We start from the raw sequence: 57,671 nt of genomic DNA, 5'->3' as shown, positions 1-57,671 counted from the left end.
ATTTTCCCGACCGAAGCGCTGCAGCTCTATCAGTTCGACGGCCAGAAGTACGTGCCGCTCGGCGACGTCATGCATTTTGAGGGCAAGACGAAGGAGTGATGCTGCAATGAGGACGCCGGACCGCTGTCGCTGGCGTTCTCAATCCCGATCCAGCCTGCGGGAAGCAGTTTCCAAAAAAAGAATAATATAATTATAAAATGCAATTGTGCATTCCTTCAAACGTGGCTAGTCTCTCATCGGAGGATGAAGGGCTGACCGTCGGCGCCGAGACCATTGGGAGAGGTGGAGGCCTGCCGGCACCCTGAGGCCGAGGCTCGTTTGGTGTCCGTTTCTGTGTCGCGTCATCGGGCTCGGAGACGGTCACACAAGCGATTTATTGCACTAAGGAGGAGGAATTCATGCGTTCAGCAGGTCTCTATTTTTCGACCGCAGCTATCTGCGTGGCAATAGCGGCGGGAGCCATGGGCACAACAGCCAAAGCTGCCGAGAAGATTTCAATCATGGTGGGTGGGTATGAAAAGCAGATCTACCTGCCCGCCAAGCTCACCGAAGCCCTCGGCTATTTCAAGGACGAAGGGCTCGATGTCGAACTGCTGAATGAGTCGGCTGGAGTTGATGCGGAAAATCAGCTACTTGCGGGCGCCGTTCAGGGCGTTATCGGCTCTTACGACCATTGCGTGGATTTGCAATCCAAGGGCAAGTTCGTCGAGTCGGTCGTCCAATTGCAGCAGGTTCCCGGCGAAGTAGAGCTGGTTTCGACGAAACATCCGGAAATCAAATCGCCTGCCGACTTCAAAGGAAAGGCACTCGGGGTAACCGGCCTCGACTCATCCACCAATTTTCTGACGCTTTATATGGCATCGAAGGCTGGATTGAAGACAGGCGATGTGACGACTGTTCCGGTCGGTGCAGGCTCGACCTTCATCGCGGCCATGCAGCAGGACCAGATCCAGGCTGGAATGACCACCGAGCCGACCGTGTCACGACTGCTCAAGACAAACGAAGCCAAGGTGCTGGTGGATCTTCGCACCGTCGAATCGACACGAGCGGCGCTCGGCGGAGTTTATCCGTTTGCTTCGCTGTACATGGAAAGTTCCTGGGTCGACTCGCACAAGGAGGAAGTCCAGAAATTGGTCAACGCCTTTGTAAAAACAATGCGATACATCGACACGCACTCTGCCGCGGAGATCGCTGATAAGATGCCGAAGGATTTCTATGTCGGCGACAAGGACGGCTATGTCAAAGCGCTTGAGGTAAGCAAGGGTATGTTCACACCTGACGGAATGATGCCCAAGGGAGGACCCGAAATCGTCCTGACGGTTCTCTCGGAATTCTCCAAGAACGTCAAAGGCAAGCAGATCGATCTTTCCAGGACCTACACGACCGAATTCGTCAAGAACGCCAGGTAGGCAGGCTTGGTTCGGATATCGACAGGGCTGTCTTGATGTTTCATGCGGTGATAGAAAAACCGCAATGGAAGCAATGAATCGGAAGCCATGGCGAGAAGTAGCCTCACACCGCAAATCAGCGGCAATATCATCGAGTTCGTGAAAGCGAACGGAATGCGCGAGGGCCAGCATCTGCCTCTTCAGATGCTGGCCGATGCATTCCGCGTCTCGCGCGCGCCGATCATGAGTGCGCTGCGGAGCCTGGAGGGCCGTGGCATCGTCCGTGCCGAGCCGAACCGAGGCTACTTTCTGGCGGTTGATGGCGAGAGTCTGGATGCTTCCAGGCCGGAGAGCCCCAAAGACAGCGATGGTGACGAAGCCATCTATTTCCGGATCGCCGAGGATCGCTTTTCCGGCAAGCTCGAGGAGCGTGTCAGCGAAAGCGAGATGATGCGCCATTACGATCTGCCGCGAAGCCGTTTGCTTAAGATCCTGCATCGGATTGCGGATGAGGGTTGGGTCGAGCGGCTGCCCGGCAACGGTTGGTCCTTCCGGCAAACCTTGACGTCGAGGCAGAGCTATCAAGATGGCTACACGTTCCGTGCCGTCATCGAGCAGCAGGCCATGCTGCTGCCAAGCTTCGAGCCAGATCCTGAAGGGTTCAGACGCGCGCGTCAGATCCAGACGGAACTTGGCCAGGGTGGGTATGAAACCTGGTCGCGCGCTGAGATTTTCAAGGCGAACAACGAGTTTCACGAGATGCTCGTCGCTTGCTCGCACAACGAATTCTTTCTCGATGCGATCAGGCGCATAAACCGCCTGCGCCGGCTGATCGAATATCATATCACGATCGACAGAAGCCGGCTTCCGAGACAGACGGCCGAGCATCTGCATATCCTCGACCTGATCGAAGACGGTCGCCGCAACGAGGCGGCGGCATTCCTTTATACCCACATCATGGGTGCGAGCCGCATCAAGACGCCTCAGGTCTGATCCAGATCCTTGAGAACGATGCAGACCGGGCTGCCGACGGTAAGGACGCTCGACAGCGTCGACAGTGCGCCGGATCTTTTATCGACGCCGAAGGCGACCACCGTATCGGTGTCCTCGTTGGCAGCAAGCAGCACATCGCCTTCGCAAAGAAGCGTGAAGAAGCGCGGCGTCTTTCCGGCTGTCGTCCATGAGCCGACGGATGTCATGCGCCCATCCTCTCCAATCGCAAAACCCGCAATCGTGTCGCTGCCGCGATTGGACGCGTAGACGAAACGGCCATCGGCAGAAACCGCAATCTCGGCGCCGCGACTGTTGCCGGTGAAGCTGTCAGCAAGCGACGAAAGGATCTGGAATGGCTCAATGCCACCGGTCGCTGGATCGAAGCGATACGCGGCCATGCTGCAGTCGAGCTCGTTGATGACGTAGGCGAGGCGGCCTCCGGGATGAAAGGCAATATGGCGTGGGCCAGCGCCTTCTCGAGTCTGGCAGGATGCCACCTTGATCAGCGTGCCGGAGGCGCGGTCCAGACGATAGACGAATATCGCATCCAGGCCCTTATCCGGCACCACGATCCATTTTCCCGACGGGTCGAACTGGACCTGATGGGGCTTGGCGAAGGGTTGCTCGACGCGGTGAGGCCCAAGCTTTCCTTCGATCACGGTCAGGCTCTCGACCGGGCCAAGCCGTCCATCATCCAGGCGCCGGAGCACGGCGAGCGAGGAGGTCACATGGTTCGCGACGATCAGGAACCGGTTCGAGGGATCGAATGAAAGGTGGACGGGATTGCGGCCCTCGGTCGATTGCTCGTTCAGGAAGGACAGGTGGCCAGAAGATGGGTCGATGGAGAAAGCGCTCACGCGGTCGGAATCGCCGTGAACGGTGTAGAGGAAACGGCCTGTCCGATCGAAGGCGAAGAAGGAGGGGTTTTCCATCTCCACCAATTGCCGATGCTCCCAGCTCAGATCCTGCCCGAGCCGGTAGACGTTCAGACCGTTGCCACGCGCGTTGCGGGCCTTCGTCGTGCGTGCACCGATATAGGCGATCCTCACCTTTTCCCCGTCCATACCAGAAATCCTCGCGCGAATTGATGTGCTTACCATCAATATCGCTATTTACACTTCACGGCAATTGCATTTTATAATCATATTGTGTAAATAGGCTCGATGTGCTCGGACATGCCCGGGTATCACCATCACTGCTTCTGGGAGGTAGCAATGACCGATGCTGCGACAAGCGGACTAGAAAAGGCCACGATGCGGAAGGTCTTCTGGAGGATCGTCCCCTATACGTTTCTGCTCTACATCATCTCGTATCTGGATCGCGCGAACCTCGGTTACGCGGCGCTGCAGATGAACAAGGATCTGGCGCTGTCTGCCGAAGCCTTCGGCTTTGCCGGCGGTATCTTCTTCATCGGCTATTTCCTTTTCGAAGTGCCGAGCAACATCGCTTTGCAGAGATACGGATCGCGTATCTGGATTTCACGCATCCTGCTGACCTGGGGTGCCGTCGCCGTGCTGACCGGCTTTGCTCAAAGCGCCATGCAGCTTTATATCCTGCGCTTTCTTCTGGGCGTTGCCGAAGCAGGCTTCTTCCCAGGCATTATCATCTATCTGACCTACTGGTTCCGCTCGAAAGAGCAGGCGACGACTGTGGCATTCTTCACCGCCGCCATTCCCGTTTCCTATCTTATGGGCGCGCCGCTCAGCACCTGGATCATGGACAATGTCAGCGGCTTCGGTCTTTCTGGTTGGCGATGGATGCTGATCCTTGAAGGCGTCCCCGCAGTTGCCGCCGGCATCTTCAACTATTTCTACATGACGGACCGCCCCGAAAAGGCGAAATGGCTGACCGAGGAGGAGCGGGACTGGCTGACGAAAGCGCTTGCCGCCGATCATGCCAATCGCAAGAACGTCAAACATCTTGGTCTCTGGCAGGCGATCTCGAACCCGAAAGTGCTGTTCCTGTCCGCCATCTATTTCATCTATCAGGTCGGCAATCTCGGTATTGGCCTGTGGATGCCGCAGATCATCCAGAGCTTCGGCGGCGATCTCAGCCATTTCCAGATCGGCCTCGTCGCCATGGTCCCCTATGCCGTCGCCACCATTGCTATGGTGCTGTGGTCGCGCAGCTCGGATCGCACCGGCGAGCGCCAGAAGCATACGGCAGCCCCGCTGCTGATTGCAGGCATCGCGTTGGCAGCGACGGGGCTAACCCATGATCCCTATATTGCCATCGCGCTGATCTCCGTGGCGCTCGCCGGGATCTATGCCTTCAAGTCGCCGTTCTGGTCGCTGCCCGGCCTATTCCTGACCCGATCGACCGCCGCAGTCTCGATTGCCGCCATCAATTCCATCGGCAATCTCGGCGGCTTCGTCGGCCCATACGCAATGGGTGCAGCCAAGACATGGACAGGCAGCGCCCTCGGCGGGCTTATGTTCCTCGCGGCACTTCTGTTGCTGTCCTTCCTGCTGACTTGGTTCATGCGTGTCTCCAATGAGGAGACCGCAGAGGGCGTGGGGCCGTCTGGGCAATTCAATATCGCGCGGGCCAGATCGCCCAAATCGTGAAGCAGGGTTTCAGAGCATGAGCATGACGACGGTCGGCAAATTCGCCGTAGATGGCGTCCAGTACGATATCATTGATCTGCCGAAGGAGGCCGGTCCGAAGCTCGAGCGGATGCCCTATATCCATCGCATCCTGCTGGAAAACGTGCTCCGGACAGGGGGAGATGACGCCGCGCGGGCCAAATCGGCGATCATTGCCTGGCTCGATGAGGGCAGGAGCGAGGTGGAAATCCCGTTCTTGCCGAACCGTGTCCTCATGCATGACACGACCTGCGGACCGGCACTGGTGGATATTGCGGGCATGCGGTCCGCATTGGCGGAGGCCGGCGGTAATCCGGCCCTGCTCAATCCCGTGATGCCAGTCGATGTCTCGACCGATCATTCGGTTGCCGTCGATGCGTTCGGAAGCTCGGCTTCGCTCGAGCGCAACATGCAGCGCGAATATGAGCGCAATGCCGAGCGCTATAGCTTCATGAAATGGGCGACCAACACGCTGACCGGCTTCCGGGTCCATCCGCCCGGCACCGGTATCATGCACACCCTCAATCTGGAACGGCTCGCAACGGTCGTGACCCACCAGCAGAAAGACGGCAGGCGCTGGGCCGTTCCCGATACTTTGATCGGAACGGACAGTCATACCCCGATGATCAACGGGATCGGCGTGCTCGCCTGGGGTGTCGGCGGCCTGGAGGCGGAAAGTGTCTTCTTCGGCATGCCGGTGACGCTGCGTGTGCCGGATGTCGTCGGCGTGCGCCTGATCGGCGGCCTGCGGGAGGGGGTTCTTGCCACCGATCTCGCGCTGGTCGTCACCCATCTGCTGCGTCAGATCGACCTTCAGGACAAGTTCGTCGAGTTCTATGGGCCGGGCGTGTCGACGTTGACAGCGGGCGACCGCGCAGTCGTTGCAAACATGACGCCGGAATTCGGCGGCAATAGCGGTTATTTTCCCATCGATGGTCATACGACCCAATATCTGAGGGCGACCGGGCGCAGTGAGGATCACACCGAATTCGTCGAGCACTATGCCAAGCGCGTGGGGCTCTGGTTCGATCCATCCTCGGAGCCTCGATATACATCCACCCTTGAAATCGATCTCTCCAGCGTCGAACCGAGCCTTGCGGGTCCCCGGCGTCCGCAGGATCGCATTCCCGTCAGCGAAACGGCGCCGGCCATTGCCGGCATGAAAAAGCCGTCGGCCGATGTCGAAGGGCAGCCGAACAGCGGCGCCGTCGCGATTGCCGCGATCACGAGCTGTACCAACACCTCCGATCCGCGCCTACTTGCCGCCGCCGGGCTCCTTGCGCGCAAGGCGCGCTACTATGGGCTGCGTCCGCCGCATTGGGTGAAGACATCGCTGGCGCCCGGATCTCCGACCGCCGAGCGCTATCTTCAGCGAGCCGGCCTGCTTGAAGATCTCGAAGCCGTGGGTTTCGGGATCGTCGGCTATGGCTGCACGACATGTATCGGCAATTCCGGGCCCCTGACGGAGCCCATCGCAAAGGCGATGGCAGAGCGCGATATTCTGCCCGTAGCGGTGCTTTCCGGAAACAGGAATTTCCCCGGCCGCGTGCATCCTCAGCTCGAAGCAGGCTTCCTCGCTTCTCCGCCGATGGTCGTCGCCTTTGCGCTCGCCGGCACCGTGGAGCTCAATATACTGACGGATCCGATCGGCTACTCCCGTGAAGGGACACCGGTCACGCTTTCGATGGTGTGGCCAAAGGCGTCCGAGATCGATGACGCCGTGGCGCAGGCCTCTGACATCGGCGACTTCGCCCCCGCCTACGAGAAGGCCGAGGCCAGCAAGGCATGGCGAGACCTCGATGCGCCGACCACGATTATCTTTCCCTGGGATGAGAAATCGACCTACATCCGCCGGCCGCCTTTTGCGAGCTTCGGCAAGGGCACGTTGCTGGGTAACTATCAGGCCCATCCTATTCTGGTCGTCGGCGACGACATAACGACCGACCATATCTCCCCCGCCGGCGCTGTTGAGGCGAAGAGCGACGCGGGGCGCTATCTCATCGAGAGGGGAGAGAACCCGGCGGACCTCAACGTGTTCGCGTCGCGTCGCGGCAATTGGCAAGCCATGATCCGCGGCCTGTTCACGAACAAGACGGTCAGCAACTTGATCGGAGCGGATATTCCGCCCGGATCGACCATTCATGCCCCTTCGGGTGAGATCATGTCTCTCTGGGCCGCCGCGCAGCTCTATGCAGCGGAAGATCGATCGGTCGTGGTCGTTGCGGGCGAGCGATACGGTATGGGATCGTCGCGCGATTGGGCTGCGAAGGGTGTTTCACTGCTGGGGGTGAGGGCGGTTCTCGCCTTGAGCTTCGAGCGGATCCATAGATGGAACCTGATTGGAATGGGCATTCTGCCGCTTCGACTGCCAGAGGCTTTTGGCCCTGCCGACCTGGCGTTTGCGGCGGAAGATCTGGTGGAGGTCTCTGCCGATCCAGCGCGCATTGAGCCACGTTGCAAGGTTGGCGTTGTTGTGAAGCGAGCGACTGGACAGAAAATAAGCCTCACGGCAACCGCCGCGATCGAAACCAACGCTGAGGTCGACATTCTCCGGGCGGGGGGCATTCTCCCTCTTATTCTGCGCAATGCGATGCAGACCGGAGCAATGTCGCGATTGCTCTAATAAGCGTTCATTCGGGAAACAGGCCGAAACCGGGCTGAGAAGTTATCTCAGTTTGCGGCTAATGCGGCAGTTTGAGCTTGGGCTACCATGCAGTTCGCGTGGATGAGAGCCAACGTCAGTGGGACAACGAAAAGCAGGTGGCTGGGAGCTTTCCAAGCCTCCGTAGTCTTTTAGCATTATCCATTTCCTGTCCCTCTTATCCCATTTGCGCAGCTAACCTCTAAGTTGCATCAAATGCAAAACTTTTTGTTAATTGTTACAGAATGTTAGTTGGACAGGGCCGACGAAATTTCATCTTCGAAAGAAAGGAAGTTCTCGAAAAGCCGGACGCCTATACCGCGGTCGAATGAAGTCGATCACGCTTTCTAAAATTCAGCAGGGGATATGACGTTTTCCTGTTTCTACTATGGAGGAACTGGAACAATGACGACGAGTATCTTTTCGCGAATTAGCACCAAACTGACTATGCTTTCCGGCGTCGGCATTTTCTTGGTCGCGGTCATGCTGGTCACGGCTTGGCAAAGTGGCCAACTCGTCAAAGAACGCGCCGCCTATCAAAGGGATCAGTTGATCATTTCGCGGGATCTGGTTGACGCGAAGGCATCGTTGCGTGGAATGCAAGTCGATGTGCGCGATTTGCGCCTTGCGACCTCGACGGATGAAGCTGCCAGCGCCGTCGAACATATCGGCACCCACAAGGCGTCCCTCGTGAAATATTTGGATGACGCGCTTGGCGGGTTGCGGCTGCAGGTCAACAGAGATCGGATTGCGGCAATCAAGGCAGCGGTCGATACCTTGTTTTCAACGACCAATGAAATGGCAAAGGTCATCGCGGCCGAACTACAGGTCAAAACGACCGACCCTGCGCTTGAGGCTAAGGAAAGGGAAGTTCAGGCTAAGCTGCTGTCAATAGCGACCGAGGGGTCTAACCTTCTCGACGAAGGGGTGGACTCGGCGAAGACGATGGCGACACGGGCCGAGGAGGATGCAACCGAAACGGCAGCCTTAGCTCTACGCCTCAATCTCGGCATCGGGGCGCTGGCTGTTGTTGTGCTGATCGGCGCTGCCATGTTCGGTGCTCGGGTGATCGCAAGGCCGATTGGCCAGATTACCGAAAGCATGAGCGTTCTTGCCGAGGGCAATCTTGATACGAATGTCCCCTTCGCCGCCCGGCACGACGAAATTGGCGAGATGGCCCGTGCCGTCGAGGTGTTCAAGCAGAATGGCATCAAGGTGCGGGAGATGAACGCCCAGGAGGCGGCGCTCCAGGCGAAAAGCGCCGACCTGCAATCGAGCATCGGCGAAGTCGTATCGGCGGCGGTGGCCGGTGACTTCACGCAGCGCATCACCAAAGACTACGACAACGCCGACCTCAACCGCTTCGCGGCGCAGGTCAACGAACTGGTCGCCTCCGTTGATCGTGGCGTCGCTGAGACCCGCCGCGTCATCGCGGCGCTCGCCGACGGGGATATCAGGGAGAACATGCGCGGTGAGTTCCAGGGAGCTTTTGGAGAGCTTCAGTCCAACGTCAACGCGACCATGGACAACCTCCGCTCCGTACTCGGCGAGGTTCGTGCCGCCATCGATACGATCAATGGCGGTGCTGGCGAAATGCGCCTGGCGTCGGGGGATCTTTCCAAGCGCACCGAGCAGCAGGCCGCCGCGCTGGAGGAAACCTCCTCGGCTCTGGAAGAAATCACCGTCGCCGTGAAAAGCTCGACCGAACGCGCAGTTGAGGCCAGTCATATGGTGGACGAGGCGCGCAGGAGCACCGAGCAGTCAAGCGCCGTCGTCAAGCAAGCCGTCTCTGCGATGGGACGGATTGAACAGGCCTCGGGCGAGATCAGCCAGATCATCAACGTCATCGACGAGATCGCTTTCCAGACGAATCTCCTGGCACTCAACGCCGGTGTTGAAGCCGCGCGTGCCGGCGAGGCCGGCAAGGGTTTTGCCGTCGTCGCCCAGGAAGTGCGGGAACTGGCACAACGCTCGGCCAATGCGGCAAAGGACATTAAGGGGCTGATCAACCGCTCCGGCGATGAGGTCACCTCGGGTGTCAAATTGGTGACAGCTACGGGGGATGCCCTTGGCCTGATCCAGGGGCATGTCGCCAAGATCAACGAGCATGTGCACTCGATCGCCACGGCCGCGAAGGAACAATCGACGGGCCTTCATGAGGTCAGCACCGCCGTCAACGCGATGGATCAGGTGACACAGCAGAACGCCGCCATGGTAGAGGAATCGACCGCCGCCACCGGCCGCCTCGCCGAGGAGGCCGCCAGCCTTGCCCGGCTGATTGCTCGCTTCAAGCTCGACGTGGGTCAAGCGGCGCCACGTGCCGTTACCGCCGAAAGCCGACCGGTGCCTTCGCCGGCGCGTGCGCTCAAGCAGAAGCTGACAGGTGCCTTTCGTGGACAAGCCACGGCGGCAGCAGCCGTTGCTGGGTGGGAGGAGTTTTGACGGAAGCGTCAGCGGCTGCCCGCAAGTAGCGGTCAGCCCTCCAAACTCGTTGGGGAACGAGTGGGCCGCGAGGCCCACTTTTCCATATCAGGACAGGGAAAGCCTGCGACGGACGATCGCGGTGTGGAAGTTCGTTCCATGGATCAGACCGTCGTCGCAGAAGTCGTAGCGAGGATTGTGCAGCGGTGCAGAATCCCCGTTGCCGAGGAACACGAACACGCCGGGCGCATGCTTCAAAAAGTGCGCGAAGTCCTCGCTTCCTGTCATCGGCTCCCGTGCCACGCGAACGTTTTTCTCCGGGAGAAAGCTGCGAGCGGCGGCGAAAGTCTCCTCGACCAGATCGGGATCGTTGAGGAGCGGAACGAATTCCCGGGTATAGGTCACTTCGGCCGAGACGTTATAGGCGAGAGCGGTTCCCTGCGCGATTATACGCATCTGCTTCTCGATCTCGGCGCTGACCTCCGAACGGAAGCTTCGTGCGTCACCCCGGATCATGGCCTCTCCCGGCAGCGCGTTTCGGGTTCCGTCGGTGATGAGTTCGGTGACGGAAACCACGGAGGTATCCGTAGGGCTGAGGCGGCGCGAGACGATCGTCTGCAGATTCGTGACGATGGCACAGGCGGCGACGAGAACCTCGTTACCCCAGTGGGGACGCGCGGCATGGCCGCCGATCCCGGTTAGCTTGATCTCGAAATTGTCCTCGGCCGACATGATCGCGCCAGGCCGGGTTTCGAACGTGCCGACGGGGAGGCCCGGCATATTATGAATGCCGTAGATTTCTTCGAAGGGGAAGCGGTCCATTAATCCGTCTCCGAGCATGGCGAGTGCGCCGCGGCCCCATTCCTCGGCGGGCTGAAAGATGAAGCGGACGGTTCCGTCGAAGCCGCCGTCCTCTGTGAGCAGTTTGGCGGCTCCGAGAAGCATGGTGGTGTGGCCGTCGTGGCCGCAAGCATGCATGATTCCCGGGTTCGACGACCTGTACGGAAGATCTCCCTGCTCGGGAATATGCAGCGCGTCCATGTCAGCGCGCAGTGCGATCGAACGGTTGCCGGATCCGCGCTTCAGCGTGCCGACGACACCCGTTCCTCCGACGCCTTCCGCCACATCATCGAGGCCGAACTCGCGCAGCTTGGCTGCAACGAAGGCCGAAGTGCGCCTCTCCTCGAATCCGAACTCGGGGTGGGCGTGCAGGTCGCGTCGCCACGCCGTCATTTCTTTCTTTAAAGCATCGATGTCGATAGCCATTTCAGAGCCCTCCGCCCGCAATCTGCTTTACAACGTCGAGAAGCATGTTGGCTCCAGCGACAAGATCCTCGTCCGGTGTCTTTTCCTTGGGATTATGGCTGATGCCGCCAAGGCTCGGCACGAAGATCATCGCCGAGGGGGCGATCCGCGCGATCATTTGCGCGTCATGGCCTGCGCCCGAGGTCATGCGGCGGACCGTGTGTCCGCGCTTCGTCGCTGCTTTCTCGATCAGCTCGACGATCTTGCCGTCGAACGTCACCGGCTGAAAGCGGGCGAGGCGCTCGACCTCGACAGACACGCCTTCCTCCTTCGCCACCTGCGCAAGGTAGGCTTCAAGGGCTGCTTCCTCTTGCTTGAGCCGATCCTCGTCCGGATCGCGAAGATCCACCGTGAATGTCGCGCGGGACGGGATGACGTTGATCGCATTCGGCTCGAAGCTCATGCAGCCGACCGTCGCCACCGTCGGAGTGTTCGAATTCTTGGCGCGCTCGCGCAGGAACGTGATGACCAGCGCGGCGGCATGTCCGGCATCGCGGCGCATGGAGATAGGCGTCGTTCCCGCGTGGTTCGCGTCGCCGCTGATCGTCACCCGCTGCCAGGAAATACCCTGCAGGTTCTCGACGGCTCCGATCTGGATGCCTTCGCGCTCGAGAACCGGACCTTGTTCGATATGCAGCTCGATATAGGCATGCGGCCGGATGAAGCCTGGTTCATGCTCTCCGTCGTAGCCGATGCGCCGCAGCTCCTCGCCCAGCTTCGTGCCATCCGTTCCGACCGTCGCAAGAGCCGTGTCGACATCGAGGCCGCCCGCGTAGACGAGCGACCCCATCATGTCGGGCGCGTAGCGCACGCCTTCCTCGTTGGTGAAAGCGGCGACTACGATCGGGCGCGACGGCTGGAAGCCCGCCGCGATAAGCGTTTCGATCACCTCGAGACCCGACAGAACGCCATAACATCCGTCATAGATGCCCGCGTTGATGACGGTATCGATGTGCGATCCGAGCATGAGCGGTGGCTCGTCGGAAACGGCAGTGGGCTTCCAGATACCGAATATGTTGCCGATGCGGTCGATGGCGACGTCCAATCCAGCCTGCTCGATCCACGAGACGAACTTGTCGCGTCCAAGCTTTTCTGTATCCGAAGCTGCGAGACGGACTAGCCGGCCGTCACCGCCACGACCGATGTCGCCGAGTTCCATGATTCGGCCGAGCAGCCGTTCGGAGTTGACGGAAATCTCGCACATCAGGCCACCTTTTCCTTTCTTGCGCTTTGGCCGGCGTTCTTCGCTGCAATGTCTGCCGGCGTTGCGCCGACAAACTTCTCGTAGAGAACGGGATCGGTCGCGCCCTCGGTGTTGATGAGGAAGACGCGGGACTGCGCATCAAGGCCGATCTTCGCCCGCAGTTCCGTGTCGGCAGCAAGCTTCAAAAGGCCGGCGAGGCCAACGCCGCCGCTCTCGCCGGCAACGACCGCCGGGTCTGATCCCCTGGGGTTTGCAAAAAGCTTCATCGCATCGATCGCGTCGGGGTCGTCAACCGTCATAAATGCATCCGCAGCATGCGACAGGATCCGCCATGCCACCAGCGACGGCTCGTAGCACTCCAGCATCGCCATCACGGTGGCTTCGCCATGATCGACCTTGACCAAATGTCCGGCGCGGGCCGTCTCGAAGATGCAGGCTGCGCGGGAGGGATCGACGACCACGAAGAAGGGGCGATTGTCGCCAAAAAGGACGGAGAAGTGGCCAGCAACCGTAGCGGCGATGCCGCCCACGCCTGCCTGCACAAAAACATGGGTCGGCGGTTCCGGTATGTAGCGGAGCGCCTCGGTCAGCAGCGCGGTGTAGCCCTGCATGACGAAGCCTGGAATGCGCTCGTAGCCGGGCCATGACGTGTCGGAGACTGTGATCCAGTTGTTTTCCTCTGCCACGCGGGCGGCTTCCCGGACGGAGTCATCATAGTTGCCGTCGACGCGGACCATGTCTGCGCCGAAACGGGCGATTGCGTCGATGCGCTCCTTGCTGACGCCCGAATGAACGAAGATCGAGCATTTGGCACCAACGAGCTGCGCGCCCATGGCGACGGAACGCCCATGGTTGCCGTCCGTCGCGCAGGCGACCGTCATTTGCGATGCAATGGATCTCACATCGTCGCTCTGAAGCTCCGCCACGCCGACTTCGCGGCCGAGGCGCTTCGAAGCCTCCTCCAGTACGAGCCTGATCACAGCATAGGAACCGCCGAGTGCCTTGAAGCTGCCGAGGCCGAGGCGATGGCCTTCATCCTTTACCATGATCGAACCGATCCCGATCTCACGTGCGAGATCCGGCAGCGACACCAGAGGAGTTGCCTCGTAGTCTTCGCGATGATGCAGGAAGTGCTCGACCGTCTTGGCGGCTTCGACCCCCAGAATCTCGGCGTCGACGGTTTCGAGCGGCTTGCGATAGTCGGCGTGTTTGTTCAGGAGCAGCATCGGGACATCCTTTCGAAATTAATCCTGTCCTGATAATTACTTCATTGCCTGCGAGAAATGCGCTGTATTTTTATGCCTATAATGAAACATTCGCTCGATTGGCCAGCCGATTTGGCCTAATTTTGAGCCGATTGGAAAATGTACTCCTCGCAAAGGAAATACGGATGACTGACAAGCATTCTGCAGAAGCCGTGGAGCTCGACCGTTTCGACCTCGCCATCCTGCAGATTCTTCAGAAGGACAACAAAACGCCGCAGCGCTCGATCGCAGAGGCAATCGGCCTGTCGGCTCCCGCCGTGCAGCGCCGCATCAAGCGTATGGAGGAGGTGGGCACGATCGTTGCCAATGTCGCTGTCGTCGAGCCGTCGCATGTGCGCCACGAGATTACGGTGTTCGTCGAGGTGGAGATGCACAACGAGTTCGCCGCCACGCATGACGCAACGAGGAAATCCTTCGCGGAAGCCCCGGAAGTTCAGCAGTGCTACTATGTGACAGGCGAGGTGGATTTCATTCTTCTCGTGGTTGTCAGGACGATGGCCGATTACGACGCCCTGACGAGGCGGTTGTTCTTCGCCAACAAAAACGTGAAGCGGTTCCGCAGCTTTGTCACCATGGACAGGGTGAAGGTCGGATTGAGCATTGCTCTGGATCCCAAACGCGATCGGAGCTAGCGGATGATACGCCTTTCAGCACATCGCACGCCAAGGCAAGCCGCGCGTTGATGTGCAGTAACGGCCGCTATCAAGTGCGTCGAGGTAGCCTACCGTAATTTACCAACAATCCTGCGTATCTTACTACGAGGCTTGGTTCGCCTGTCCTATGATCCTTCGAACAGCGGAGGGTCACGTCATGACTGGTGAGGAAAAATCTGAATCCCATCCTTCGATGATCAGTGCGGAAGAATTACGCAAGCGCGCGCTTGAGCTGCAACTCGTGGAGATGCAGCGCGATGAGAAGATCAGAGCGCGTGAGGCCGAAAAACATGCCGAGTTCGTCGAGAACTTCTTTCAGAAACATGTCAGCGAGAAGGAGCGGGAGGTCATTCGCCGCGTGGTGATGAAGGCCGTCGCCGACGGGAAGGTCGAAGCATTGATCTACAGCTTCCCTTCCGACTTCTGCACCGATAGCGGTCGCGCCATCAACAGCAACCGCTCCGATTGGCCTTCGACTCTCCAGGGAAAAGCCAAGGAACTCTACGACCTCTTCAATGAAGTTGCTCGTCCTCAGGGCTACGGCCTCACCGCCGCAGTCATCAATTTTCCGGGCGGCGTGCCTGGCGACATCGGCTTTTTCCTGAATTGGGAGGCGCCGGTCGTCTGATCCCCTATAGAATTGGCGACCGACATGTCCGGCTCCAGCAGTGGTTGGAGCGCAGCAGCGACGGCTGAATTTACCGACGAAGTTCCAGGCGCAACGCCGAGAATATCGGCAATGGGGGCGGCGCATGAGGACAAGAGAGATCGAGCGAAGGTTTCTTGTCCGAAACGATGATTGGCGACGCAAAGCTGTGGCTGCAAGTGAATTGCGCCAGGGCTATCTTCTGTGCGATGCCCACAAGTCGCTTCGTATACGCCTGGTGGATGGCCGGGCGGCTTTCCTGACCGTGAAGTTCAAACGGCAGGGTATCGTCCGCGATGAGTTCGAATATGCCATTCCGCTCCTGGAAGCGGAAGAATTGCTTGAACGCGCAATCGGCGCCGTGATTGAGAAATCTCGCTATAGGGTTCCCGCCGGCAAATTCACCTGGGAAATCGACGTCTTCCACGGCGCGCATTCCGGCCTGACGATTGCCGAGATCGAGTTGTTCAGCGAGACGGATCGGCCGGTGCTGCCGCGCTGGCTGGGACCCGAGATCACAGGGGACGCCCGATATTCCAACCGGACCCTGGCGACAATGATTTTGGATCGGTCGGCACAGCTTCGCCTCTTCGGCGCCAAGAGTGCCATGATCACAGACGAGGTTTCAGACTCTATTCGCCGGCTATCGTCCAATTATGGTCCGGATTGAACTCTTTGATGGACGCGGCAATCTCTGCCGTATTCTCGCCGAGGTCGCGTTCGTAGATCACGCTCTGGTCGCTAATCATGAATGTCTGCACGCCCGTTTCACGATACTTTACTGGCCAGGCGATGAGCGCAAAGCCGTCGGTCATGTTGCCGTTGACGATGTAGCTATGCCGGCCACCGAAGACGTTCGGGCCTTGGCCGGTCAGGATACGATAGCGGTAGCCGAAATAGCCTTCGCCCTTCAGCGCCTTTCCGAATGCCGCATTTTCGATCAAAGCGCTGGCCGGGCTTGCGTCCTCGTCCGTCTCGGCCACCCAGTAAAGGCCGTTCTTCCGTCCCTGGTCGCTGATCAGCACCTGGGCGTATTCGTAGACGCCGTCACCATCCCTGTCTTCGCTGGCGTAAATGCGCTGGGCCATGACATAATCATGCATCGTCTGGATGGTCTGCAACTCGTTTTCGCCGATGCGCCGATTGAGGATTTCTTCCAGACCCGCTTTCGTGTCGAATGCCCATTTGCCATCCTCGCGTTTCACCAGAGGAAACGGCAGCGGCCAGAGCTTGTCTCCGATCGCGATGATCTTGCGGTCCCAGATGTCCTGCACGGCCACTTGCCTGGCCGCGCCTTCCTTGATGAGGCCGAGGGCGGCCATGGCTTCTTCGCTCGCCTTCAGCTTGGCGGCATCGAGCCCCAGCAACTTTGCCAGACCGTCGACATCGTTGGACGTCAGCACCGTCTTGAGGCGATCGATAGCCTCCGACGACTGATCGAATTCAGCCGACTTCTCATGTGAGGCAAAACCCGCGAGCCTTTGCCGGTCCTGCGCCTCGCCGACTTGCCAGCTTGATAAGGAAACGACCGAGGCCACAAACATCAATATGGGCAACTGCATTCTGCGCGTCGTTCTCATCGCCTGCCTCCCCAAAAAATATCGCGTCTATCTCCGGCCTCTACCGCCGCCGCCTCTGCCGCCACCGCCTCTGCCGCCACCATGCGGCATTGGACGTCCACCGCCGCGATGCATTGATCTGGGGGGCGGTCGGTGCGCTGCTCCCATGCTTTGACGGCCACGCTGGGACGCCATCATCTCCCGACGGCCGGACGAGACGTTGCCAAGGGCCGAAGGCTGGCGTCCTCTGTTGTCGGGTCTTGAAGCCAGCTTCTGCTGGCCCGAGCGAGCTGCGGCTGCCTTCGTACCTCGATTTGCGCCCGTCGCCGCCTTTGGAGACCGGGGCTCGGCCCGTGCGACGTTCGCCGGCCGGTTGGCACCTTGGCCAGTTCGGGCGGCACCCTGGCCAGCCCGGGCGGTCGGTTTCTGTTTCAATCCTTGCGCGGTGTCCCTGCGGACATCGGCCGCGCGATTGACGCGATCAGCCGCAGAACCACTGCGTTCCCGATTGAGGCTCTCCGCCCGGCTGCGCAAATCGTTGCCACCTTCGGACCGGAGATTGTTTCCGATGGCGGACCGATCCATCTTTGCGAGCTGGTCCTTGCCGATGCTCAATTTGCTGCGATCGACATTCTTCCAATCGACATCATTCCATTTGACCTTGCCGTTGAAATTGCGGTTGTTGAAGCAATTGTTGCAGTCGATATCGACGTCACCGCGCCAATTGCCGCCCCATACGCCCCAATCGTTCCAGTTGACGGCGGCAGCCCACGCTACGCCCGTAATCGCGGCTGCGAAAAAGGTTGCTCCCGGGTAGTAATAGCTGGGATAGGAATCCGAATAATAGCCAATCGGTTCGGAAGCGTAGCCGGGCTCATAGAGCATTTCCGGCGCATACTGGGGAACGTAAATCTTCTCCGGATTGGTTGGCTGGATAATGACATTGTCGTTTTCGGTAACGACGGTAATCTTGTCATCACTCTTGATGATTTTTTTTGCCACTGCCTCGTCGCGCAATTGCTGGATGGCGACCAGAACGTCCTTTTGCTGGTTCGTCAGGGCATCTCCGAACGCCTGGGTCCACTCCAGGTCATCGCTCATCATCTTGACGACTTCCGGATAGTTCAGCAGCGAAATGACGCTGCCGTCCCAGTCGCTCTTGGGCTTTAGATCCGCATTCTTTTTCTTCGCCTCCAGGAAGCGTTGGGCTTCGACGATCTGAAGCGGGAAAAGCGATGCTGCCGAGATGGCCGCGACAAGCTCGTCCGGATAGAGAGCGATGCGTGCGACGAGCACTTCCAGCTCGTCATCGGAAAGTAGCGCGGGCGCATTTTCTGCTGCTTGCGCCGGTGGGGCGCTGCTCGCGGATGTTTGTGAGTAGGCGGGAAATTGTGCCTGAATCGCTAGAAGCGACACCGCTGACAATCCAAAGACGAGCTCTCGAAGTTTCATCCCCATAGCGATCTCTCCCCATAGCGATCTGCGGGACATGCCGCTTTTCTGATACTGCTTTTCGCTCTGAAGCTCCGTCCCGATCAGCGCTGCAGGCCGTATCGAGAGGAGCGGGCTTTCCCCCAAAATAAGGCCCCTTGCAGAGCCCAACTGCCTGCAACTGCTTGCATCGCGCTCGGCGCCGCTTCCATTGGTCCGACTTTCGGCCGCAACCATAATATTGCAGTCGATTACATTAGGTATGTATAATACAAGAAGTTACGCAGCACTGGTCAGCCGGGCATCGAGGGTTGCACGTCGCGCAGTGCGGACAGCACCGCATTGGACGAGATTGAGCGGTCAGAAGAGCGACATTCCTTTTAGAGAACAATGGCGAAGGCGCCGGCCGGATTGGTTGTTGAGTCACATTGCGCCAATAACGGTAGGTATGAACTTACTTTCGCTACGGCAATGGCTGTTGCGCAGGCCCTCGCTCACGTGCGAGCGTGCTGCCGTAGCTATATCTCATCGAGCAAAGTGCGGCCCGTTATTTCTGAACGGCACCTCTTTCGAACCGGCGGCGCGAATTTGCTTTTCCAGTAGCGGCATCAATTCTTCGATCGCCTCGGACGGATGGCGTTCGTATCGGCTTCGATGCGGCACGCGGATGTTACGCGATGCTACACGCGCTGTGACAGCAGCCGCGTTAAAATCCTGTCTGTTTATCAAGAAGAGGACGAACCGTTGGCCGAGCTATGCCTTCGCCAAGCATCGATCAAGCGTTTGGACGCATATGAGGCGGGCTCAGCTTTTTCGATTGGCGTCCTTTGTGGGCGGGAGTTGTAAGATGGCCGTCAGTTTTCATCTGCCCATATTGCGAGGCTTGGGCGGCTTTCAATCCGATTGGCTGCGCAGCGACATTCCCGCCGGCCTGTCGATCGCCGCGGTCGGCTTGCCCAGCGCCATTGCCTATCCCGCCATTGCCGGGCTCCCGCCTGAAACTGGAATTTATGCCAGCATTGTAGCCCCGATTGCCTACGCGCTCTTCGGGCCGTCGCGATTATTGGTGGTTGGGCCTGATGCTGCCACGATGACGGTGCTTGCCGCTGCCATGGGCGTGGTGGTCTCTTCCATGCCCGAAGGCGCTCCGGTGGATCGAGTGGCGATTGCCGCTGCCCTCGCTTTGGGCGTTGGGTGCTTCTGCTTTGCTGCGCGGTTATTGCGCCTTGGTGTTTTGGCGAGCTTTCTCTCTCGGCCGATCCTCGTTGGTTTCTTCGCCGGCGTGTCGCTGTCCATCCTTGTCGGCCAGATCAATCGATTCACGGGCGTGCGCATCGAATCGGACGGTCTGCTGGCGCCGATTGCCGAGATACTTCGCAAAAGCGCATCCATCCATTGGCCCTCGCTGCTGTTTGGGCTCGCGATGTTCTGCCTGCTATGGATAGTCAAAGCGACGCAATCCCGTATTCCAGGGCCTGTGCTCGTCGTTGTGGTATCCTGCCTCCTATCCGCTATCTTCGATTTTCAGGGGAGAGGGATTGCCGTGATCGGCGACATTCCTCGCGGGCTTCCGTCGATCAGCTTTCCGTCAATTTTGCAGATGCCGCTCGATAAGATCGCCTTGGGATCGGCTGCGGTCTTCCTCGTCAGTTTCGGCGCAGGCATTGTGGCTGCCCGGAGTTTCGGAGCGCGCACGGGCGAAGAGGTCGATGCCAATCAGGAATTGATCGGCCTGGGCGCTGCAAACATCGCTCCTGGCTTGTTTGGGTCTTTCCCGATCAGCGTTTCGGACTCGAGAACGGCAATCAATCTTTCGGTGGGCGGCCGCTCGCAGGCTGCCGGTCTGGTGTCCGCGGCGACGCTGATTGCGGCTCTTGTCTTCCTGCACAGCGCATTGCGCATTCTGCCAATCCCTGCTCTTGCGGCCATCCTCGCGACCGCTGCGATCGGTCTTATCGACGTTCATGAGCTGAAGAGGATCTGGCAGATCAGCAGAATGGAGTTCGTCTTCGCGCTGATCGCCATGTGGGGCGCCATCAGTTTCGGTGTCTTGAATGGCGTCGTCGTCGCCATCGTTGCGACGCTGATCTATCTCCTGCGCAAGACGATGTTTCCCCATGACGCGCTTCTCGGGCGCATCCCCGGCCGGGATGGCTTTTACGATATGCGGCGGTTTCCCGATGCCACGGGGATCCAGGGCACGGCGATATGCCGGATCCAGGGCAGCGTCTTGTTCTACAATGCGGATTACGTTCGCACGCGATTGCGCGACATCGCCAGGAACCTCACGCCGGACACGCGGCATTTCGTGCTCGATGCCGGCGCAATAGTCCATCTCGACAGCACGGGCGCTGCAGCGCTCGACGCGGTTCAAGCGGCCTTGCAGGAGCAGGGCGTCGTCTTCTGCGTCGCGGAGTTGAACGCCGAGGCCAAGGCGCTGCTGCAACGAGCGGGTGTTGTCGACCGCATCGGTGTGACGAGTTTCTTTGATGACAAAGAGGATGCCATCCGGTCGTTCCGCCTTCAGGAAGTGTGACGCAGGCAGGAGCGAGACGGAGCATCACAGATATCGCAACTCAGGGAGGGAAGTCATGAACAAGATGTATGATCCCAATCGCGAAGGGGAAGCGGATAGCGGCGGAAAGAAGAAAAAGCGCACCAAGGATTATGAGAAGGAAATCGCGAAACTGCAGGTCGAACTGGCGCATCTGCAGGCTTGGGTCAAAAATTCTGGCGCTCGCATCGTGATCATCTTCGAGGGTCGCGATGCCGCCGGCAAGGGCGGCACGATCAAGCGCCTCACGGAGCGCGTCAGTCCGCGGGTGTTTCGCGTGGTTGCCCTGCCGGCACCCAATGACCGTGAAAAATCACAGATCTATATGCAGCGCTACATTGCTCATCTCCCGGCCGCGGGCGAAGTCGTCATCTTCGATCGTAGCTGGTATAACCGCCCTGGCGTCGATCGTGTCATGGGTTTCTCCACGGAAAAGAAGGCCCGTCGTTTCCTTGAACTCGCTCCGCGTTTCGAGGCTGCCATCGTCGAAAGCGGCGTAATTCTGCTGAAGTATTTCCTGACCGTTAGCGAACATGAGCAGGAGCGTCGCTTCAGGAGGCGGATCGACGATCCGGTGCGGCAATGGAAGCTAAGTCCGATGGACTTGGAATCCTACCGCCGCTGGTGGGACTACACACGGGCCTATGACGAAATGATCAGAATGACGGATACGCAGCATGCGCCCTGGTGGATCGTGCCTTCGGACGACAAGAAGAAGGCGCGCATCAATTGCATCTCGCATATTCTGAAATCGATCCCCTATGAACGGGTAAAGTTCGAGAAACCTGAACTGGGCAAACGACAGAAGCGGCCTTCGGACTATGTCGAGGACGACGGCGTCCGCCATATCGTGCCGGACCTTGTCTGGTAAGCTGTAGAATCCGCCGGGGCTTTGTGCCATGCAATCGATCTCAGCACCGCCCGTACAGGAAGTTGCGGCAGACACCGGCAGCGTCCGGTCGAGCTCGAATTCCGCTGACGCGCGCATAAGCGAGTTTATCCGACTGGGTGTCGTCGGTCTTTTCGCCTATTGGTCCTTTACGATCGTCGCTCCCTTCATCTTGATCTTCGCCTGGGCGGCGATCCTGGCGGTGGCCCTTTTTCCTCTCTTTGAACTGTTAAGGAGATTGCTTGGCCGCCGCGGCATTGCCGCGGCAGTCCTGATAGTCGTCGCGTGCCTCGCGATCGTGATCGCGCCGCTTGCGGCTATCTTGTTCAGCTTCGCCGACGGTACGCGCGCGCTTCTGACCGGCCTGAAAGAAGGGACTGTTGTCTTGCCTTCGGCGCCTCAGAGCATAAGGGCCTGGCCATATGTCGGGGAGCGCGCCTTTGAGATTTGGAACTACGCCATCGCCAACTTTACGGTGATGCTAAAGCAGTTCCAGGAGCCGATAAAGGCAGCTGCAGGCGTCATTCTGGAGAGAACGGCGGCTCTTGGGGGCGGTGTGCTCAGTTTCATTGCATCCGTGCTGTTGTGCGGCTGCTTCCTGGTTGCAAGACAGCAACTGGTGATGTCGGTGAACCTTGTCGTTGCTCGGATCGCCGGCAACAGAGGAACCGATTTCGTTCGTCTGGCAAGTATGACTGTCCGCAATGTTTCCCGTGGTATCATCGGCATCGCATTGCTGCAAACGCTGCTCTGTGGGCTTATCTTTTTTCTCTTCGACGTTCCGGCAAAAGGCGCTCTGACCTTCGTAGTCTTCGTATTCTGCATCATCCAGATCGGACCAGGTATCGTGCTGCTGCCCCTGGTCATTTGGGCCTGGTTCACCTGGCCATTCCCGGATGCTTTGCTGTTCACGCTTCTCGCAGTGCCGGTCACCGTTCTCGACAATATTTTAAAGCCGATTTTGATCTCGCGCGGTCTATCCACGCCGATGCCCCTGATCTTGCTTGGCGTTATTGGAGGAGCTTTGGCGCACGGTTTGGTAGGCTTGTTTCTCGGCCCGGTGGTTCTTGGCGTTTTCTATGATCTGTTCGTGGCCTGGACGAGCCCCACCCTTCCTGCCGGTGACAATTCTCCCGAAACCTCGCAAGAGGTGGCTGTTTCCTGACCGTAAGCTGAGCCTTCCTGCCGCCAAGTTGCCCACCCGTATCATACGGGCGAAGGAAGGCACCATCGCGTAAGTTACTACCAATGCCAGAGCTGCCGCCTATGATCCGATGGCCGCTTCGGAGCGATGGTCCGAACGGAGGCTGCCGGCGTGCGATCAGGTGCACCGTTCGATTGGAAAAATGCATGCTTAGAAGGTCTCTGGTTGTTCTGCTTTCAGTCCTTTCAGGATGCGGTCATCCGAGCGGCGTAATGACGCCGGTGACGCTTTCGGCATCGGCGCCGCCCACTGCGAAGGTGGACATGCTCGTCGCAACCACCCGCCAGCCCTCCGGCGATCCGGCCACGCTGTTCAATGGCGAGCGCAGTCCGAAGCCCTATTTGACGGAGGTAGCGGTCTCGATCCCGCCCAAACGCCAGCCTGGCACCGTGCAGTGGCCGCATCGGCTGCCGCCCAATCCAGCAACCGACTTCGCCGTCATCCGCGTGAAGCAATTGGAGACGGTCGCGGAGGGTCGAGCATGGTTCCGTCAGCACGTCGTCGGCGGACACGCGCTCGTTTTCATTCATGGCTTCAACAACAAATACGAGGATTCCGTCTTCCGGCTGGCCCAGATCGTCCATGACAGCGGAATGCAAGCGACGCCGGTCCTCTTCACATGGCCCTCCAGGGCTCAACTCATCGCCTATCAATATGACAAGGAAAGCACCAATTATTCACGAACCGCGCTTGAGCAGGCGCTTCACACGCTCGCTGCGGATCCGGATGTAAAGGACATCACCATTCTCGCCCACTCGATGGGAACGTGGCTCGCCATGGAGTCCCTCCGGCAGATGGGCATCCGCGATGGCCATGTGAACCCTAAGATCCACAATGTTATTCTCGCATCGCCGGACATCGACATCCAAGTCTTCGCCAAACAGTATGTGGAGATGGGGGCGCCGAGGCCGAAGTTCACCATCTTCGTGTCTCAGGACGATAAGGCGCTCGCGGTGTCGAGCTTTATCACGGGAAGGGTCTCCCGCTTGGGTGCGATCAACCCGACGGAAGAGCCCTATCGAACGAAACTCGAAAAGGCGGGAATTACGGCAATCGACCTGACAAAGGTCAAATCCGATGACGCACTGAACCACGGCAAGTTCGCGGAAAGTCCGGAAATAGTCCAGCTCATCGGCAAAAGGCTGATGACCGGTCAGCCGCTTACGGATTCGAACGTAACGCTCGGGCAGGGCATCACGGCTGTCGTCGGCGGTACGGTATCGAATATCGGCACGGTTGCCGCCGCGGCTGTTGCTGCTCCTGCTACCATAGTCGAGCAGCCGTTGCGGCCAAGGAGGAAGCAGCCGGCTCCCGAAGGTACGCTCCAAGGTGATCTCCAACCGCAGCAGCTAGTGAAATAACCCGCCGCCCGATGCCGTTGGCTGAATGCCCGCTGCGGAGCAATTCTCATGATTTCCGAACCAATTCATGGGCTGCATCGGTTCAATTTGGTGATGCGCTACGACTTGGGGCGCCCGGACTGCGGTCGTAAGATCACAAGCTTCGAATTGCGAATTGCATCGCGAATTTCACCGGAAAGAGCATCGACGAGTCCGGCATATTCCTGGCGCCGCGCTTCCCGGACATTGTCGGGGAGATCGTCCACCCGCGTCAGCGTTTCGACGGCGGCTGCAAGGTCTTCGCACATGCTGCGAAAAGTTTCGTCTACGCTAAAGAGCTGTTGTACCCGCGCGACCTCATGAGGAAAGCGCACCTCGACAATTTGGAGCGCGGACAAATGCGTTGAACTATTTTTTCCCGATATCATCCCCGCCCCGCTCGTCATGATCACGTCAAGCAGATTGAGACATTATATTGCCACTACCTTAATTAGAGGCGTAATATACATGAACATACAAGGGCGATAAGACGACCGCTACGGTCGCAGGGGGACACCATGCAGAGCGCTTGGGCAAGCGGCGGAGACGACACGTCGTCTCCTGAGATGTGGGAGATCCGAGAGCAGCTTCAGCGAATCCTCTCAAGTGAAGAGTTCCTGGCACCGGAGCGGGGCCGCAGGTTTTTGGAATATGTCGTTGAAGAGACGCTGGGCGGACGGGCTGATTATCTCAAGGCTTACACGATTGCACAGGAGGTTTTTGCCCGGGATGCATCGTTTGATGCTCAGAACGATCCGGTCGTCAGAATAGAAGCCGGCCGGATTCGTCGCGGCCTCGAACGCTACTATCTGGTTGCCGGGTGGGCCGACCGGATTATCATCACCATACCGAAAGGTGCCTATATACCTTGTTTCCGGTATGCGACTGCTGCTGACAGGCTGGCCGATCGGCCCGATCCCGACAATGTCCTGGAATCTCCGGCCGAAGTGCAGAAGCCGGTGATTGTGGCCGATCGCACGGATAGGGCAGCTCCGCCCGTGTGGCTGTGGTATGCGATTCCAGCGGCGATAGTCTTGACGACGTTCGTCGCCATTATCCCGCCGTTGAGCACGTTCTTCTTTTCGTCGCACAGGGCTCAAAATGCCGCTCCGGCTCCGGCATCTGGAAGCGTTCCCAAAGTTCTGGTCGAACCGTTCGAAGAAATTTCAAAGCAGGGCGGATCCGCCGACATCGCCCGGGGGCTTACGGACGAAGTCATTGGCGAGCTTGCGAAGTTCAAGGAAGTTGCCGTCATTGCAAAAGAGCCGTCTTCCAGCCCGGACATACGGGTGGAAGAACCGCGCTTTGCGCTGCAGGGAGGTATACGCGTCGAGGGAAACAAGCTTCGGCTTACGGCCAGACTTGTCCGTCGTTCAGATGGATCGGTGACTTGGGCGAACAATTACGACAGGGACCTTCGAGTGCAGGATATACTTGAGGTCGAAGCCGATATCGCACGGCGCGTCGCGACGGCTGTCGCCCAGCCTTACGGCCTGATCTACCAGGCCGACGCCGCACGTTTAGCCCAATCTCCGCCCGACGACTGGGATGCTTATGCATGCACCTTGTCCTATTATAATTATCGGATCGACCTGAATCCGCAAAACCATGCCGCCGTGCAGGACTGTCTCAAGCGCACGACCGAGCGTCTTCCGGCTTATGCAACCTCGTGGGCATTGCTCTCTCTGACCTATCTGGACGAGATTCGCTTCCAATACCGGCTGGACATGCCGCAATCACCACATCCGTTGACGCTTGCTCTTGAAACCGCCAAGCGTGCGGTGGAAATCGACCCTCAGAATGCTCGGGCGTTGCAGGCATTGATGCTCGCGAACTTCTTCAACGGCGATGTCGACGCCGCATTAAGGGAGGGAGCCGCCGCCTATGCGATCAATCCGAACGACACGGAAGTTGCCGGAGAATATGGATTCAGGCTCGCCTTCTCAGGAAAATGGGAAACGGGTTGCGAACTGATGTCGAGTGCCATCAGCAGAAACCCAGGCCCGATTGGATATTATGAAGTGGGCATGGCACTTTGCGCCTATATGCGGCGGGACTATCAGGCGGCCGAGCTTTGGGCACGTATGGCAGATCTCAAATATAATCCGATGCACCATCTCGTGCTGCTTGCGATCCTTGGCGCGGAGGGCAAGCTCGACGAAGCCGGCCGAGAACAGGACTGGCTCAAATCGAATGCGCCCGCACTCCTGACCAATATTCGTAGGGAAGTCGCAATACGGCTGCAGCGCCCATCGGACCAAGAGCAATTCCTTTCAGGATTAAGATCGGCCGGCGTCACGGTTACCCCCTGAAATCAAGGTTTTGCTGAAAACTCTGCGGCTTGGCCAATAGACGATACGTGATGCTACAGGCGTTTGAGGTCTGGCGGCGTTACTATCTCCTCCTCGATGACGGCCGGTCGGCTCGGTCACACGGCCGAAAAGGAGGAACCGTGTTTCTCGACTATTTTGCACTTGGGGTGCTGATTTTCATGGTGGTCACTCTCTTCTATGCAGTGATCGCGATTCACGACATCCCGCATCTGATCGCCAAGGCTCGCAACCACCCTCACCAGGATGCCATTCATGTTGCCGGTTGGGTCAGCCTGTTCACCCTGCACGCGATTTGGCCGTTTCTCTTCATTTGGGCAACCCTCTACCGGGAGGACCGCGGTTGGGGAATTCGGCCCGATGGCAAGCTTTCGCGCGAAGCCGAAGCAAATGCCGAAATCGCACGTCTTCATGCCCGGATCGCTGAGCTCGAAGCGCAACCGTCGTCGGAGAGGGAGAAAGCCTGATGGATCTGCTCCTGATACTCACTTATGCCGCGATCTGCTTTACGATCTTTAAGGTGTTCCGGATCCCGGTAAACCAATGGACACTCTCGACAGCGGTCCTGGGTGGCATCTTTTTGATCGGAGCCCTGCTGCTCATCATGAGCTACAATCATCCCTATTCCGGGGACGGGCGCATCTATTTCACTTCGGCGCCGGTCATTCCCGTCGTCGGCGGGCAGGTCGTGGAAGTCCCGGTCGAGCCTAACAAGCCGCTGAAGAAGGGCGATGTGCTCTTCCGCATTGATCCGCGACCCTACCAGTTTGTCGTCGATCAGAAGAAAGCGGCGCTCGCCGAGGCGAAGCAAACGGTCCTTCAATTGAAGGCTGCTCTCGACGCCGCCAATGCCGGAGTGGCCGGAGCGGAAGCCTCGCGAGATCGTGCGTTGCAGGCATTCGAGAAATTCCAGAACTCAAATGAGAACGCGAAATCCAGCGGCCGGGGTGCCGTCTATTCCGAACTGGAGGTCGAAAACCGGCGCGGTATCTATCTGACCGCCGAAGCCGCTGCAGATACGGCACGTGCCCAGGCTGTCCAGGCAAAACTCGCCTATGAATCCGAGATCAACGGTACGAACCCAACCGTCGCCCGGTTGACGGCGGAACTGGGCAATGCGGAATACGAGCTTGACCAGACGACAGTGCGTGCGCCCAGCGATGGTTATGTGACCCAGGTCTTCCTTCGTCCTGGCATGATGGCCAATCCGCTGCCACTCCGTCCGGTCATGGTCTTCATCAACAGCGAGGACCGGATGCTTGGCGCCGCCTTCATTCAGAACTCGTTGCAGCGCGTGCGTGTCGGCGACGACGCCGAAGTCGCTTTCAAGGCGGTTCCCGGCAAAATTTTCAAGGCACGCGTCGAAGAAGTCATCGACGTCATGGCCCAGGGACAGCTTCAGCCTAGCGGAGCGCTAATCGATCCGCAGTCGCCGGAGCGTACTGCACCGGGACAGACGCTGGCGCGCATCGAACTGCTCGAAAATACGGACAAATATCAATTGCCGGGAGGCGTCGTTGCGGAGGTCGCGGTCTATACCGAGCACTGGCATCACGTCGCCGTCCTCCGAAAGGTCCTTCTGCGCATGAGCAGTTGGATGAACTACGTCTTCCTGGAGCACTGAACGGCGAGGCATTCGCGCGGGGTGGGGCGTAGGGAGAAACAGAACCGGTGATGGAGATGGAGGGCTGCGCGTATGGGCAGCCCTGCCGCATGATCGGTTTCGCTGCGCCCTTGATATGAGATCACCGAGCCCCGATGCGCGATGCCCTAAATTCTCCAGCAGGAATTGCCCGGAACGAATTTCGGCGTCAGCACAAAATCCCGTGCCGGCTCGACGGCGCCTTCCGGATTGGTGATGCGGTGCATGAGGCGGCGGGCGATGATGCCGCCGAGCGCCAGTGTGTCCTGAACCACCATGGTAATGCGCGGCGTGATGACCGAACTCCATTGCACATTGTCGATCATGGCGAGCGAGATATCTTCGGGACAGCGGAACCCCAGCTCCTGCATGGCCTGTAATGCCGAAAGCGCCACGGTGTTGTTGGCTCCGAGGATTGCAGTGGGGCGCTCCGGCTGGATCAGCAGGCGCATCGCCGCCTCGTAGCCGGCGGTGCGCGTGAATTGCCCGTCGACGACGAAATTCGGGTTCACCTCAACGCCGGCATTGGCCATGGTCTCGGCAAAGCCGCGATAACGCTCCGTCGCCGTGTGCATATGGCTCGGGCCGGTGATGAAGGCGATGCGCTTGTGGCCAAGCTGAAGAAGATGCTCGGTCAGCATTGCGCCGGCGAGGTAATTGTCGGACCCGACGAAATCGCGCTCGATCCCGGCAACCTTCTGGTCGAAGCAGACGATCGGCACGTTCAGGCCTGCGATGAAATCGATATAGTTCTGATCATAACCTGACGGCGCAAGCGCCAGGCCGGCGGTCTTAAGGCCGATCAGGTGCTCGACCATCGCCCTCTCGCGATCCGTCTTGCCGGAGGAATCGGTGACGACGACGAAATGCTCGTGGTCGAGCGCATAGTTTTCCAGTTCGCGCCGGATATCCCCGAAAAACGGGTTGCCGACATTGCCGACGACGAAACCGATCATGCGACTGCGTCCGCGCGCAAGGCTTTGGGCAAGCGGGTCGGCAACGAAGCCGACCGCGGCAATCGCCTGGCGAATTTTCTCCAGCGTTTTCTGGCTGACCCGCGCCGGGTTGCTGAGCGCCAGGGACACCGTCGAGACGGATACGTCGGCGAGTTTGGCGACATCGCGAATTGTGGCCATGAATTTTTCGAACCGTTTCTATCGCCTTTTGCTTTCCGATCGAAGGTACTTCCATCGATGAATCGCTGTCACAAATCTAACATTTGTAGGCCATGAAGCAATATGCAGAAAGAGATTTCAACAGCGCGCTTGACATGCAGGGCAGGAGGATCAATGATTAAATCGAACCGGTTCGATTAAGCCGTAACACTTGGGAGGATAGTGTGACCGACGCAGCGATCAGTGGCGGCCGTGATGTGGCCGCCGATGGCAAAGCATGGTTTGGACACGACCGCTTCGGCATGTTCATCCACTTCGGGCTGTACGCCCTCGGCGCACGGCATGAATGGCTGAAGAACCGCGAGGAGTTCACCACCGAGGCCTATCAGAAGTATTTCGACAACTTTGATCCCGACCTTTACGACGCCCGCGAATGGGCGCGTCGCGCGCGCCAAGCCGGCATGAAATATGTCGTCCTGACCGCCAAGCATCACGAGGGTTTTTGCCTGTGGGACAGCAAGGTCACCGACTACAAGGTCACCAACACGCCCTATGGCAAGGACCTGATCGGCCCTTATGTCGAAGCGCTTCGCGCCGAGGGGCTGAAGGTCGGCTTCTATTATTCGCTGCTCGACTGGCATCATCCGGATTTCCCCATCGATGGGCATCACCCGCAGCGCAACCATCCCGACGCCGCCAAGCTCAATGAGGGCCGCGACGTCAAGCGTTATGCCAAGTACATGCGCGATCAGGTGACCGAACTTTTGACGAACTTCGGCAAGATCGACGTGATCTGGTTCGATTTCAGCTATCCCCGCCGCGTGTACAAGGGGCTGCCCGGCAAGGGCCGCGCCGATTGGGAGAGCGAAGACCTCATGAAGCTGGTGCGCCAACTACAGCCCGATATCATCGTCGGCGACCGCCTCGATCTTCCGCGCGACGCAGATCACATGCCCGATCTGGTGACGCCGGAACAATATACGCCGCGTATCGCTCCGACGGTTGCCGGATTGCCGGTGCGCTGGGAGGCCTGCCACACCTTCAGCGGTTCCTGGGGCTACTATCGCGACGAGACGAGCTGGAAGGATGCCGGTCAGCTCATCAACATCCTCATCGATACGGTTTCGCTCGGCGGCAATCTTCTGATGAATGTCGGCCCGACCGGCCGCGGCACGTTCGACGCCCGCGCCATCAAGGCGCTCGACACCTATGGCGAATGGATGCGGCTGAACGGTCGTGCGATCTACGGCGCCGGCCCCTCCACCTACAAGGCTCCGAGCGGCTGCCGCTTCACCCAGAAGGGCAATCGGCTCTATCTACACATCCAGACCTGGCCGTTCCGCCACATTCATATCGAAGGGCTGGGGCGTAAGGTCAAATATGCGCAGTTCCTGCATGACGCCAGCGAACTACATTGGCTCGATCCGGATGCCGATGTCGATTCCAATATCGGCGTCGCCGTTGGCGAGGGCATACTGAGCCTGGAGCTGCCGGTGCTCAAGCCGGATGTCGTCACGCCGGTCATCGAACTGATCCTCAAGGACTGAAGGAGATAGCGAAACCCAGCCGCCCGGTGCTGTCATGAGCCGCGAAGCCGAACTCATTGCCGCGATGACCCCCTTGATCGCTGATCTGGCCGAAGACGGCAATGGCGCCGTCGCGCTCGCCGGGTCGCGCGGCAAGGGGTGGTCGGATGCGCAATCGGATTTCGACTTCCGGGTCTATGCCGATGCCTATCGCGGACCGGAGGTTCGGCAAACCGAGGCGTGGCGGCGTTTCGAAGCGGCTCTGCAAAGCTGGCAGGCCGAGGGTATCCTCATGGATGGCGTCTGGATGCGCCGCTACGCAGGCGTGCAGCGCGATCTGGAATCCTGGCTTGCCGGCATGCCGGTGCCCAAAACCTTCGAATGGACGATCTGGGGCTATCACCTGCCGACAGATCTCGCCAGCCAGCAGATCATCGCCGATCCGCGCGGTCTGTTGACCGGCTGGAAGCGGCAACTGGCGGAGTATCCGGAAGCACTCAGGGCCTCCGTCCTCAGCCAGTACATGGATATTCTGCGCTACTGGGCCAGGGATTATCACTATGAGAGCAAGGTCGCTCGCCGCGATCTCGTCTTTCTCGTGGGGCTGACGGGCAAGCTTGCCAACGCCATTCTGCAGACGGTCTTTGCCCTCAACCGGGTCTATTTCCCGGGTGACGGCTGGAATCTGCCCATGGCAGCCGAACTCGAGCGGCTGCCCCCTGACTTCCTGCAGCGGATGACCGCCATTCTGGAGCCGGGACAAGGTTCGGACCCCTGGCGGCACCAACGAGCGGAACTGATCGGCCTGATCGCCGACCTGGAGGTTATGATCGCGGCCTGAACGAGCCGCAAGACCAAGCCGGAGGGGAGCGTCCGGAGTGTGATCAGCGTCACTGCAACCAAAGTCATTATGGAGGAGGAACCATCATGAAGCGTTCATTGATCTTTGCCGCCGCGCTTGCGGCGAGTTCACTACCTGGCATCGGCGCTAAGGCGCAGGATGCTCCCGTGACCCTTACCTGGCAGATGTGGGGCGAGCCAAACGATGCGCAGCTTTGGCAGCAATTGGCCGATCTCGTCACCCAGCAATATCCCAATATCAAGGTCCAGCTACAGCTTTCGGGATGGACGGATTATTGGACGCGCCTGCCGGTTCTGACGGCATCGGGCCAGGTCGCCGATATCGTCTCGATGCAGTCGATGCGTATGCCCAATTTCTATTCGATCCTCACGCCGCTCGACGACTACGTGAAGAACAGCGATGTGAAGGTGGCGGATTTCGAGACATCGATCATGTCCGGGCTCTCTCATGACGGCAAGCTCTACGCGCTGCCCTACGACGTCGGCCCTTGGATGGTCTTCTACAATCGCGACAAGTTTGCCGCCGCCGGCTTGAAGGAGCCTGCCAAGGACTGGACCTTCGATGACTTCAAGGCGGATGCCAAGACGCTGACGAAGGACGGAACCTATGGTTACGGCACCCAAGGCTTCGATTTTATTGCCGGCCCCGTCGCCCTCGGTGCGGAATACTTCAATTCCGATAATGAATTCGACCTGACCAATGCCGGCTTTGTCGATGCCTTTAGCAAATATGCCGATCTCACTGCCAAGGACAAACTCTCGCCCGTCTTTGCCTCGGCAGCCGATGCCTCCGCAGCAAGCGGCCGCTTCGCCTCGGGCAATGTCGCCATGTATATCGACGGTCCCTGGACGCTGATTACCGCGCAGGCCAACGTCAAGTTCAAGATCGGCATCGCGCCGCTGCCACGCGGAAGCGGCCCGTCGCGCTTCATCACGGCCGGCTCGGGCTGGGGCATTTCCGCCACCAGCCAGCACAAGGATGCGGCTTTCAAGGCGCTGCAGGTGCTGAGCGGTCCGAAGGCGGCCGAGATCCTCGGCTCGGCCGGGCGCGCGCTGCCGGCCCGCCTGGCGCAACAGACCGCCTGGTATGACGGCGCGGCCAAAAATGTCAGCGGCACCCGCGACACGCTGCAATATATGTTCGCCCACACCACGCCGTTCCGTATCAACGAGAAATGGAACCAGTTCGAGAATCTGGTGATGCAATATGTGCCGCTGGCGCTGACCGGAGACTCGAAGCCCGAGGGTGTGCTTAGCGACATTCAGAGCCAGCTTCCCTAGCCCCCAAGGGATCTGGCCTGCCTGCGGCCGGGCCTACCGGCTCGACCGCAGCGCCCTTGCCGGAAAGGAGAGGCCCATGATGCTGGGCAAACACACCGACATGATCGCAAGACCAAGGCCACGCTCGCGCAAATGGTTCAGAGGCGAGGGATGGACGGCCTTGTTCTTTCTGCTGCCGGGCCTGATCGGCATCGTCCTGTTCCTCGTCCTACCGATCCTAGCTTCGATCGCGCTCAGCTTTACCAATTGGCAATTGCTCGGCACGCCGCGTTTCGTCGGCATTTCCAATTACACGCGCCTGTTTACGACCGATCCGCAATTCTGGACGGTCATGCGCAACACTATCTTCTTCACGGTCGAATATCTGGTGCTGAATATCGTCATTTCGCTCGGGCTTGCGACGTGGATTTCGAGCCTGAAGATCGGGCAGCGCTGGTTCCGGGTGATCTTCTTCCTTCCGACCTTCACCCCGCTCATCGCGGTCGCCATGGTCTGGATGCTGATCTTCACCAGCGGCGGCCTTTTCGACAGCCTGATGGCGGCGTTGTCATTGCCATTCTCAGGCGTCCTCAACGATCGCACGGTCGCCATGCAGGCTGTGGTGCTCACATCGATCTGGGCTGGCGTTGGCTACAATACGGTTCTCTTCAACGCCGCTCTCGACATGGTGCCGGCGACCTATCTGGAAGCGGCGCGGATCGACGGCGCCACGGCCTGGGACCGTTTCTGGAAAATCCGCCTGCCGCTGATCTCTCCGACCTTGTTCTTCGGCACGGTGATGACGGCGATTACGTCGCTGCAGGTCTTCGACCAGATTTTCGTCATGACCAAGGGCGGGCCGGGATCGTCGACCGCAACGCTCGGCTACGCCATCTACCAGCGCGGCTTTCAGAATTTCCAGATGGGCTATGCCTCGGCAATCGCCTGGGTGATGTTCGCGCTGATCATGGCGCTGACCGCCCTGCAATTCTGGTTCCAGCGCAAATGGGTGCATTATGACGCTTAAGTCCAAAGCCAGAGCGCGCCGGAAGCTGGTGCTCGATATCATCAATCACGTCGCCCTTGCACTCGTGGCGATCGCCTTTCTGTTTCCCTTTTTCTGGATGGTCTCGAATGCGGTGCGCTCGAATGCCGAAGTGACGGCAATACCGGTGCGCATCCTGCCAGAGGTCTTCGAATGGGGTAATTTTGCCGCTGCCTGGACCAGGCTGCCCTTCGGCCGCTTCTTTCTCAACAGCGCCGTCATCGCCGTCTGCGTGACTGTTATCACCGTCGTCGTCTCCTGCCTTTCCGGCTACGCTTTTGCGCGGCTGAAGTTCAGAGGGCGTGAAACCTTGCTGCTGGGCTATATCGGCACGCTGATGGTGCCGCCGCTGATGCTGATCATTCCCCTGTTTCTGATCGTCAACAAGCTGGGCCTGGTCAACACTTTCCCCGGCGTGATCCTGCCGATCTCCTTCGGCACCTTCGGCGCATTCCTGATGCGGCAGTTCTTCCTCTCCATTCCCATGGAGCTGGAGGAAGCCGCAAGGATCGACGGCGCATCGCGCCTGCGTATCCTCATCAGCATCATCGTGCCCCTGTCCATGCCGGCGATCGGGCTGCTGTCACTGTTCACCTTCATCGGGCAGTGGAACAATTTCCTCTGGCCGCTGATCGTCATGACCGGCGCCGACAATGCCACGCTGCCCGTCGGTCTCACCCTGTTCCAGACGCAGCAGGGCACGCAATGGAACTATCTGATGGCGGGCGCCGCCCTTTCCATGCTTCCCGGGATCTTCCTTGCGATCATCCTGCAGAAGCTCATCTACAACAGCATCGCACTCAATGCGGGCATGGGCGGGCGTTGACGCACCGGCCGACATTATCGGGAGAGATCCATGGCGAAACTGACTATTCGCAACGCCATCAAACGCTACGGCGCGCTCGAAGTGCTGCATGGCGTCTCCGTCGCTGCACAGGACGGGGAATTCGTGGTGCTGGTCGGCCCCTCGGGCTGCGGCAAATCCACTTTGCTGCGCATGATCGCCGGGCTTGAAAGCATCAGCGACGGTGAGATCGAAATCGGCGACCGCATCGTCAACGATCTCGAACCCAATGAGCGCGATATCGCCATGGTGTTCCAGTCCTACGCGCTCTATCCGCATATGACCGTACGCGACAACATGGCCTTTTCGCTGAAGCTCGCGCGCCGCAGCAGGCAGGAGATCGAGCAGAAGGTGAGTGATGCCGCCGCGATCCTCGACCTCGCCGCACTCCTCGATCGCTATCCGCGGCAATTGTCCGGCGGGCAGCGCCAGCGCGTGGCAATGGGCCGAGCCATCGTCCGCAACCCGGCGGTCTTCCTCTTCGACGAGCCGCTTTCCAATCTCGATGCGAAACTGCGCGTGCAGATGCGTACGGAGATCAAGACGCTGCACCAGCGGCTCGGCACCACCATGGTCTACGTGACGCATGACCAAATGGAGGCCATGACCATGGCCGACCGCATCGTCGTGATGCGTGGCGGGCATATCGAGCAGATCGGCTCGCCGCTCGAAATCTACGATGCACCGGCCAACAGCTTCGTCGCCGGCTTTATCGGATCGCCATCGATGAACTTCATAGACGGCCTCGTTGTCGAACGGGGCGGAGCCATGGAATTGCAGGCCGCGGAAAATCTGCATTGGCCGCTGCCGGAAAGCGCCCGCCTCCATCTCGGTCGATCCGTCCAGCTCGGCATCCGGCCGGAACACATCGCCGTCGATGCAGATGGCGTGCAGGCCAAGGTGATCATCATCGAACCCACGGGCTCCGACACGCATCTGCAATTGCAAGCCGGGACCCACTCCATCGCCGCCGCCGTGAGGGATCGCCCTCCCGTAGCCACAGGCCAGGCGATCCAGCTCAAAATCGACACCACAAAGGCACACCTGTTCGACCCATCGAGCGGCGAACGGCTCGTTTAAGGGATGGCTATGGCTTAGTAATAGCAGATGGGGTGCAAGCCCTCCCCAAGTCTTAAAACTTGCGCTTCATCCTGTCACGCGGCGATATTCTCGACGTATATTTAGGGTTGGCGATGCGGGCATCATCCGTATCGCGGGTCTCCAAATCGTCCAGTATGGGGCAGCCCGGACGGTCGTCCCCCGTGCACTTCGTCGCCAGCTCCTCAAGGGTTGCGGCCATCTGCTCCAGTTCCTGAATTTTAAGCCGAAGCTCGGCGATGTGGGCAAGCGCAATCCGTTTGACATCGGCACTTTGCCGTTCGCGGTTGACCCACAGATCTAGAAGCGTCTGAATTTCCGCAACCGGAAAGCCGACATCCCGCGCGCGGCGGATGAAGCGCAACACGTGGACATCATCCTCCGAATAGTCGCGATAACCTGAAGCCGTACGATCGGCCGCCTGAATGAGGCCGGTTTGTTCGTAATAGCGGATCATCTTGGCCGATACGCCCGATGCCTTCGCCGCCTGTCCGATATTCATGAGTTTTCTCCTGCGTAGGGTAGCCGGTCCCGTGCGGGACCGGCTGTACCTGGTTTATCAATTGGCGACCCTGAACCGGCGGAGCCTCAGCGCATTGCCGAGCACGAAGACGCTCGAAAGGGCCATGGCACCCGCCGCGAAGACCGGCGAGAGCAGGATGCCGAAGGCCGGGTAGAGGGCACCCGCGGCGACCGGGATCAGGGCCGTATTGTAGGCAAAGGCCCAGAACAGATTCTGACGAATGTTGCCGATCGTCGCCTTGGAAAGCGCAATGGCGTTCGGCACGCCCTGCAGGCTGCCCGACATCAGGACCACATCCGCGGCCTCGATGGCGATATCCGTGCCCGTGCCGATGGCGAGACCCACATCCGCTTCGGCAAGCGCCGGGGCGTCGTTGATGCCGTCACCGACGAAGGCGACCTTGCCATACTGGCTCTTGAGGCCGCTGATCGCGTCGACCTTACCATCCGGCAGCACTTCGGCTATGACCGCGTCGATGCCCAGCCGCGCCGCAACGGCGTTCGCAGTGCGGGCATTGTCGCCGGTAATCATCGCGACCTTGAGGCCGAGATCGTGCAGGGCCTTGATCGCCGCGGGAGTCGTGTCCTTGATCCGGTCCGCCACGGCGACGATCGCCGCGAGCTTGCCGTCAATCGCGGCATAGAGGGGTGACTTGCCCTCGTTGCCCAGGCGTTCGGCGACCGAGGCGAAACCGGCGACGTCGTAGCCAAGCTCGACCATGTAGCGATCGGCGCCGATTTGGACCAGCTTGCCGTCGACTTTCGCCTGTACGCCGAAACCGGTAACCGATTCAAAATCCGACACGGACGACAGTGAGAGACCTTCCCCGGTGGCGGCGTCGACGATCGCACGGGCGATCGGGTGCTCGGACTTGGCCTCGACGGCGGCGATGAGGCTGAGGACGGTCGGCCTGTCAAACCCGGTGGCCAGGTCCAGATTCGTCAGTGTCGGCTTGCCCTCGGTCAGGGTGCCGGTCTTGTCGACGGCGACGACCTTGGCGTCCTTGAGCAATTGCAACGCCTCGCCCTTGCGGAACAATACGCCGAGCTCTGCGCCGCGCCCTGTGCCCACCATGATCGAAGTCGGCGTCGCCAGACCCATGGCGCAGGGGCACGCGATGATCAGAACCGCCACGGCGTTGACGAGCGCAAAGGTAAGGGCGGGCGAGGGGCCGAAGTAGAGCCATGCCACGAAGGTAATTGCGGCCACAGCCATGACGGCCGGCACGAACCACATGGTTACCTTATCGACCAGAGCCTGGATGGGCAGCTTGGAGGCTTGCGCTTCTTCGACCATGCGAATGATTTGCGATAGCACGGTGTCGCCACCCACGGCCGTCGCACGGAACGCAAATACACCTTTCTGGTTCACCGTGCCGCCGACAACCGCGCTGCCTGTGGTTTTCGATGCCGGGATCGGTTCGCCCGTAATCATCGACTCATCGACATAGCTGTTTCCTTCAACCACTTCTCCATCGACGGGAACACGTTCGCCGGGCCTGACTTCGACGATATCACCGGCGACAACCGAGCCGATCGGCAGATCGACAGCCTTGCCATCCCGGCGAACACGGGCGCTTCTGACCTGAAGGTCGACCAGGCGCTTGATCGCCTCGGAGGTGCGTCCTTTGGTGCGGGCCTCCAGCAGGCGGCCGAGCAGGATGAGCGTTACGATGACACCGGCGGCTTCGAAATAGACGTTGATCGTGCCAGGGGGGAGGAAACCGGGCGCGAAGGTTGCGACCAGCGAATAGCCATAGGCCGCGAGCGAGCCGATGGCGACCAATGAGTTCATGTCTGGGGCAAGCCGCCCAAGTGCCGGAAGTCCCTTATGATAGAAGCGGATGCCGGGGAGAAAGAGGACGAGCGTCGTCAACGCGAACTGGATGTACCAACTCCACTGCATGCCGATCGTTGATTCGATGAGGCTGTGAACGCGCGGGATGAAATGCGATCCCATCTCCATGAGAAAGACCGGCGCGGTAAGCACGGCGGCGATGGTAAAGTCGTGGCTGAGCTCGCGCCGCTCGGCATCCTTCTTCTCGGCGCGCTCGGTGTTTTCGTCCTCTCGGTCGGCACCGATAAGCTTCGCCTCGTAGCCGGCGTTTTCGACCGCCGCGATCAGGGTTGCCGCATCCGCCGATCCTTTGACCGTAGCACGCTCGGTCGCAAGGTTGACGGCGGCCTCGCTGACGCCTGGAACAGCCTTCAAGGCGCGTTCGACGCTGCCCACGCAGGATGCGCAGGTCATGCCTTCGATCGAAAGCTCGATGGAACTGGCCGCAGGCGCGAAATTCCCAGGCACGGAATAGCCGACGTTTTCGACAGCCTGGACGAGTTTCGCGCGGTCCATGGCTGCGTGCGCCGTTATGCTCGCCTTTTCGGTGGCGAGATTGACGGATACGGAATCGACGCCGGGCACCTCCTTTAGGGCGCGTTCGACGCTGCCCACACAGGATGCGCACGTCATGCCGTCGATAGGCAGAGATATGACCGTCGATAAATCCGTTGGCCGGACTGAACTATTCATGGGAGGTCCTTTCACGCTCCGGAATTTGAATGTGAAGGGAAGGTGGGGCTTCCAACCATGGGAAGGTCAATAGCATTTTTTTCGTCAAACAGCACTTGACCTTACCATGGTTGGAAACTCCACTTTGAGTGCCGTGAGATCAAAACCAAGGAGAATTCTCATGGAACTCAGAATCGAAAACATGACCTGCGGCGGCTGCGCAAGGTCCGTTACCAAGGCAATCCAGTCCGTCGATCCCGACGCCAAGATCGAGACCAATCCCGATGCACGCACGGTCAAGATCGAGACGACCGCCTCTCAGCCGGCACTTCAGCAGATTCTCGAAAAGGCCGGCTATCCGGCAACTGCGAGCTGATCAGGGAGCAAGATCATGAATAAGCTCACCCCGATCTTCATCGCCGGTGCGATCGCTATCAGCGCGGGCCTGGCGATCGCGCAGAGCCAGTTGAAGACGAACGACGCAACATCTGCGGATCATTCCATGCCGGGAATGGAGATGTCTGGCGCGGAGACTACCTCATCCAGTGCCTCGTCCACCCAAGCATATGCGGCCGCAAACGACCGCATGCACAAGGACATGATGATCGAGTACAGCGGCGATGCCGACACCGACTTCATGCGCGGCATGATCCCGCATCATCAGGGCGCGATCGATATGGCCAAGGTTGCGCTGCAATACGGCAGAGATCCCGAAGTCCGCAAACTCGCCGAAGATGTGATCAATGCTCAGGAAGACGAGATTGCCACGATGAAGAAATGGCTCGCCGAACACGGCAAATGATGACTGGAGGGCGGCTTATCGAAGCTGCCTTCGGCTCAGAAACAAGAAACGCGATATTGCGGTGAGCGGCCTTATGGGTGAATCGCTCCCAAACGACCAAAAGGAAGCAATCGATGTACCGACGTACTTTTCTGACGGGCCTGGCAGGCCTTGCGATTTCCGGGCCTGCCGCGGCCCAGATGATGCACGACATGGGCAACATGACCGGACACGGCGCTCACAACATGATGCCTATGGCCGGCAACAAACTTGTTTTGCCGGAAGGGCAGCCTCTGCGCGAGTTGCCGCGCCTGATGAACCAGGCCAGCGAGGCCGGCCTGTTCAAGGCGAGGCTTGCCGCAGAGCCGGGCCTCGTTCGTTTCGCCGAGGGGCTCGATACGCCCGTGCTGCTCTATAATGGCGGAAATCCCGTGATCGAGGCGCACGAGGGCGACCGGATCGAGATCAACTTCAAGAACGGCATTCCCGGCGAACCGACGACGGTTCATTGGCATGGGATGCCGGTGCCGGCCGATCAGGATGGCAGTCCCATGGAGCCAGTCGTTTCGGGCAGCGAGCGCATCTATGCTTTCGATCTGCCGGAAGGCAGCGCCGCATCCTATTGGTTTCATCCCCATCCGCACGGCCTTACCGCCGCTCAGGTCTATCGCGGCCTCGCGGGCATCTTCCTCGTGAAACCGAAGAGCGATCCGATCCCTGCCGAATATGGCGATACGGTTCTGATGTTCACCGATCTTCGGATTGCCGAAGACGGAAGCATGCCGGCGAGCAACATGATGGACCTGATGAACGGGCGTGTCGGCGACCATGTGCTGGTCAATGGCCAGAAAAACCCAGCCCTGGCCGTGGCGAAAGGCGAGAAGCGCCGCCTGCGTCTGTTTAACGCGACAAACGCGCGGTTCTTCCGGCTGAAGTTCGAGAATGCCGCCATGGTGCTCGTCGGAACGGATGGTGGCCTTATCGAGGCTCCCGTCGCCGTCGACGAACTGCTGCTTGCGCCCGCCGAGCGTGTCGAGCTGATCGTCTCCTTTGACAAGCCGGGAACGGCAAGGCTCACCACGCTCGACTATGAGCGCGGCTGGATGGGGCCGGGTAAGCGCGAGGAGGCCGGCATGACCTTGCTGACGGCAAATATTTCGGAGAAACCGGCGCCCGCCATGCCCCCGGTTCCGGTGAAGCTGCGCACCATTGAATCCCTCGCAAAGCCGACGGTCACGCGTCGCTTGGTGCTGACGGAATCCATGAAGGGCATGGAGATGGAGTTCCTGATCAACGGCGCTACCTTCGACATGACTCGCGTCGACGAAGTCTCGAAGGTCGGGCAGGTCGAACTCTGGGAAATCGTCAACCAGGCGGACATGGATCACCCATTCCATGTGCATGGGACGCAGTTCCAGATTGCCGAGCACGAAAAGGACGGCCAGGTCACCAAGCCATCATACCGGGCCTGGAAGGATACCGTGAACGTCGTAGCCGGCGAGACCGTACGCATCCTGTTGCGACAGAATTTGCCGGGGCCGCGCATGTATCACTGCCACATCCTCGAGCACGAGGATCTCGGCATGATGGGCACGGTCGATGTTCAGGCCTGAGCACCCCTTCGTCAATCGAAACGCGGAGGGAAAAGAGACGTTATCTTCCCTTCGCCTTCGATGAGCAATGCTCATGGCAACGTGAAAACATACCATTTCTGCTCATGAAGCTTATCCGCTACTCCTGAGGCCGATGTGGGCGCTACCTCTCTGTTTTAACTGAGGATCGGGCTTGCCATCACATCGGATCAACCCAAATTCACGGAGAACCTTCAAATGCTCGAGTGGGGAAAATACCGGCAGGAACTGTCGTCGCGCGTTGCCGAACTTGGCCAGCTATCGCCTGCTACGCTCGAGGGTGTCCGCACCCTCGGCGGCGCCGGCCAAAAGACCGGCCGGCTGGATGCCAAGACCCGCGAGCTGATCGCGCTCGCCGTGGCGGTGACGACGCGCTGCGATGGCTGCATCGCCAGCCATACCGCCGAAGCCGCAAAAGTGGGCGCAACGCGCGAGGAAATCGCTGAGGCACTCGGCGTGGCGATTGCTCTGAACGCAGGCGCGGCTTTGGTTTACTCGTCGCGCGTTCTGGATGCTTTCGACACCGTCGGCGGCTGATCACGATACGAACGGAAGGCAGAGGAGGGCAAGATACTGTCCTTCTCCGCAACTCAACCATCGAGGAGGTCAATGCGCATTCAGAGCCGCGGCAGCTCGCGAGCTCCGACGATGCCTAATGACCCAGGATCTGACTGAGGAACGCGCGCGTGCGTTCCGATTGCGGCGCGCTGAAGAATGCTTTCGGTTCGTTCTGCTCCACGATCTGACCCTGATCCATGAAGATCACCCTGTTAGCCACGGCCTGCGCAAACCCCATTTCATGGGTGACGCAGAGCATGGTCATGCCCTCTTCGGCGAGCGCGATCATCGCATCGAGCACTTCCTTGATCATTTCGGGATCGAGGGCCGAGGTCGGTTCATCGAACAGCATAACGCGCGGCTTCATGCAGAGCGATCGTGCGATCGCAACACGCTGCTGCTGACCGCCTGAGAGCTGGCCGGGATATTTATGCGCCTGATCCGGAATCCTGACCTTCTCAAGGAAGTGCATGGCGAGTTCCCTGGCCTCCTTTTGCGGCATCTTGCGGACCCAGATCGGAGCGAGGGTGCAGTTCTGAAGAATGGTCAGATGCGGAAAGAGATTGAAGTGCTGGAATACCATCCCGACTTCGCGGCGCACTTCCTCGATCTTCTTCAGGTCGTTGGTCAACTCGATGCCGTCGACGACGATCTTGCCGGCCTGATGCTCCTCAAGCCTGTTGATGCAGCGGATCATGGTCGATTTGCCGGAGCCGGACGGGCCGCAAATGACGATCCGCTCGCCGCGCTGAACGGTGAGATTGATGTCGCGCAGGGCGTGAAATTCGCCATACCACTTGTTCATGGCCGTAATTTCGATGGCGACGTCTGCAAGACCAATGCGGCCGTCCTGGGGGAAAGCTCGTTGCGTAACAATGCTTGTCATGCGCATTTCTCCTAACGATGGTCCGTCTTCAGCCGGCGCTCGAGATACATCGAGTAGCGCGACATGCTGAAGCAGAAGACGAAAAACACGGCGCCGATGAAGATGAAGAGTTCCCAGTAAATCCCCTGCCAGTTCGTGTTGGCGCGAATGGCTGCGGCAAGGGCGATCGGATCGAGAAGACCGATGAACATGACGAGCGTCGTGTCCTTGAAGAGACCGATGAAGGAATTCACGATGCCAGGAATGGAAATCTTGAGCGCTTGCGGCAGGATGATGAGCCGTTGAGACTTCCAGTAATCGAGCCCGAGTGCTTCCGCGGCTTCGTATTGCCCACGCGGCAGGGCCGCCAAACCACCACGGATGACCTCGGCCATGTAGGCGCTCGCAAAGAGCGTCACCATGATGACGACGCGCAGAATGAGGTCGAAGTTGGTGCCGGGCGGCAGGAAGTAGTTCAGGAGCAGCGAAGCCGTGAACAGCAGCGTGATAAGCGGCACGCCGCGGATGAATTCGATGAACATGACGCTCAGCATATGGATGAGCGGCAGCTTGGAACGACGGCCAAGCGCGAGCAGAATGCCGAGCGGCAGCGACAATGCAATTCCCGTCACGCCGATGATGATCGAGAGCAGGAACCCACCCACGTCACGCGATGCGACAGTATCGAGAACGACCGGAACGAGACCGTTTACGTCTGATGTGACAGGTTGGACGGCGTAGATCCACCAAAGGGCCGCGGCGAGGATGGCGATGCTGACACCAAGCCCTCGACCGATACGTGCCGTCAGCATGAACAGCCCAGCGGCGACGGCAAAGCCGAGGTAGACGGAGACCGGAAACCATAGGCTTCCGCCCCAGATCAGCCAATAGGCGAGGCCGGGATAGACGGCGCTGAACCAGAGTGCGCGCGCCGGCACGGTGCGGAACAGGATCGGCGCCAACGCGACGAACAGCAGTGCGAAAGCCAAAACCGGCCGCCAATAGAGATTGGACGGGTAGAAGCCGAACAGAAGCTGCGGCCAGCGGTCACGAATGACACCCCAGCACGCACCGGGCGCTCCACCCAGGAGTTGCCGGCATTCGGCAAGCGAGTTGGCTTTCCAGATGGAATTGCCAAGCCAAGGTGCGATGGCCACGGTGAGCCACACAACCGTCATCACCGACGCGACCGTCAGAAATGTACTGAGCCAGCCGTTGAACAGGTTCTTTCTCGCCCATCGCATCGGGCCGTTTTGGCCGACGGGTCTGGCCGAGGGGGAAACCAGGTCCTGGCGCACCCAGGAGACGTTGTGCATGTTCATCTTAACGCTCCTTCAGCCTGACGCGGTCGTTGTAGATGTTCATGACGCCGGAGATGATCAGGCTGATGCCGACGTAGATCAGCATCATCAGCAGCATGCCCTCGAGCTCGCGGCCGGTCTGGTTGATTGTGATGCCGCCGAGCGTCGAACGAAGATCCATGTAGCCGACGGCAAGGCCCAGCGACGTGTTCTTGGTGATGTTGAGATATTGCGAGATCAGCGGCGGCACGATGACCCGCAGGGCTTGTGGCAGGATCACCAGACGCATCGTGCGACCTGACGAAAGCCCAAGCGCATGAGCCGCCTCCGTCTGCCCTCGGGAAATCGCAAGGATGCCGGAGCGGACGATCTCCGCAATGAAGGCGCCGGTATAGACGCTGAGCCCGATCCAGAGCGCGATGAACGAATTGCGCAGTTGCAGACCGCCCGTGAAGTTCAGCCCCTTCAAGGCGGGATAGTCGAAATGGAAGCCAAGCGTATAGAGCAGGGCGATCATCGGTACTGTGCAAACAAGCAAGCTCTTCCACCAGGTCGCCGGTCGCCGGCCGGTCGCGCTTTGGAGCCGTTGCGCGTGCTTGATCAGCCCTCGGCGGACGAGAAGCGAAAATGCGAGAACGCCGAAGATCGCCACAGAATTGAGGTCGACGATGCCGAGGCCAATATCGGCCTGGCCCAGGCTGCGAGAGAAATCAGGCACCGGCAGGTAGATGCCGCGGTTCGTGATAGCGACTCTGTCCCAGAGGATCATGGAGGCCGTCGGGTTTTCGCCGCGGAAAGCGTTCGGCGTCGGCATGGCCTCCGACATGACCGCCGCCACCACGATGATCCAAAGCAGGGCGGGCACGTTGCGGAAGCTCTCGACATAGGCGGTCATTAAGCGGGCAACGATCCAGTTGTCGGAAAGCCTCAGAACGCCCGCCAACACGCCAAGGATCGTTGCGGTCACGCAGGCGAGCGCGGCAACGATCACTGTGTTGAGCAGTCCGACCAGGGCGGCGCGGGCATGGGTGCTGGTGCTCGAATAGTCGATGGCGTGGGGTGAGATATCGTAACCGGCAGTGGCCCACAGGAAGCCGAAGGAGAAGTCCTTTCCGAGGGCGGCGAGATTGCGGATCGTATTGTCGACCAGCCAGGCAGCCGCAAGGACAAGCATGATAAATGCGAGAACCTGGATCGTGCGGGCTCGGTAGCGGGTGTCGTTAAAGAGCATGCTCAGGTGAAACGGCTCGCGGCTAGCGTCGCTTTTCATTGCCATGAGTGATCTCCCTGAAGGTTCGCTGCGCGACCTTCGGCGCACAATGAGTGCGGTGTGAGCAAACGAGGACGGCGAAAACGAATGGCGCGGGCCGAGCCCGCGCCGGAAGACGTTTTCAGCGGAACGGCAGCGGGTACATCAGGCCGCCCTGGTTCCACAGAGCGTTCTGGCCGCGGGCCAGACCGATCGGCGTCTTTTCGCCAATGTTCTTGGCAAAGATTTCCCCGTAATTGCCTTCGGCGGCGATCGCACGCTTCGCCCAGGTGGCATCCAGGCCCAATTGTTGGCCGAGATCGCCTTCCTTGCCCAGCAGACGATTGATTTCCGGATTATCAGTGCCGGTGGAGAGCTTCTCGACATTCTCGGCCGTGACGCCGAGTTCTTCGGCTTCGATCAGTGCGTTCAGTGTCCACCGCGCGACATCGGCCCATTGATCATCGCCTTGGCGCACCAGCGGGGCCAAAGGCTCTTTCGAGATGACGTCGGGAAGAATGATATGGTCCTGCGGATTCTTGAAGCTGGAACGCGTGGACGCAAGGTCTGAACCATCGCTGGTGTAGACGTCACAGGCACCCGCCAAATACTTCTGCGCGATATCAGCGTTGTTCTCGACCGGCACCGGCTCGTACGTCATGCCATTTTTGCGAAAATACTCGGCGAGGTTAAGCTCGGTCGTGGTGCCGGTCTGAATGCAGATCGTTGCGCCGTTCAGATCCTTGGCGCTCTTGGCGCCGAGCGTCTTCGGTACCATGAAGCCCTGACCGTCATAGAAGTTTATGCCGGCGAAGGTGAACTTCAGGTCCACGTCCCGGGAAAACGTCCAGGTCGTGGTGCGGGACAAGATATCGATTTCGCCCGAGGCGAGCGCTGTAAAGCGCGTTTGGCCTGTCGTCGGAATGAAGTTTACCGCCTTGGGGTCTTTTAGGACCGCGGCTGCAATGGCACGGCAATAGGCGACGTCCATGCCTTGCCAAACGCCGGACGCATCCGGCGCGGAGAAGCCGGCCTGGCCGCCGGTCACGCCGCAGTTCAGCTTGCCGCGCGCCTGAACGTCGGCCATCGTGCCGGCCGAAGCGGAACCGGCCGTCAGCGTTGCCGCGGCAATCGCGGCAAGGGCAATCATTATTTTCATTTCGCATTCTCCCAGTTTGTGATCCGGCAGCTGGCTTTTTGCCGATTTCTCCGCTGCTAAGATCGGTTGAGTTCCCAATTTTTTCGTCGTCATCGGCATGGCCGAAGACGATCGTCATTTCCGCGTGAATCCGATGATGGCTTGGCCCTCAAAGTGCGGCGACGGCGGCGGTGATGCGCCGGATCGATTCATCGACGATTGCGCGTGGGCAGCCGAGATTGACGCGCATGAATCCATGCCCCTCGATGCCGAACTTCTGGCCCTTGTCGAGCCAGACGCGCGCCTTGGTCAGCATGAATTTATTGAGGGCGTCGGCATCCATTCCGAGGCCGCGGCAATCCATCCAGGCCAAGTAAAGAGAATCCGTCGGAAGGACGTTCAGGCGCGGATCCGCTTGGTGGATCGCGGTAGAAAAATGCGCGTGATTTGCTCTGAGATAGGCCAGCATATCCTCAAGCCATGGCTCGCCATGCGCATAGGCGGCCTCGGCCGCAACCATCCCCAGCACGTTGACCAGTTCGAAGACATTGCGCTCATACTGGCGGCACAGTTCGTCGCGGAGCCTCTTGTTCGGGACGAAAGCATTGGCGCTCTGGAGACCCGGCAGGTTGAACGTCTTGCTCGGCGCGGTGCAGGTGATGCTGTTTTGCGCGAACGCTTCGCCGAGCGAGGCGAACGGGATGTGTCTCTTGGCCGGGTTGAGGATCAGATCCTCGTGGATCTCGTCGGAGATGACCAAGACATCGTTGCGAGCGCAGATTTCGCCCATCGTCCGCAGCTCGTCCTCCGACCAGACGTTGCCGGTCGGGTTATGCGGATGGCTGAGGATGAAAATCTTCGTATTGCCGCGGATCGCCGCTTCGAAAGTCTTCTCGTTGAACCGATAGCCATCGCCGGTGAATTCGAGCGGTGCATAGGCGAGGTGCCGGCCATTCAAAAGGACGTCGTTGTGAAAATGCGCGTAGACCGGCGGTTGGATCAGGATGCTGTCTCCTGGCGCCGAAAAAGCCTGAACGGCCGTCTTCAGCGTGGTGATGATGCCGGACGTCTGGAGGATCCATTCCTTCGCGACGTCCCAACCGAAACGCCGCTGCTGCCAACCGATCACAGCGTCGACATAGGAAGTGGTTCCCCCGCCGGGATAGCCGAAGACGCCATGATCGACCGCCGCGTGAAGCGCGTCGATGACGGCTTGCGGCGCCTTGAAGTCTGTGTCGGCCACCCACATCGGCAGGGGATCGGCCGCAGCTTCGTCGGGCGTCAACAGCTTGCCTGCATAGGCCCATTTCATGGAGTTGCTGTTCTTGCGATCAATGACCTCATCAAAAATCGATGATGTCTGCGCATAATCTGCAGGGGGATGTTGCGCAGTTGCCAGCTTCGTCACAGCGGTTTCCTTTCGTCTCGGCTGCCTCGTTGAGGCCTGATTGACGAAAAGGTAGCCGCATTGCATTATGAGCGGAAATGGTATGATTTCATCTACTCATGAGTTGCTATCATAATGATCGATCGTCAGCACCTTGCGATTCTGAGAGAAGTCAGCCGCCGTGGTAGCGTCACTGCGGCCGCCGAAAAGCTGAACGTCACCCAGTCGGCTCTGAGCCATACGATCGCCAAGTTCGAAGAACGGCACGGCATCAAGATCTGGATGAAGACTGGCCGGGGCCTGCGCTTGACGCAGACGGGCGAATATCTGCTGAGCATCGCCGAACGTATCCTGCCTCAGATGGAGCATGCGGAACGGGTGCTCACCGATTTCGCGGTGGGAAGGAGGGGAGCGCTTCGTGTCGGCATGGAATGCCACCCCTGCCAGCGATGGCTCACGAGAATAGCGACACCATATCTGACGACGTGGCCCGACGTGGATTTCGACGTGCGCACGGCCTTTCGTTTCGATGGCGTGGAGGCGCTCCTCGGTTATGAGATCGACCTGCTGATAACGCCGGACCCCGTGGAAGCGCCGGAGTTGCGTTTTACGCCTGTGTTTGATTACGAACTGGTCCTGATGGTGCATGAGACGCATCCTCTTGCCAGCCGCACTTGTATGCAGCCGCAAGACCTGCTGGATGAAGAGCTGATCACGGTTCCCGTCACTCTTGAGCGCCTGGACATCTACACCCAATTTCTTGTTCCGGCGCACTGCCGGCCTCGCCAGCATCGCACCGCCGAAACCATCGACTTGATGCTGCAACTCGTCTGCGCGGGCAGGGGCGTGACGGTTCTTCCGGATTGGCTGCTGCATGAGGATGCGTCCGGATTGCCCGTTCGTGCGCTCCGTCTGGGAGACGCCGGCATTCGGAAGAGCATCAATCTGGGCGTACGGCGCGGCGAGGAAACCATCTCCTACATCGACGGTTTCCTGAAGCTTGCTCTGGAGATGGGGCGCTCAGCTTTGCCGTGATCAGTTGCCAAGGGCCTTCTTTATGGCCCATGCAAAGCCCGGCCTGGCGGAGCCGATATGGTCCTTGCCAGGGATCACGGTCGAGGATATTCGCAGACCGCTGTAGCCGCGCGAGCGAAGACGCTCTTCAAACTTGTGCATGCCGGCGACCATGTCGCGGCTTTTTTCTCTATGAGCGGAGTCGTAACCACCGGTTTCCAGACTGCCGACATAAAGGAGCGCCTCGGCATTGAGTTGGTGATGCCCTTCAGCGTAATCGGCTTCAAGGTCAAAGATCGCTTCGTCTGCGAACCAGAAAGACGGGCTTCCCAGGAGGTAGGTCTGAAACAGCGAGGGTTCGGTTAGAAGGATGCGCGCACCCAATAACCCTCCATAGGAATGCCCCCAGAAAATGCGCCGGTTGGATGCGACCCGGTAGTGGTCTTGGAGATATGGCAGGACGACATCGCCAAGATACCGCTGATAGGCGGCTGCGCCGCCATAGAGCTTTCCGCTGCTCGGAAGGGCGACCGGTGTATAATCGCGGCGCCGGCTATCCTCAAGGTTCTCGCCAAGGGCGTAGGAGAGGCCAACGATAACGGCTTGGTCAATGGCATTGCTGTTTGCGAGCGCTCGGGCGTCGCAACTTAAGGTCGGAAAAGCCCGGCCGCCATCGGCGATGATCACCAGAGGATAGGTCTTTCCGGAACTCTCGGAATAATCCGCAGGCAGGCTGACATAGATCTCGTAACGGCGGTGCGAAACAGGATCCGGCAATTGCACCGTCAGATGATCGCTTTTCGAACAAAGCGATTTGGTTTCAGAGGCTGAAGAAGGCAATGAAACCGACATTGCCGTCACGAGCACTAGCAAAAGGACAAGGGCAGCTCGGATACGCATCAGTCGGCCGAGACAAAGCTGATGGCTACACCGAAGGCGTTCTCGGGCTTCACGACAACGCAATCGCCGACCATGCTGAATGCGATGCCCGCTTCCGATAGCAGAGCTTGCTGTCGCGCCAAATCTGGAACGGCGACCGTATAGCCCGTGAAGCCGCTGTCGCTTCCACTCTTCTCCGCGACGAGTTTGCCATTTTTCGCCAGCTCATAAGTCACCTGGGTGTGGTCGGGCCTGTTCGGCTGGACATCTGTGAAGTCTGCCAGGAAGCCGGCATGATCTATAGGGTCCGCGCTCGCCAGCGTGACCGCCAGGATGTTTGTCGCGCCGTTCGGGTGCTTCTGAAAATCCGAATTCCAGAAGTTCTCAGGAAAATGCTGCTGGCAAACGAAGAAGGAAGCGTTTGGAAGCTTAGGGTCCATGGCAAAGGCCAGCGTGAAGGCGACATGCGTCTCGCTGCCATCTGGACGGCGCCCCTTGCGTTCGAAAAAGAACGGTTCGAATTCGCCAATCTTCCTTTGCGAAAACGCCGCCGCGTCCGCCTTTGCGTCCGGGCTGTCGAGCACCAACATCGCAAAGCCTTCGCGCTTCCTGAGGTAATCCCGCATGAAAGCGCCGAAGCTGAAGCGCCGAGGTTCATGCGGCGGGATCAGTCCGGGGTCGTCGCCCACCGTAATCAGCTCGATGAAGGAAGAGCCGAACTGGACAAGCCGGTTTTCGGTGCCCCAGGGATGGCGATTGCGGGCTCCAACCTTGAATCCGAGGCGCGCATAAAACTCCGCTGCGGCCTCAAGATCATGAACCGCGAGTACAATGTGATCGATACGGCGTCTGGAAGCGGGCATTGCACTCAACCTTTCATCTGCTTTTTGTCAGCCTCGCCGCACGCCAAACCAGCGGAACAAGGATGAAGGCCACCGCGGGCAGCACTAGCCAATTGATAGTACTCCAGCCAGAGCTATGCAGCAGTGATCCCGAAAAGAATGAGGCGCAAGCGACTGTGCCGAAGACCATGAAGTCATTTGCGCCCTGCGCCTTGCCGCGTTCGGACGGAGAATGGCAACCGGCAACCATGGCGGTGGCGCCGATGAAGCCGAAGTTCCAGCCGATCCCCAAAAGGACCAGCGATCCCCAGAAATGCGCGATGTCGAGGCCGCTCAGTGCAGTGAGCGCCGAAGCGCCGATCAGGAGGAGACCTACCGCGGCGACGCGCTCCTTGCCAAAGCGCGCCATCAGCCGGCCGGTGATGAAGCTTGGTCCAAACATCGACAGAACGTGCCATTGAATGCCGAGCGCTGCGGAAGCGACGGAATGGCCGTGGCCAACCATAGCCATAGGTGCGGCCGTCATAACGAAGGTCATCAGCGCATAGGATACGACGCCGGTTGCGACCGCCAGGAGATAGCGCGGCGAACACAGGATTTGAGACAGTGGCCGACCGTCTGCCATTTCTGTCGATCCCGCCTTGGGTGCCTCAGAGCGGCGGAGTGCCAGCAGGATCGGAAGGGCGAGCATCGCCAGTGCCGCTTGACTGAGGAAGCTGCCGGCAAAAGAATGCCCCGGAAGCGCCTCGCGCGTCCAGATGACCAACTGTGGGCCGATCACCGCCGCAATCAATCCGCCGACCATCACGCGGGAGATCGCCTTGTCGCGCGCTGCGCCAATCAGGCCGTCGGTCGCTGCGAAGCGGTAGCTCTGCACATAGGCCGAATAGAAGCCAGCCATGAACGTGCCGATGCAGAAGACGAGAAAGCTCGCGTTGAGGATGCCGATAGTGGCGACGAGGCCTGCTGTCATGCCGATCGTTGCACCGAGAAGATAGCCGGTTCGACGCCCGAACCGCCGCATGATGGCGGATGCCGGCAACGTCCCGAGAGCAAGCCCCAGATTGAACATGCTGACCGGCAATGTGGCAGCGGTAGGATTGGATGCTAGTTGTTGCCCGACAAGTCCGCCCAGGGAGATTATGATGGGGGAACTCGCCCCTCCGAGAGATTGGGCAGCCGTCAGCACCCAGACATTCCGGGAAGCGATATTCTGCTGTTCCGACAAACCGGTCGTGTCGCGGAACGTCCGATCGACGATTCCCATGGGCAAGGGTCCTTTCAATTTCTATTTGTCGCGAGCTTATTGATAAGGTCGGTGGCCGCGCGAGTGGATGCCTCAACTGCGCCGGCCAGATAACCCGCTTCTATCGAGCTGGCCTCGCTCCCGGCCAGAACAAGCCGATCCTTCCACGGGCCGGTGATCCAACCATCATCCGGGGCATGAGGATGGCCGGCGGAAAACCAGTCGGCGGATGTTGCCGTCAGCGGATCGGCGGCCCAGTCCTTGTAGAGTGTGGCTCGCGGCTGGGCAGCTTCCGGCCCGAAGATGCGGGCGAACTGCTGGACGCAGGCCCTAGTCAGCGCTTCCTCACCTATCGCCGCGCGTTGCTCCGCACCCATTCCAACGAAGCCGAACAGCGCCGCGCTGCCGGTGGACGTCGTCGCATCATGGATCTCCGCCAGTGGCCCGACCATGCTCTGCGCGGTCCCCGAAAAGCCTGCCTCCCGCCAGAAGGGACGATCATAGACGGCAAAGAATTTTGCATGCGGTGCCATCCAGGTCGGGGTTTGTCGCCATAGCTCAATCGTCGCGGGTTCCTGGGGCGGCTCGAACCGGACCGCCGATTCCAGGATACGCGGCGGCAGGGCTGCTATGACCTGTGACGCCCGCAATTTCTCCTTCTGTCCGTCTGCGAACCGGATCGACAGCTTCACTCCGGCGTCCGTCAGGCGCATCTTGGTGACCTGCGCTCCGCACCGCAGCCGCGCTTCCGGCAAGTCCCGCGCCAGTGCCCGGACCAGCGCGGCAGACCCTCCGACAAGCCGCATCGTTTCGGGTTCTTGATCCAGTCCGGGATAGCGCTTTGCCAATTCCCGCGACATCCGTTCGAAGACGATGTCGCCATCACTATTCTGCACGAAAGTTGGCAGATCGAGCTCTGCGACGAGCGTGGCGATCGCAGGCTGCATCCGCGGCCAAAACCAGGAGGGCCCAAGGTCGAAGCCGTCTGCGTCAGGCTGGCCTGACTCGTTGACGGTCTGGATCCGGCCGCCGAGTGTTGTTCTTGCCTCAAGGAGCAGGAATTCGATCCCTGCCGCATGCAACAGGCGCGCCGCATTCAGCCCCGCCAAACCTCCGCCGATAATCGCAACCTCTGTGTTCATCTGTCTCTTTTCCGGGAAGTTGGTCCCAGCGGCGCTTGCGTCGTTCAAGGTGGCGAATATGCCAATATGGGAGTGGCAAGTGGTCCGCTAGGTCAAGGGCAGGCGGCCGGCGGGACGAATTCGTTGATCCGCGCGGCCATACCATGGGGCCCATCAAATCAGAAATGACGTTGCGTCATGTATCGATGAACTGCGCTCATAATGCTGAGATTCGACGTGCCTCAAGCAGATGGCGCTGGCTCACGCGCGGATAAGAGTCCTTCCCGCTGGTTTCAGTCGGGCATCGGCAACAGGTCGGGGTGCTGGAGAGGGGCATCCTTGATCCAAATCTGCGCACCCTCCGGCCCCGTCATTGCTTCAAGTGGCTCGCCTGCAGGCAAGCGACCCCAGCTCTGTAGCTCTAGTAGCTCGCCCCGAACTGTAAGGCTGCCCGAAAGCACGAAAAATTCGAGGCCGCGGCGATTTTCAACCGCTATGGCGAAATCTGGCTGCCAGTTCTCAAGCGAAACCTGTTCTTTTTCGTCTTCGAAGAGAACACGCACTGCTTCGGCCCCGTCGCGCAACGATGCCGCTTCGCCCTCGCCAGGCTGGCGGACGATTTGCACGTCGTCGCCCTTCCGGAACTGCCAAAGGCGCACGAAGATCGTGCAGCCCTCTTCCGATGTGGGCACATGCGAGGTGCCGGGGGGATTGCGGAAATAACTTCCCGCCGGGTAGTCGCCATGTTCGTCCTGGAAGGTTCCCTCGAGCACGAGTATTTCCTCGCCGCCGGCATGGACGTGGCGCGGAAAGGCGCTACCCGGCGCGTAGCGCACGATCGAGGTTGCCCGGGCGACTTCGCCGCCGACGCGATAAAGCATCCGCCGATCCACGCCGACGGCAGGACTCGGCTTCCAATCGAGCCCGGCCGCGTGGACGATGACCGGTTTCGTCAGGTCTTCATTGAGGCGCATTGGACTGGCCTCCCATGGTCAGGACGATCCGGAACTTCACGTCGCCGGATCTCATTCTCTGAACGGCTTCCGCAGCTTGTTCCAGCGGCATGGTCTCGATCATCGGGCGCACTCCCGCCAGAACGCTGAAATCCAGCGTCTTCTCATTTTCGAACGGCGTACCCGTCATCGAGCCGATGAGGCCGCGCTCGCCGCCGACCAGGTATCGCGTCGACACAGGGAGCGGATCCTTGCCAACGCCGAGCACGACAAGGCGACCTTCCGGTGCAAGCGCGGGCATCAACGCCGTGACCGCCGCCGGATTGCCGGTCGTCGTCAGGATCGCTTTCGCGCCGCCCATCTCGTTGAGAACGTCGGCGGCGTTTTCCCTATTCGTATCAATGTAGCGATGGGCACCAAGGTTCATCGCATCTGTGGCAATATCTTCGCCGCGCCCGACCGCCACGACGCGAAATCCCATTCTGCGGGCATATTGCAGCGCCATGTGACCGAGACCGCCAATTCCGAGAATGGCGACGGTATCGCCAGCCTCAGCGCCCGATTTCTTCAGCGCGTTGAATGTGGCAAGCCCCGCGCACAGAATGGGAGCGGCCTCCTCGGACGACAGTTCGTCCGGAATGGAGACAAGCCCTGTCGCCCGCACGATCATCATTTCGGCATAGCCGCCATCGCTGGAGGCGCCGACCACGGTCTGGTTGCGGCAGAGATTGAAGCGGCCACGACGGCACTCGCGGCACTCGTTGCAATGGCCGCCGAGACGGCCGACGCCGACGCGCTGTCCCACCTTCCAGATCGAGGGCGTATTCGGACCAACAGCGGCAATACGGCCGATCACCTCATGGCCGGGAACACGGGGCGGTTGCAATGTGGGATCAGCATTGTCGATGTCGCTGGCATCGGCACCGCAGATGCCGCAGGCTTCGATGGCGATCAGGACTTCGCCCGCCTTGGGTACAGGGGTTTGCCGCTCCACCAGTTCAAGACCGTGCTGCGCGGTGACCTGCATCGCCCGATAAGTTGCTTTCATGGCTTTCCGCTCCTTTATGCGTTTGACATTGTCGGGATCGCCTTTTGCGGACCCCATCTGTTGATCAGGCCGGCGGCGGCACGTTCCCCGGCTTCGACGGCACCCGCCAGATAGCCGGGGTCATGAACTGCGGTTTCGCTGCCTGCCAAGGTGATCCAATCGCTCCAGTCGTCGCCGGCCCATTCTCGCCGGCCGCCGTCGGGATGGCCCGTCGCCATCTGGTCCAGGGAGGTGGCCGTCAGGGGATCTGCGGCCCAATCCTTGTAGAGCGTTGTCGTCGGCCTCAATGCATCCGGTCCAAACAATTGTCCGAGTTGGGCGATCGAAGCCTCGATGATGGCATCGCGGCCGACCTCTCTTCTGTAGTGCGCCGGAACGCCGACGAAGCCGAAGAGGGCTGCCTTCCCCGAAGCCGTGGTGGCGTCATGGATCTCGACGAGTGGACCGGCCATGCTCCGCGCCGCGCCGGAAAGTCCGGCCGCTCGCCAGAAGGGAGCCTCATAAAGAGCGAAGAACTTCGCGTGTGGCGCCATCCAAGTCGGCGTCTCGCGCCAAAGCTTCTGAAGCAATGCACCCGGCGCCGGATCGAATTCGACCGTCTCGGCCAGCAAACGCGGCGGTAGCGCGAAGATGACATGGCCGGCAGCGATCTCTTCGACGAAACCGTCCGCCCCAACGACATGGATAGTAATGCCCCTGTCTGTTCGCTGGACTCGGGTCACTTTGGTTCCGAGACGTATGCTTTCCGGCGGCAAACGCGCTGCCAGCGCAGAAATGATCGAACCACTACCGCCCACCAACCGCATGGACGGTGGGTCTTGCCGGAGCGTGCGATAGTGCTCGGTCGCCGTTTCCTGCGCACGCTGAAACACCGTCGCGCCGTGGCTGTGCTGGGCAAAGAACTCAAGGCCCAATTCGTGTGCGAACCGGCTGATGGCGGGATGCACATCCGGCCAGAACCAGGATGGGCCAAGATCAAATCCATCGCCCGAAGTTTTGTTGTCGGGATCTGTCGTCAGAATACGCCCGCCCATACGATCCCGCGCCTCGATCAAGCCGAAACCGATGCCCGCGCGATGGAGGCGGTAGGCGGCCGTCAGGCCGGCGAGCCCGCCGCCGACGATCAGAATGCTCTGTGAAAGAGAAGATGTCATTGGAGAGGCCAAGGGCCGTGATTCCGGAGCCATGATCATCCTCTCAAGTGTGGCTCGTACAAAAGGCGCAGAACGGGTCATAGGATCCGTTCGATAGCAAGCAATCCCGCCGGGGAAGGTCCAGTGCCGAGATCTGCGCCTGGGACATTTGATGCCCCTGAAAAGCCGCCCTGACAAATGAGAGTTTCTTGCGCCCGACAAAGGAAATCTTTGTCGTGCTTGCGGGGAACCAATCGGGAGAAGACTTATCCCCGTCAGGATCGGATCGTGGATGCTTCCTCGATCAGCCAACTACGAAACGCCTGCAACTTCGGCAGCGAAGCGTATTCCGAACGGTAGACCACGTAGTAGGCTAGCTTTGAAGGCACGCTTACCCCGGGAAACAGGCGCTGGAGCCGCCCGGCGGCCAGATCGTCATGCGCCAGAATACTGCGCGCCAGCGCGACACCATGTCCCTCGATCGCGGCCTGAAGGACGGCGGCGGAATTATCGATCCTCATGCCTCTCTGCGGTTGGCTCTCGGGGACACCGGCCGCCCGCAGCCAGATGTCCCAGGTGACGAAGCCGATCGCCGAATCGACCGAGAGGTCGTGGATGAGCGTGGTTCGCATGAGATCGGGCGGCGTGGTCAAATTTCCGATGTCGCCGAAACTGGGTGAGCAGACCGGAAAGACCTCCTCATCCATCAATTTCTCCGCAACCAATCCTGGCCAGTTCCCGTCGCCATATCGCACCCCCACGTCTATGCCATGCGCCTTATAATCGACGAGTTTCAGGCTCGTCTCAAGGCGGATATCGGTGTCCGGCGATCTGGCCTGGAAGCGGTCGATACGCGGAAGCAGCCACTTGGCGGCGAAGGCAGGACTGACTGTGACGTTGAGGATGCCGCTGGTCGCGGAGTCCCGAAGCCGTTCCAGTCCAATCCCGAGGCGATCGAGTCCGGCGCGGATATCCGGAAGCGCGCGCTCGGCGCTTTCGGTCAAGGTCAATCTGGTCTTGCCGGTGGCGCTACGATGAAACAGCGGAGCTCCCAGCCAGTCCTCGAGCCCGCGCACCATTTGCCCGACGGCCGCCGCGGTCACGTTGAGTTCTTCCGCGGCGCCGGAAAAGCTGCCGTGACGTGCACTGGCTTCGAAAGCCCGCAGCGCATTCAGATAAACCGGTGATTTCTTGTTCAAGGGACTTTCTCTTGCGCGGATTGCGGACGACCGCTCGCCTAAAGATATTAAGCAACGTCTCCGTTTTGCGCTATCCGCCTCGCCGTCCTTGTACGCCGTTGCGGTCGCGGCGAGGGGAACGAGGCGACAAGCCTCGATCACCCTCGCGTAGCGTCGGCGTCAGACGACGCCGCCGAGGCAGACATATTTGATTTCGGTGAACTCCTCGATGCCGTAGCGCGATCCCTCGCGGCCGAGACCGGAGAGTTTGACGCCGCCGAATGGCGCTTCGGCCGTCGAGATCAGGCCGGTATTGACGCCGACCATGCCGTATTCGAGCGCTTCTGCGACGCGGAAGACGCGGGCGAGATCCTTGGCATAGAAATAGGAGGCAAGACCGAATTCGGTGTCGTTGGCCTGGGCAATGACATCGGCCTCATCCTTGAAGCGGAAGAGCGGAGCCACCGGTCCGAAAGTC

The 57,671-nt window shown here is 59.7% G+C and carries 51 protein-coding genes (1 of these 51 running past the window's edge); 27 read left to right on the top strand and 24 right to left on the bottom strand.

Annotated features, from left to right (window positions below; all coding sequences use genetic code 11):
- From PH547_RS29865 to PH547_RS29855, 3 genes are all read left to right on the top strand, one after another.
- Positions 1-99, top strand: partial view of an ABC transporter substrate-binding protein gene (locus tag PH547_RS29865; RefSeq protein ID WP_285170261.1) — the final stretch only. The gene continues 1,134 nt to the left of window position 1, outside the view; 99 of the gene's 1,233 nt are visible here — the last part of the coding sequence; the start codon falls outside the window, past its left edge; it ends in the stop codon at positions 97-99.
- A 299-nt stretch (positions 100-398) separates the two neighbouring features.
- A complete protein-coding gene (locus PH547_RS29860; protein WP_285170260.1) occupies positions 399-1,409 on the top strand; it encodes an ABC transporter substrate-binding protein in 1,011 nt (336 codons plus the stop codon).
- Positions 1,410-1,496: 87 nt separating this feature from the next.
- Positions 1,497-2,381 carry a GntR family transcriptional regulator gene (locus PH547_RS29855; protein WP_285170259.1) on the top strand — a complete coding sequence of 295 codons (885 nt, stop codon included), beginning with the start codon at positions 1,497-1,499 and terminating at the stop codon, positions 2,379-2,381.
- Here the strand turns inward: PH547_RS29855 and PH547_RS29850 are convergent.
- Positions 2,372-3,445: a lactonase family protein gene (locus PH547_RS29850; protein ID WP_285170258.1), complete on the bottom strand. Its 1,074-nt coding sequence runs from the start codon at positions 3,443-3,445 to the stop codon at positions 2,372-2,374. The genes PH547_RS29855 and PH547_RS29850 overlap by 10 nt on opposite strands.
- Positions 3,446-3,595: 150 nt before the next feature.
- On the opposite strand from PH547_RS29850, the gene PH547_RS29845 reads away from it, so the two are divergent.
- From PH547_RS29845 to PH547_RS29835, 3 genes are all read left to right on the top strand, one after another.
- Positions 3,596-4,948, top strand: coding sequence for an MFS transporter (locus tag PH547_RS29845; protein WP_285170257.1), 1,353 nt, complete (start codon positions 3,596-3,598; stop codon positions 4,946-4,948).
- Positions 4,949-4,970: 22 nt separating this feature from the next.
- Positions 4,971-7,589, top strand: coding sequence for an aconitate hydratase AcnA (gene acnA, locus PH547_RS29840; protein WP_285170274.1), 2,619 nt, complete (start codon positions 4,971-4,973; stop codon positions 7,587-7,589).
- Positions 7,590-8,012: 423 nt separating this feature from the next.
- On the top strand, positions 8,013-10,049 hold the full coding sequence (locus PH547_RS29835; protein ID WP_285170256.1) for a methyl-accepting chemotaxis protein: 2,037 nt from the start codon (positions 8,013-8,015) through the stop codon (positions 10,047-10,049).
- An 87-nt stretch (positions 10,050-10,136) separates the two neighbouring features.
- Here the strand turns inward: PH547_RS29835 and PH547_RS29830 are convergent, their stop codons facing one another.
- Genes PH547_RS29830 through PH547_RS29820 form a run of 3 tightly spaced genes read right to left on the bottom strand, consistent with a single transcriptional unit; the run spans position 10,137 to position 13,763 of the window.
- Positions 10,137-11,294, bottom strand: a complete 1,158-nt coding sequence (locus PH547_RS29830) for a M20 aminoacylase family protein (protein WP_285170255.1) — start codon at positions 11,292-11,294, stop codon at positions 10,137-10,139.
- 1 nt (position 11,295) lies between these two features.
- Positions 11,296-12,537, bottom strand: coding sequence for a Zn-dependent hydrolase (locus PH547_RS29825; protein ID WP_285170254.1), 1,242 nt, complete (start codon positions 12,535-12,537; stop codon positions 11,296-11,298).
- Positions 12,537-13,763 carry a diaminopropionate ammonia-lyase gene (locus PH547_RS29820; RefSeq protein ID WP_285170253.1) on the bottom strand — a complete coding sequence of 409 codons (1,227 nt, stop codon included), beginning with the start codon at positions 13,761-13,763 and terminating at the stop codon, positions 12,537-12,539. The genes PH547_RS29825 and PH547_RS29820 overlap by 1 nt, the downstream gene beginning before the upstream one ends.
- Positions 13,764-13,927: 164 nt before the next feature.
- On the opposite strand from PH547_RS29820, the gene PH547_RS29815 reads away from it, so the two are divergent.
- From PH547_RS29815 to PH547_RS29805, 3 genes are all read left to right on the top strand, one after another.
- A complete protein-coding gene (locus PH547_RS29815) occupies positions 13,928-14,434 on the top strand; it encodes an Lrp/AsnC family transcriptional regulator (protein ID WP_285170252.1) in 507 nt (168 codons plus the stop codon).
- Positions 14,435-14,612: 178 nt separating this feature from the next.
- The gene (locus PH547_RS29810; protein WP_260304334.1) at positions 14,613-15,083 is read left to right on the top strand and encodes a hypothetical protein; all 471 of its coding nucleotides are present in this window, start codon (positions 14,613-14,615) and stop codon (positions 15,081-15,083) included.
- A 124-nt stretch (positions 15,084-15,207) separates the two neighbouring features.
- Positions 15,208-15,771 (top strand): CYTH domain-containing protein, encoded by a 564-nt coding sequence (locus PH547_RS29805; protein WP_285170251.1) that lies wholly within the window; start codon positions 15,208-15,210, stop codon positions 15,769-15,771.
- Here PH547_RS29805 and PH547_RS29800 read toward each other — a convergent pair.
- A complete protein-coding gene (locus tag PH547_RS29800; RefSeq protein ID WP_283052268.1) occupies positions 15,734-16,681 on the bottom strand; it encodes a DUF2950 family protein in 948 nt (315 codons plus the stop codon). The genes PH547_RS29805 and PH547_RS29800 overlap by 38 nt on opposite strands.
- A gap of 27 nt (positions 16,682-16,708) precedes the next feature.
- Positions 16,709-18,112: a DUF3300 domain-containing protein gene (locus tag PH547_RS29795; RefSeq protein WP_285170273.1), complete on the bottom strand. Its 1,404-nt coding sequence runs from the start codon at positions 18,110-18,112 to the stop codon at positions 16,709-16,711.
- An 826-nt stretch (positions 18,113-18,938) separates the two neighbouring features.
- Between PH547_RS29795 and PH547_RS29790 the strand changes: the two genes are divergently transcribed.
- The 4 genes from PH547_RS29790 to PH547_RS29775 all read left to right on the top strand — a co-directional run bounded on the left by PH547_RS29790 (position 18,939) and on the right by PH547_RS29775 (position 24,099).
- Positions 18,939-20,627, top strand: a complete 1,689-nt coding sequence (locus tag PH547_RS29790) for a SulP family inorganic anion transporter (RefSeq protein WP_285170250.1) — start codon at positions 18,939-18,941, stop codon at positions 20,625-20,627.
- 55 nt (positions 20,628-20,682) lie between these two features.
- A complete protein-coding gene (ppk2, locus tag PH547_RS29785; RefSeq protein ID WP_260304330.1) occupies positions 20,683-21,516 on the top strand; it encodes a polyphosphate kinase 2 in 834 nt (277 codons plus the stop codon).
- Positions 21,517-21,544: 28 nt separating this feature from the next.
- Entirely contained in the window at positions 21,545-22,699 is a 1,155-nt protein-coding gene (locus PH547_RS29780) for an AI-2E family transporter (RefSeq protein WP_285170249.1), read from the top strand.
- Positions 22,700-22,884: 185 nt separating this feature from the next.
- Complete coding sequence (locus PH547_RS29775; RefSeq protein WP_260304328.1) at positions 22,885-24,099, top strand: alpha/beta hydrolase; 1,215 nt, start codon at positions 22,885-22,887, stop codon at positions 24,097-24,099.
- A gap of 98 nt (positions 24,100-24,197) precedes the next feature.
- Here the strand turns inward: PH547_RS29775 and PH547_RS29770 are convergent, their stop codons facing one another.
- Positions 24,198-24,506 carry a hypothetical protein gene (locus PH547_RS29770; protein WP_285170272.1) on the bottom strand — a complete coding sequence of 103 codons (309 nt, stop codon included), beginning with the start codon at positions 24,504-24,506 and terminating at the stop codon, positions 24,198-24,200.
- Positions 24,507-24,635: 129 nt separating this feature from the next.
- On the opposite strand from PH547_RS29770, the gene PH547_RS29765 reads away from it, so the two are divergent.
- From PH547_RS29765 to PH547_RS29755, 3 genes are all read left to right on the top strand, one after another.
- Positions 24,636-26,429 (top strand): hypothetical protein, encoded by a 1,794-nt coding sequence (locus PH547_RS29765; protein ID WP_285170248.1) that lies wholly within the window; start codon positions 24,636-24,638, stop codon positions 26,427-26,429.
- 140 nt (positions 26,430-26,569) lie between these two features.
- Positions 26,570-26,914, top strand: a complete 345-nt coding sequence (locus PH547_RS29760; protein WP_260304326.1) for a DUF3302 domain-containing protein — start codon at positions 26,570-26,572, stop codon at positions 26,912-26,914.
- Positions 26,914-28,071, top strand: a complete 1,158-nt coding sequence (locus PH547_RS29755; protein WP_285170247.1) for an HlyD family secretion protein — start codon at positions 26,914-26,916, stop codon at positions 28,069-28,071. Before PH547_RS29760 ends, PH547_RS29755 begins: the two co-directional genes overlap by 1 nt.
- Positions 28,072-28,217: 146 nt before the next feature.
- Here PH547_RS29755 and PH547_RS29750 read toward each other — a convergent pair whose 3' ends face one another.
- Positions 28,218-29,225 carry a LacI family DNA-binding transcriptional regulator gene (locus PH547_RS29750; protein ID WP_285170246.1) on the bottom strand — a complete coding sequence of 336 codons (1,008 nt, stop codon included), beginning with the start codon at positions 29,223-29,225 and terminating at the stop codon, positions 28,218-28,220.
- A gap of 203 nt (positions 29,226-29,428) precedes the next feature.
- Here PH547_RS29750 and PH547_RS29745 point away from each other — a divergent pair, with 203 nt between their 5' ends.
- The 6 genes from PH547_RS29745 to PH547_RS29720 all read left to right on the top strand — a co-directional run bounded on the left by PH547_RS29745 (position 29,429) and on the right by PH547_RS29720 (position 35,820).
- Positions 29,429-30,751 carry an alpha-L-fucosidase gene (locus PH547_RS29745; protein WP_285170245.1) on the top strand — a complete coding sequence of 441 codons (1,323 nt, stop codon included), beginning with the start codon at positions 29,429-29,431 and terminating at the stop codon, positions 30,749-30,751.
- A 34-nt stretch (positions 30,752-30,785) separates the two neighbouring features.
- The gene (locus tag PH547_RS29740; protein WP_285170244.1) at positions 30,786-31,571 is read left to right on the top strand and encodes a DUF4037 domain-containing protein; all 786 of its coding nucleotides are present in this window, start codon (positions 30,786-30,788) and stop codon (positions 31,569-31,571) included.
- A gap of 86 nt (positions 31,572-31,657) precedes the next feature.
- Positions 31,658-32,872, top strand: a complete 1,215-nt coding sequence (locus tag PH547_RS29735; protein ID WP_260304323.1) for an ABC transporter substrate-binding protein — start codon at positions 31,658-31,660, stop codon at positions 32,870-32,872.
- Between the two features lie 100 nt (positions 32,873-32,972).
- Complete coding sequence (locus PH547_RS29730) at positions 32,973-33,878, top strand: carbohydrate ABC transporter permease (protein ID WP_483315595.1); 906 nt, start codon at positions 32,973-32,975, stop codon at positions 33,876-33,878.
- Entirely contained in the window at positions 33,868-34,722 is an 855-nt protein-coding gene (locus PH547_RS29725) for a carbohydrate ABC transporter permease (RefSeq protein ID WP_285170243.1), read from the top strand. Before PH547_RS29730 ends, PH547_RS29725 begins: the two co-directional genes overlap by 11 nt.
- Positions 34,723-34,752: 30 nt before the next feature.
- Positions 34,753-35,820 carry an ABC transporter ATP-binding protein gene (locus tag PH547_RS29720; protein ID WP_285170242.1) on the top strand — a complete coding sequence of 356 codons (1,068 nt, stop codon included), beginning with the start codon at positions 34,753-34,755 and terminating at the stop codon, positions 35,818-35,820.
- Positions 35,821-35,872: 52 nt separating this feature from the next.
- Here the strand turns inward: PH547_RS29720 and cueR are convergent, their stop codons facing one another.
- Entirely contained in the window at positions 35,873-36,340 is a 468-nt protein-coding gene (cueR, locus tag PH547_RS29715) for a Cu(I)-responsive transcriptional regulator (RefSeq protein ID WP_104827365.1), read from the bottom strand.
- Positions 36,341-36,397: 57 nt separating this feature from the next.
- Complete coding sequence (locus PH547_RS29710) at positions 36,398-38,890, bottom strand: heavy metal translocating P-type ATPase (protein WP_285170241.1); 2,493 nt, start codon at positions 38,888-38,890, stop codon at positions 36,398-36,400.
- Positions 38,891-39,050: 160 nt separating this feature from the next.
- Between PH547_RS29710 and PH547_RS29705 the strand changes: the two genes are divergently transcribed.
- The 4 genes from PH547_RS29705 (at position 39,051) to PH547_RS29690 (ending at position 41,818) form a co-directional block, all read left to right on the top strand.
- Positions 39,051-39,245, top strand: coding sequence for a heavy-metal-associated domain-containing protein (locus PH547_RS29705; RefSeq protein ID WP_260304319.1), 195 nt, complete (start codon positions 39,051-39,053; stop codon positions 39,243-39,245).
- A 15-nt stretch (positions 39,246-39,260) separates the two neighbouring features.
- A complete protein-coding gene (gene copM / locus PH547_RS29700) occupies positions 39,261-39,671 on the top strand; it encodes a CopM family metallochaperone (protein WP_285170240.1) in 411 nt (136 codons plus the stop codon).
- Positions 39,672-39,784: 113 nt separating this feature from the next.
- Entirely contained in the window at positions 39,785-41,263 is a 1,479-nt protein-coding gene (locus PH547_RS29695) for a multicopper oxidase family protein (RefSeq protein ID WP_285170239.1), read from the top strand.
- Positions 41,264-41,479: 216 nt separating this feature from the next.
- Complete coding sequence (locus tag PH547_RS29690; protein ID WP_285170238.1) at positions 41,480-41,818, top strand: carboxymuconolactone decarboxylase family protein; 339 nt, start codon at positions 41,480-41,482, stop codon at positions 41,816-41,818.
- A gap of 115 nt (positions 41,819-41,933) precedes the next feature.
- Here the strand turns inward: PH547_RS29690 and PH547_RS29685 are convergent, their stop codons facing one another.
- The 5 genes from PH547_RS29685 to PH547_RS29665 form a co-directional block, all read right to left on the bottom strand.
- The gene (locus PH547_RS29685) at positions 41,934-42,725 is read right to left on the bottom strand and encodes an amino acid ABC transporter ATP-binding protein (RefSeq protein ID WP_285170237.1); all 792 of its coding nucleotides are present in this window, start codon (positions 42,723-42,725) and stop codon (positions 41,934-41,936) included.
- An 11-nt stretch (positions 42,726-42,736) separates the two neighbouring features.
- Entirely contained in the window at positions 42,737-44,026 is a 1,290-nt protein-coding gene (locus PH547_RS29680; RefSeq protein ID WP_285170236.1) for an amino acid ABC transporter permease, read from the bottom strand.
- A gap of 1 nt (position 44,027) precedes the next feature.
- On the bottom strand, positions 44,028-45,281 hold the full coding sequence (locus PH547_RS29675; RefSeq protein ID WP_285170235.1) for an amino acid ABC transporter permease: 1,254 nt from the start codon (positions 45,279-45,281) through the stop codon (positions 44,028-44,030).
- Positions 45,282-45,396: 115 nt separating this feature from the next.
- Positions 45,397-46,413 (bottom strand): amino acid ABC transporter substrate-binding protein, encoded by a 1,017-nt coding sequence (locus PH547_RS29670; protein WP_285170234.1) that lies wholly within the window; start codon positions 46,411-46,413, stop codon positions 45,397-45,399.
- 148 nt (positions 46,414-46,561) lie between these two features.
- Complete coding sequence (locus PH547_RS29665) at positions 46,562-47,800, bottom strand: MalY/PatB family protein (RefSeq protein WP_283052247.1); 1,239 nt, start codon at positions 47,798-47,800, stop codon at positions 46,562-46,564.
- Between the two features lie 114 nt (positions 47,801-47,914).
- Here PH547_RS29665 and PH547_RS29660 point away from each other — a divergent pair, with 114 nt between their 5' ends.
- Positions 47,915-48,814 (top strand): LysR family transcriptional regulator, encoded by a 900-nt coding sequence (locus tag PH547_RS29660; RefSeq protein WP_285170233.1) that lies wholly within the window; start codon positions 47,915-47,917, stop codon positions 48,812-48,814.
- Here the strand turns inward: PH547_RS29660 and PH547_RS29655 are convergent, their stop codons facing one another.
- The 9 genes from PH547_RS29655 to PH547_RS29615 form a co-directional block, all read right to left on the bottom strand.
- Entirely contained in the window at positions 48,815-49,570 is a 756-nt protein-coding gene (locus PH547_RS29655; protein WP_285170232.1) for an alpha/beta hydrolase, read from the bottom strand.
- Positions 49,571-49,692: 122 nt separating this feature from the next.
- Positions 49,693-50,535: a VOC family protein gene (locus tag PH547_RS29650; RefSeq protein ID WP_285170231.1), complete on the bottom strand. Its 843-nt coding sequence runs from the start codon at positions 50,533-50,535 to the stop codon at positions 49,693-49,695.
- 13 nt (positions 50,536-50,548) lie between these two features.
- Positions 50,549-51,781, bottom strand: a complete 1,233-nt coding sequence (locus PH547_RS29645; RefSeq protein WP_285170230.1) for an MFS transporter — start codon at positions 51,779-51,781, stop codon at positions 50,549-50,551.
- 14 nt (positions 51,782-51,795) lie between these two features.
- Positions 51,796-52,902, bottom strand: coding sequence for a flavin monoamine oxidase family protein (locus tag PH547_RS29640; protein ID WP_285170229.1), 1,107 nt, complete (start codon positions 52,900-52,902; stop codon positions 51,796-51,798).
- A 272-nt stretch (positions 52,903-53,174) separates the two neighbouring features.
- The gene (locus PH547_RS29635) at positions 53,175-53,855 is read right to left on the bottom strand and encodes a cupin domain-containing protein (protein ID WP_285170228.1); all 681 of its coding nucleotides are present in this window, start codon (positions 53,853-53,855) and stop codon (positions 53,175-53,177) included.
- On the bottom strand, positions 53,842-54,882 hold the full coding sequence (locus tag PH547_RS29630; protein ID WP_285170227.1) for an alcohol dehydrogenase: 1,041 nt from the start codon (positions 54,880-54,882) through the stop codon (positions 53,842-53,844). Before PH547_RS29630 ends, PH547_RS29635 begins: the two co-directional genes overlap by 14 nt.
- Positions 54,883-54,896: 14 nt before the next feature.
- Entirely contained in the window at positions 54,897-56,036 is a 1,140-nt protein-coding gene (locus PH547_RS29625) for a flavin monoamine oxidase family protein (RefSeq protein WP_285170226.1), read from the bottom strand.
- A gap of 254 nt (positions 56,037-56,290) precedes the next feature.
- Positions 56,291-57,214 (bottom strand): transcriptional regulator GcvA, encoded by a 924-nt coding sequence (gene gcvA / locus PH547_RS29620; protein ID WP_285170225.1) that lies wholly within the window; start codon positions 57,212-57,214, stop codon positions 56,291-56,293.
- A 159-nt stretch (positions 57,215-57,373) separates the two neighbouring features.
- A partial coding sequence (locus PH547_RS29615; RefSeq protein ID WP_285169667.1) for an aldehyde dehydrogenase family protein occupies positions 57,374-57,671 on the bottom strand: 298 nt, incomplete at its 5' end.

The organism is Rhizobium cerradonense (genome assembly GCF_030182455.1).
In the GTDB taxonomy this organism is placed as follows: Bacteria; Pseudomonadota; Alphaproteobacteria; order Rhizobiales; family Rhizobiaceae; genus Rhizobium.
The sequence above is the reverse complement of the archived record's forward strand: the minus strand, read 5'-3'. Positions and strand labels throughout refer to the sequence as shown.

What these genes read in the sequence shown, in the direction of transcription:
- PH547_RS29820 (WP_285170253.1), bottom strand. Translation starts at nt 13,763, where the DNA reads ATGCTGCTCCTGAACAAACACGCCGACTATCGCAAGCCGCTCGAAACC.
- PH547_RS29625 (WP_285170226.1), bottom strand. Translation starts at nt 56,036, where the DNA reads ATGACATCTTCTCTTTCACAGAGCATTCTGATCGTCGGCGGCGGGCTC.
- PH547_RS29685 (WP_285170237.1), bottom strand. Translation starts at nt 42,725, where the DNA reads ATGACAAGCATTGTTACGCAACGAGCTTTCCCCCAGGACGGCCGCATT.
- ppk2 (WP_260304330.1), top strand. Translation starts at nt 20,683, where the DNA reads ATGAACAAGATGTATGATCCCAATCGCGAAGGGGAAGCGGATAGCGGC.
- PH547_RS29710 (WP_285170241.1), bottom strand. Translation starts at nt 38,890, where the DNA reads ATGAATAGTTCAGTCCGGCCAACGGATTTATCGACGGTCATATCTCTG.
- PH547_RS29650 (WP_285170231.1), bottom strand. Translation starts at nt 50,535, where the DNA reads ATGCCCGCTTCCAGACGCCGTATCGATCACATTGTACTCGCGGTTCAT.
- PH547_RS29630 (WP_285170227.1), bottom strand. Translation starts at nt 54,882, where the DNA reads ATGAAAGCAACTTATCGGGCGATGCAGGTCACCGCGCAGCACGGTCTT.
- PH547_RS29845 (WP_285170257.1), top strand. Translation starts at nt 3,596, where the DNA reads ATGACCGATGCTGCGACAAGCGGACTAGAAAAGGCCACGATGCGGAAG.
- PH547_RS29850 (WP_285170258.1), bottom strand. Translation starts at nt 3,445, where the DNA reads ATGGACGGGGAAAAGGTGAGGATCGCCTATATCGGTGCACGCACGACG.
- PH547_RS29740 (WP_285170244.1), top strand. Translation starts at nt 30,786, where the DNA reads ATGAGCCGCGAAGCCGAACTCATTGCCGCGATGACCCCCTTGATCGCT.
- PH547_RS29645 (WP_285170230.1), bottom strand. Translation starts at nt 51,781, where the DNA reads ATGGGAATCGTCGATCGGACGTTCCGCGACACGACCGGTTTGTCGGAA.
- PH547_RS29775 (WP_260304328.1), top strand. Translation starts at nt 22,885, where the DNA reads ATGCTTAGAAGGTCTCTGGTTGTTCTGCTTTCAGTCCTTTCAGGATGC.
- PH547_RS29790 (WP_285170250.1), top strand. Translation starts at nt 18,939, where the DNA reads ATGGCCGTCAGTTTTCATCTGCCCATATTGCGAGGCTTGGGCGGCTTT.
- copM (WP_285170240.1), top strand. Translation starts at nt 39,261, where the DNA reads ATGAATAAGCTCACCCCGATCTTCATCGCCGGTGCGATCGCTATCAGC.
- PH547_RS29825 (WP_285170254.1), bottom strand. Translation starts at nt 12,537, where the DNA reads ATGTGCGAGATTTCCGTCAACTCCGAACGGCTGCTCGGCCGAATCATG.
- PH547_RS29705 (WP_260304319.1), top strand. Translation starts at nt 39,051, where the DNA reads ATGGAACTCAGAATCGAAAACATGACCTGCGGCGGCTGCGCAAGGTCC.
- PH547_RS29720 (WP_285170242.1), top strand. Translation starts at nt 34,753, where the DNA reads ATGGCGAAACTGACTATTCGCAACGCCATCAAACGCTACGGCGCGCTC.
- PH547_RS29780 (WP_285170249.1), top strand. Translation starts at nt 21,545, where the DNA reads ATGCAATCGATCTCAGCACCGCCCGTACAGGAAGTTGCGGCAGACACC.
- PH547_RS29670 (WP_285170234.1), bottom strand. Translation starts at nt 46,413, where the DNA reads ATGAAAATAATGATTGCCCTTGCCGCGATTGCCGCGGCAACGCTGACG.
- PH547_RS29810 (WP_260304334.1), top strand. Translation starts at nt 14,613, where the DNA reads ATGACTGGTGAGGAAAAATCTGAATCCCATCCTTCGATGATCAGTGCG.
- PH547_RS29730 (WP_483315595.1), top strand. Translation starts at nt 32,973, where the DNA reads ATGATCGCAAGACCAAGGCCACGCTCGCGCAAATGGTTCAGAGGCGAG.
- PH547_RS29750 (WP_285170246.1), bottom strand. Translation starts at nt 29,225, where the DNA reads ATGGCCACAATTCGCGATGTCGCCAAACTCGCCGACGTATCCGTCTCG.
- PH547_RS29815 (WP_285170252.1), top strand. Translation starts at nt 13,928, where the DNA reads ATGACTGACAAGCATTCTGCAGAAGCCGTGGAGCTCGACCGTTTCGAC.
- PH547_RS29695 (WP_285170239.1), top strand. Translation starts at nt 39,785, where the DNA reads ATGTACCGACGTACTTTTCTGACGGGCCTGGCAGGCCTTGCGATTTCC.
- PH547_RS29680 (WP_285170236.1), bottom strand. Translation starts at nt 44,026, where the DNA reads ATGAACATGCACAACGTCTCCTGGGTGCGCCAGGACCTGGTTTCCCCC.
- PH547_RS29835 (WP_285170256.1), top strand. Translation starts at nt 8,013, where the DNA reads ATGACGACGAGTATCTTTTCGCGAATTAGCACCAAACTGACTATGCTT.
- acnA (WP_285170274.1), top strand. Translation starts at nt 4,971, where the DNA reads ATGACGACGGTCGGCAAATTCGCCGTAGATGGCGTCCAGTACGATATC.
- PH547_RS29640 (WP_285170229.1), bottom strand. Translation starts at nt 52,902, where the DNA reads ATGAACACAGAGGTTGCGATTATCGGCGGAGGTTTGGCGGGGCTGAAT.
- cueR (WP_104827365.1), bottom strand. Translation starts at nt 36,340, where the DNA reads ATGAATATCGGACAGGCGGCGAAGGCATCGGGCGTATCGGCCAAGATG.
- PH547_RS29805 (WP_285170251.1), top strand. Translation starts at nt 15,208, where the DNA reads ATGAGGACAAGAGAGATCGAGCGAAGGTTTCTTGTCCGAAACGATGAT.
- PH547_RS29800 (WP_283052268.1), bottom strand. Translation starts at nt 16,681, where the DNA reads ATGAGAACGACGCGCAGAATGCAGTTGCCCATATTGATGTTTGTGGCC.
- PH547_RS29660 (WP_285170233.1), top strand. Translation starts at nt 47,915, where the DNA reads ATGATCGATCGTCAGCACCTTGCGATTCTGAGAGAAGTCAGCCGCCGT.
- PH547_RS29860 (WP_285170260.1), top strand. Translation starts at nt 399, where the DNA reads ATGCGTTCAGCAGGTCTCTATTTTTCGACCGCAGCTATCTGCGTGGCA.
- PH547_RS29765 (WP_285170248.1), top strand. Translation starts at nt 24,636, where the DNA reads ATGCAGAGCGCTTGGGCAAGCGGCGGAGACGACACGTCGTCTCCTGAG.
- PH547_RS29855 (WP_285170259.1), top strand. Translation starts at nt 1,497, where the DNA reads ATGGCGAGAAGTAGCCTCACACCGCAAATCAGCGGCAATATCATCGAG.
- PH547_RS29830 (WP_285170255.1), bottom strand. Translation starts at nt 11,294, where the DNA reads ATGGCTATCGACATCGATGCTTTAAAGAAAGAAATGACGGCGTGGCGA.
- PH547_RS29635 (WP_285170228.1), bottom strand. Translation starts at nt 53,855, where the DNA reads ATGCGCCTCAATGAAGACCTGACGAAACCGGTCATCGTCCACGCGGCC.
- PH547_RS29795 (WP_285170273.1), bottom strand. Translation starts at nt 18,112, where the DNA reads ATGAAACTTCGAGAGCTCGTCTTTGGATTGTCAGCGGTGTCGCTTCTA.
- PH547_RS29755 (WP_285170247.1), top strand. Translation starts at nt 26,914, where the DNA reads ATGGATCTGCTCCTGATACTCACTTATGCCGCGATCTGCTTTACGATC.
- PH547_RS29690 (WP_285170238.1), top strand. Translation starts at nt 41,480, where the DNA reads ATGCTCGAGTGGGGAAAATACCGGCAGGAACTGTCGTCGCGCGTTGCC.
- PH547_RS29725 (WP_285170243.1), top strand. Translation starts at nt 33,868, where the DNA reads ATGACGCTTAAGTCCAAAGCCAGAGCGCGCCGGAAGCTGGTGCTCGAT.
- PH547_RS29735 (WP_260304323.1), top strand. Translation starts at nt 31,658, where the DNA reads ATGAAGCGTTCATTGATCTTTGCCGCCGCGCTTGCGGCGAGTTCACTA.
- PH547_RS29675 (WP_285170235.1), bottom strand. Translation starts at nt 45,281, where the DNA reads ATGGCAATGAAAAGCGACGCTAGCCGCGAGCCGTTTCACCTGAGCATG.
- PH547_RS29770 (WP_285170272.1), bottom strand. Translation starts at nt 24,506, where the DNA reads ATGATATCGGGAAAAAATAGTTCAACGCATTTGTCCGCGCTCCAAATT.